General features: G+C 67.4%; 54 protein-coding genes, 1 tRNA gene and 1 pseudogene (1 of these 56 running past the window's edge). 24 read left to right on the forward strand and 32 right to left on the reverse strand.

The window, feature by feature from the left end; all coding sequences use genetic code 11:
• Window positions 1-579: 579 nt before the first annotated feature.
• The 4 genes from murB to amaB all read right to left on the reverse strand — a co-directional run bounded on the left by murB (window position 580) and on the right by amaB (window position 4,690).
• Window positions 580-1,608, reverse strand: coding sequence for a UDP-N-acetylmuramate dehydrogenase (gene murB, locus UUA_RS14785; protein WP_008438251.1), 1,029 nt, complete (start codon window positions 1,606-1,608; stop codon window positions 580-582).
• Between the two features lie 10 nt (window positions 1,609-1,618).
• Window positions 1,619-2,656 (reverse strand): quinone-dependent dihydroorotate dehydrogenase, encoded by a 1,038-nt coding sequence (locus tag UUA_RS14790; RefSeq protein ID WP_008438252.1) that lies wholly within the window; start codon window positions 2,654-2,656, stop codon window positions 1,619-1,621.
• 122 nt (window positions 2,657-2,778) lie between these two features.
• The gene (locus UUA_RS14795) at window positions 2,779-3,081 is read right to left on the reverse strand and encodes a DUF4190 domain-containing protein (RefSeq protein WP_008438254.1); all 303 of its coding nucleotides are present in this window, start codon (window positions 3,079-3,081) and stop codon (window positions 2,779-2,781) included.
• Between the two features lie 73 nt (window positions 3,082-3,154).
• Window positions 3,155-4,690, reverse strand: coding sequence for an L-piperidine-6-carboxylate dehydrogenase (gene amaB / locus UUA_RS14800; protein ID WP_008438256.1), 1,536 nt, complete (start codon window positions 4,688-4,690; stop codon window positions 3,155-3,157).
• 440 nt (window positions 4,691-5,130) lie between these two features.
• Between amaB and UUA_RS14805 the strand changes: the two genes are divergently transcribed.
• The 3 genes from UUA_RS14805 (at window position 5,131) to UUA_RS14810 (ending at window position 6,865) form a co-directional block, all read left to right on the forward strand.
• Window positions 5,131-5,919 carry an FkbM family methyltransferase gene (locus UUA_RS14805; RefSeq protein ID WP_008438257.1) on the forward strand — a complete coding sequence of 263 codons (789 nt, stop codon included), beginning with the start codon at window positions 5,131-5,133 and terminating at the stop codon, window positions 5,917-5,919.
• A gap of 415 nt (window positions 5,920-6,334) precedes the next feature.
• On the forward strand, window positions 6,335-6,811 hold the full coding sequence (locus UUA_RS18970; RefSeq protein ID WP_081491584.1) for a tyrosine-type recombinase/integrase: 477 nt from the start codon (window positions 6,335-6,337) through the stop codon (window positions 6,809-6,811).
• Window positions 6,789-6,865: transfer RNA gene (locus tag UUA_RS14810), tRNA-Arg, on the forward strand. Before UUA_RS18970 ends, UUA_RS14810 begins: the two co-directional genes overlap by 23 nt.
• Window positions 6,866-7,012: 147 nt before the next feature.
• Here UUA_RS14810 and UUA_RS14815 read toward each other — a convergent pair.
• Both UUA_RS14815 and UUA_RS14820 read right to left on the reverse strand, forming a co-directional pair.
• The gene (locus tag UUA_RS14815; protein ID WP_008438260.1) at window positions 7,013-8,572 is read right to left on the reverse strand and encodes a protein adenylyltransferase SelO; all 1,560 of its coding nucleotides are present in this window, start codon (window positions 8,570-8,572) and stop codon (window positions 7,013-7,015) included.
• Between the two features lie 66 nt (window positions 8,573-8,638).
• Window positions 8,639-9,175 carry a transglycosylase SLT domain-containing protein gene (locus UUA_RS14820; RefSeq protein WP_008438261.1) on the reverse strand — a complete coding sequence of 179 codons (537 nt, stop codon included), beginning with the start codon at window positions 9,173-9,175 and terminating at the stop codon, window positions 8,639-8,641.
• A gap of 1 nt (window position 9,176) precedes the next feature.
• On the opposite strand from UUA_RS14820, the gene UUA_RS20085 reads away from it, so the two are divergent.
• The 3 genes from UUA_RS20085 to UUA_RS14830 all read left to right on the forward strand — a co-directional run bounded on the left by UUA_RS20085 (window position 9,177) and on the right by UUA_RS14830 (window position 11,110).
• Window positions 9,177-9,743, forward strand: coding sequence for a hypothetical protein (locus UUA_RS20085; protein WP_008438263.1), 567 nt, complete (start codon window positions 9,177-9,179; stop codon window positions 9,741-9,743).
• A gap of 396 nt (window positions 9,744-10,139) precedes the next feature.
• Entirely contained in the window at window positions 10,140-10,730 is a 591-nt protein-coding gene (locus UUA_RS14825) for a DUF1415 domain-containing protein (protein WP_008438270.1), read from the forward strand.
• Window positions 10,731-10,777: 47 nt separating this feature from the next.
• Window positions 10,778-11,110 carry a YkgJ family cysteine cluster protein gene (locus tag UUA_RS14830; RefSeq protein ID WP_039954174.1) on the forward strand — a complete coding sequence of 111 codons (333 nt, stop codon included), beginning with the start codon at window positions 10,778-10,780 and terminating at the stop codon, window positions 11,108-11,110.
• 9 nt (window positions 11,111-11,119) lie between these two features.
• Here the strand turns inward: UUA_RS14830 and UUA_RS14835 are convergent, their stop codons facing one another.
• From UUA_RS14835 to UUA_RS14855, 5 genes and pseudogenes are all read right to left on the reverse strand, one after another.
• On the reverse strand, window positions 11,120-11,605 hold the full coding sequence (locus UUA_RS14835) for a hypothetical protein (protein WP_039954175.1): 486 nt from the start codon (window positions 11,603-11,605) through the stop codon (window positions 11,120-11,122).
• Between the two features lie 32 nt (window positions 11,606-11,637).
• A complete protein-coding gene (locus UUA_RS14840) occupies window positions 11,638-12,342 on the reverse strand; it encodes a pseudouridine synthase (protein WP_008438275.1) in 705 nt (234 codons plus the stop codon).
• Window positions 12,339-13,409 (reverse strand): class I SAM-dependent methyltransferase, encoded by a 1,071-nt coding sequence (locus UUA_RS14845; RefSeq protein WP_008438277.1) that lies wholly within the window; start codon window positions 13,407-13,409, stop codon window positions 12,339-12,341. The genes UUA_RS14840 and UUA_RS14845 overlap by 4 nt, the downstream gene beginning before the upstream one ends.
• Window positions 13,410-13,476: 67 nt before the next feature.
• A pseudogene (locus tag UUA_RS14850) lies at window positions 13,477-13,821 on the reverse strand (carboxymuconolactone decarboxylase family protein).
• A 96-nt stretch (window positions 13,822-13,917) separates the two neighbouring features.
• Entirely contained in the window at window positions 13,918-15,912 is a 1,995-nt protein-coding gene (locus tag UUA_RS14855; protein WP_008438281.1) for an OPT family oligopeptide transporter, read from the reverse strand.
• Window positions 15,913-16,056: 144 nt separating this feature from the next.
• On the opposite strand from UUA_RS14855, the gene UUA_RS14860 reads away from it, so the two are divergent.
• Window positions 16,057-16,614, forward strand: a complete 558-nt coding sequence (locus UUA_RS14860; protein WP_008438283.1) for a YaeQ family protein — start codon at window positions 16,057-16,059, stop codon at window positions 16,612-16,614.
• Window positions 16,615-16,689: 75 nt separating this feature from the next.
• Window positions 16,690-17,124, forward strand: coding sequence for an FKBP-type peptidyl-prolyl cis-trans isomerase (locus UUA_RS14865; protein WP_008438285.1), 435 nt, complete (start codon window positions 16,690-16,692; stop codon window positions 17,122-17,124).
• Between the two features lie 104 nt (window positions 17,125-17,228).
• Here the strand turns inward: UUA_RS14865 and UUA_RS14870 are convergent, their stop codons facing one another.
• On the reverse strand, window positions 17,229-18,086 hold the full coding sequence (locus UUA_RS14870; RefSeq protein WP_008438286.1) for a PA4780 family RIO1-like protein kinase: 858 nt from the start codon (window positions 18,084-18,086) through the stop codon (window positions 17,229-17,231).
• A gap of 33 nt (window positions 18,087-18,119) precedes the next feature.
• Window positions 18,120-19,139 (reverse strand): LLM class flavin-dependent oxidoreductase, encoded by a 1,020-nt coding sequence (locus tag UUA_RS14875; protein WP_008438288.1) that lies wholly within the window; start codon window positions 19,137-19,139, stop codon window positions 18,120-18,122.
• Between the two features lie 379 nt (window positions 19,140-19,518).
• Between UUA_RS14875 and UUA_RS14880 the strand changes: the two genes are divergently transcribed.
• Window positions 19,519-20,526 (forward strand): HDOD domain-containing protein, encoded by a 1,008-nt coding sequence (locus tag UUA_RS14880; protein ID WP_235605873.1) that lies wholly within the window; start codon window positions 19,519-19,521, stop codon window positions 20,524-20,526.
• Between the two features lie 42 nt (window positions 20,527-20,568).
• Window positions 20,569-20,901 (forward strand): hypothetical protein, encoded by a 333-nt coding sequence (locus UUA_RS19435; protein ID WP_008438303.1) that lies wholly within the window; start codon window positions 20,569-20,571, stop codon window positions 20,899-20,901.
• 60 nt (window positions 20,902-20,961) lie between these two features.
• Here the strand turns inward: UUA_RS19435 and UUA_RS14890 are convergent, their stop codons facing one another.
• From UUA_RS14890 to UUA_RS14900, 3 genes are all read right to left on the reverse strand, one after another.
• The gene (locus UUA_RS14890; protein WP_008438305.1) at window positions 20,962-21,459 is read right to left on the reverse strand and encodes a GNAT family N-acetyltransferase; all 498 of its coding nucleotides are present in this window, start codon (window positions 21,457-21,459) and stop codon (window positions 20,962-20,964) included.
• A complete protein-coding gene (locus UUA_RS18975) occupies window positions 21,443-21,628 on the reverse strand; it encodes an oxidoreductase-like domain-containing protein (protein ID WP_008438307.1) in 186 nt (61 codons plus the stop codon). The genes UUA_RS14890 and UUA_RS18975 overlap by 17 nt, the downstream gene beginning before the upstream one ends.
• Window positions 21,629-21,726: 98 nt before the next feature.
• Window positions 21,727-22,500 (reverse strand): class I SAM-dependent methyltransferase, encoded by a 774-nt coding sequence (locus UUA_RS14900; RefSeq protein ID WP_008438309.1) that lies wholly within the window; start codon window positions 22,498-22,500, stop codon window positions 21,727-21,729.
• Window positions 22,501-22,716: 216 nt separating this feature from the next.
• Between UUA_RS14900 and UUA_RS14905 the strand changes: the two genes are divergently transcribed.
• The 4 genes from UUA_RS14905 (at window position 22,717) to UUA_RS14920 (ending at window position 31,537) form a co-directional block, all read left to right on the forward strand.
• Window positions 22,717-24,141 carry a hypothetical protein gene (locus tag UUA_RS14905; RefSeq protein ID WP_008438311.1) on the forward strand — a complete coding sequence of 475 codons (1,425 nt, stop codon included), beginning with the start codon at window positions 22,717-22,719 and terminating at the stop codon, window positions 24,139-24,141.
• A complete protein-coding gene (locus tag UUA_RS14910; protein ID WP_008438313.1) occupies window positions 24,138-26,444 on the forward strand; it encodes a transferrin receptor-like dimerization domain-containing protein in 2,307 nt (768 codons plus the stop codon). The genes UUA_RS14905 and UUA_RS14910 overlap by 4 nt, the downstream gene beginning before the upstream one ends.
• A 162-nt stretch (window positions 26,445-26,606) precedes the next feature.
• Window positions 26,607-28,601, forward strand: a complete 1,995-nt coding sequence (locus UUA_RS14915) for a S9 family peptidase (RefSeq protein ID WP_050981897.1) — start codon at window positions 26,607-26,609, stop codon at window positions 28,599-28,601.
• A 188-nt stretch (window positions 28,602-28,789) separates the two neighbouring features.
• Window positions 28,790-31,537, forward strand: a complete 2,748-nt coding sequence (locus UUA_RS14920) for a M14 family zinc carboxypeptidase (RefSeq protein WP_008438317.1) — start codon at window positions 28,790-28,792, stop codon at window positions 31,535-31,537.
• 22 nt (window positions 31,538-31,559) lie between these two features.
• Here UUA_RS14920 and UUA_RS14925 read toward each other — a convergent pair whose 3' ends face one another.
• From UUA_RS14925 to UUA_RS14965, 9 genes are all read right to left on the reverse strand, one after another.
• Window positions 31,560-33,239, reverse strand: coding sequence for a M28 family peptidase (locus UUA_RS14925; protein ID WP_039954182.1), 1,680 nt, complete (start codon window positions 33,237-33,239; stop codon window positions 31,560-31,562).
• A gap of 179 nt (window positions 33,240-33,418) precedes the next feature.
• Window positions 33,419-35,185, reverse strand: a complete 1,767-nt coding sequence (locus UUA_RS14930; protein WP_155943276.1) for a GGDEF domain-containing protein — start codon at window positions 35,183-35,185, stop codon at window positions 33,419-33,421.
• Between the two features lie 52 nt (window positions 35,186-35,237).
• The gene (locus UUA_RS14935) at window positions 35,238-35,543 is read right to left on the reverse strand and encodes a hypothetical protein (RefSeq protein WP_008438328.1); all 306 of its coding nucleotides are present in this window, start codon (window positions 35,541-35,543) and stop codon (window positions 35,238-35,240) included.
• Between the two features lie 222 nt (window positions 35,544-35,765).
• Entirely contained in the window at window positions 35,766-37,547 is a 1,782-nt protein-coding gene (locus UUA_RS14940) for a sensor domain-containing diguanylate cyclase (RefSeq protein ID WP_008438329.1), read from the reverse strand.
• A 39-nt stretch (window positions 37,548-37,586) separates the two neighbouring features.
• Window positions 37,587-37,877 (reverse strand): hypothetical protein, encoded by a 291-nt coding sequence (locus UUA_RS14945; RefSeq protein WP_039954183.1) that lies wholly within the window; start codon window positions 37,875-37,877, stop codon window positions 37,587-37,589.
• 88 nt (window positions 37,878-37,965) lie between these two features.
• Complete coding sequence (locus UUA_RS14950) at window positions 37,966-38,232, reverse strand: hypothetical protein (RefSeq protein ID WP_008438331.1); 267 nt, start codon at window positions 38,230-38,232, stop codon at window positions 37,966-37,968.
• A 142-nt stretch (window positions 38,233-38,374) separates the two neighbouring features.
• A complete protein-coding gene (locus UUA_RS14955; RefSeq protein WP_193385141.1) occupies window positions 38,375-39,196 on the reverse strand; it encodes an SAM-dependent methyltransferase in 822 nt (273 codons plus the stop codon).
• A 40-nt stretch (window positions 39,197-39,236) separates the two neighbouring features.
• A complete protein-coding gene (locus UUA_RS14960; protein ID WP_050981900.1) occupies window positions 39,237-40,043 on the reverse strand; it encodes a slipin family protein in 807 nt (268 codons plus the stop codon).
• A 16-nt stretch (window positions 40,044-40,059) separates the two neighbouring features.
• Window positions 40,060-41,466: an NfeD family protein gene (locus UUA_RS14965; protein WP_008438334.1), complete on the reverse strand. Its 1,407-nt coding sequence runs from the start codon at window positions 41,464-41,466 to the stop codon at window positions 40,060-40,062.
• A 105-nt stretch (window positions 41,467-41,571) separates the two neighbouring features.
• On the opposite strand from UUA_RS14965, the gene UUA_RS14970 reads away from it, so the two are divergent.
• Entirely contained in the window at window positions 41,572-42,027 is a 456-nt protein-coding gene (locus UUA_RS14970; protein ID WP_008438336.1) for a cupin domain-containing protein, read from the forward strand.
• Here UUA_RS14970 and thpR read toward each other — a convergent pair.
• Together thpR and UUA_RS14980 are read right to left on the reverse strand one after the other, a co-directional pair.
• Entirely contained in the window at window positions 42,018-42,650 is a 633-nt protein-coding gene (gene thpR, locus UUA_RS14975) for an RNA 2',3'-cyclic phosphodiesterase (RefSeq protein ID WP_008438338.1), read from the reverse strand. The two genes, UUA_RS14970 and thpR, sit on opposite strands and share 10 nt — an antisense overlap.
• Window positions 42,651-42,681: 31 nt before the next feature.
• A complete protein-coding gene (locus UUA_RS14980) occupies window positions 42,682-43,524 on the reverse strand; it encodes a DUF3014 domain-containing protein (protein ID WP_039954184.1) in 843 nt (280 codons plus the stop codon).
• Window positions 43,525-43,783: 259 nt separating this feature from the next.
• On the opposite strand from UUA_RS14980, the gene UUA_RS14985 reads away from it, so the two are divergent.
• Window positions 43,784-44,281: a hypothetical protein gene (locus UUA_RS14985; protein ID WP_008438341.1), complete on the forward strand. Its 498-nt coding sequence runs from the start codon at window positions 43,784-43,786 to the stop codon at window positions 44,279-44,281.
• An 18-nt stretch (window positions 44,282-44,299) separates the two neighbouring features.
• Here UUA_RS14985 and UUA_RS14990 read toward each other — a convergent pair whose 3' ends face one another.
• Window positions 44,300-45,061: an ABC transporter permease gene (locus UUA_RS14990; protein WP_008438343.1), complete on the reverse strand. Its 762-nt coding sequence runs from the start codon at window positions 45,059-45,061 to the stop codon at window positions 44,300-44,302.
• A complete protein-coding gene (locus UUA_RS14995; protein ID WP_008438345.1) occupies window positions 45,058-45,984 on the reverse strand; it encodes an ABC transporter ATP-binding protein in 927 nt (308 codons plus the stop codon). The genes UUA_RS14990 and UUA_RS14995 overlap by 4 nt, the downstream gene beginning before the upstream one ends.
• A gap of 130 nt (window positions 45,985-46,114) precedes the next feature.
• Here UUA_RS14995 and UUA_RS15000 point away from each other — a divergent pair, with 130 nt between their 5' ends.
• Window positions 46,115-47,755, forward strand: a complete 1,641-nt coding sequence (locus UUA_RS15000; protein ID WP_008438347.1) for a Na+/H+ antiporter — start codon at window positions 46,115-46,117, stop codon at window positions 47,753-47,755.
• Between the two features lie 66 nt (window positions 47,756-47,821).
• The gene (locus UUA_RS15005) at window positions 47,822-48,361 is read left to right on the forward strand and encodes a lipocalin family protein (protein WP_008438348.1); all 540 of its coding nucleotides are present in this window, start codon (window positions 47,822-47,824) and stop codon (window positions 48,359-48,361) included.
• Between the two features lie 40 nt (window positions 48,362-48,401).
• Here the strand turns inward: UUA_RS15005 and UUA_RS15010 are convergent, their stop codons facing one another.
• Window positions 48,402-48,869, reverse strand: coding sequence for a nuclear transport factor 2 family protein (locus UUA_RS15010; RefSeq protein ID WP_008438349.1), 468 nt, complete (start codon window positions 48,867-48,869; stop codon window positions 48,402-48,404).
• Between the two features lie 86 nt (window positions 48,870-48,955).
• Here UUA_RS15010 and UUA_RS15015 point away from each other — a divergent pair, with 86 nt between their 5' ends.
• The 3 genes from UUA_RS15015 (at window position 48,956) to UUA_RS15025 (ending at window position 52,779) form a co-directional block, all read left to right on the forward strand.
• The gene (locus UUA_RS15015; protein WP_039954186.1) at window positions 48,956-50,338 is read left to right on the forward strand and encodes a sensor domain-containing protein; all 1,383 of its coding nucleotides are present in this window, start codon (window positions 48,956-48,958) and stop codon (window positions 50,336-50,338) included.
• Between the two features lie 168 nt (window positions 50,339-50,506).
• Entirely contained in the window at window positions 50,507-51,274 is a 768-nt protein-coding gene (locus UUA_RS15020; RefSeq protein ID WP_008438353.1) for an ATP-binding cassette domain-containing protein, read from the forward strand.
• Complete coding sequence (locus UUA_RS15025; RefSeq protein WP_425476919.1) at window positions 51,271-52,779, forward strand: ABC transporter permease/substrate-binding protein; 1,509 nt, start codon at window positions 51,271-51,273, stop codon at window positions 52,777-52,779. Before UUA_RS15020 ends, UUA_RS15025 begins: the two co-directional genes overlap by 4 nt.
• Before the next feature lie 12 nt (window positions 52,780-52,791).
• Here UUA_RS15025 and UUA_RS15030 read toward each other — a convergent pair whose 3' ends face one another.
• The gene (locus UUA_RS15030; RefSeq protein ID WP_008438358.1) at window positions 52,792-53,136 is read right to left on the reverse strand and encodes a zinc ribbon domain-containing protein YjdM; all 345 of its coding nucleotides are present in this window, start codon (window positions 53,134-53,136) and stop codon (window positions 52,792-52,794) included.
• Between the two features lie 123 nt (window positions 53,137-53,259).
• Here UUA_RS15030 and UUA_RS15035 point away from each other — a divergent pair, with 123 nt between their 5' ends.
• Together UUA_RS15035 and UUA_RS15040 are read left to right on the forward strand one after the other, a co-directional pair.
• Window positions 53,260-53,814 carry a protein tyrosine phosphatase family protein gene (locus UUA_RS15035; RefSeq protein ID WP_008438360.1) on the forward strand — a complete coding sequence of 185 codons (555 nt, stop codon included), beginning with the start codon at window positions 53,260-53,262 and terminating at the stop codon, window positions 53,812-53,814.
• Window positions 53,815-53,860: 46 nt separating this feature from the next.
• A complete protein-coding gene (locus tag UUA_RS15040; protein WP_008438362.1) occupies window positions 53,861-54,826 on the forward strand; it encodes a DMT family transporter in 966 nt (321 codons plus the stop codon).
• A 22-nt stretch (window positions 54,827-54,848) separates the two neighbouring features.
• Here the strand turns inward: UUA_RS15040 and UUA_RS15045 are convergent, their stop codons facing one another.
• Complete coding sequence (locus UUA_RS15045; protein WP_008438364.1) at window positions 54,849-55,538, reverse strand: 2'-5' RNA ligase family protein; 690 nt, start codon at window positions 55,536-55,538, stop codon at window positions 54,849-54,851.
• A 287-nt stretch (window positions 55,539-55,825) separates the two neighbouring features.
• Between UUA_RS15045 and UUA_RS15050 the strand changes: the two genes are divergently transcribed.
• A protein-coding gene (locus UUA_RS15050) for a hypothetical protein (RefSeq protein ID WP_008438366.1) crosses the window boundary here: on the forward strand, window positions 55,826-56,045 show its 5' portion. 980 nt of this gene lie beyond the right edge of the window; the window shows 220 of its 1,200 coding nt (coding positions 1-220); the start codon lies at window positions 55,826-55,828; the stop codon falls past the right edge of the window.

Raw genomic sequence — 56,045 nt, forward strand, 5'->3', positions numbered from 1 at the left:
TGCGCGGGTGGGCTACGGGGTCGACAGGCCGCGCAGCGGGCGCTGCCAGGGATGGCAACGCCTTTTCGAGCGGGCACGATGCCCGCTCGAAAAGCCCGGCCCCGACTCACGGACTTGCCGGGCAGGAGCCCGGCAAGCGCCAAGCGGGGTGGCCTTTCTCTTTGGTTACTTTCTCTTTGGCCACGCAAAGAGAAAGTGACTCGGTCGCCGAAGGCGATCGACCGCTCTTGATTTTGAATGCCACGGGAGCGAGAGCGTCGCGCACAGAGTGCGCTCCTACAGGGGCGCGCAAGAGAAAAGCAACTCGGCTGCCGCAGGCCGAGGAAAGCTCTTGCTCTGCCTGGAGGCTCTGCCGCAGACATAATGGATGAAGTGCGATGCCTGCCTTCGCAGGCATGACGGGGTGGAGGGAGGACGGTACCTGCCTTCGCAGGCATGACGGATGTGGAAGGGCGAGGTGCGATGCCTGCCTTCGCAGGCATGACGGGGTGTGCGCAGGCAGACGAAAGCCCTTGCCTCTGAAGCTCTCGGCTCCGAGTGAAGCAGGAGCATCGCGCACGGAGTGCGCCCCACAAAAACTCAGCGCGTGCCGATCACCACCGGCTCCGGCTCCAACTGCACGCCGAACCTGTCGCGCACACCGTGCATCACCCGTTGCGCCAGCGCCCACAACTGCGGACCGGTGGCGTGGCCGTGGTTGACCAGCACCAGTGCATGCCGGCTGGAAATGCCGGCGTCGCCTTCGCGCATGCCCTTGAAGCCGGCGGCCTCGATCATCCACGCGGCGGACACCTTGCAGCGGCCGTCGGGCTGCGGCCAGGCAGCGAGGCCGGGATGCTCGCGCTGCAGCGCCTCGGCCAGCGCAGCGTCGACGATCGGGTTCTTGAAGAAGCTGCCGGCGTTGCCGATCACTGCCGGGTCGGGCAGCTTGCGCATGCGCAACCGCACCACCGCCTCGGCGACATGGAACGGCGCAGGTTTGTCCACGCCCATCCGCGCCAGTTCCTCGTTGATGCCGGCGTAGTCGGTGCGCAGCGGGCGGCTGCGCGGCAGCACGAAGCGCACGGCGGTGACCACGTAGTGGCCGGGCTCGTGCTTGAACAGCGAGTCGCGGTAGGCAAAGGCGCAGGTGGCGTGGTCCAGCGTCACCACGCGGCGCTCGCGGGTGTCCCACGCTTCCACACTTTCGACGAACTCGGCCACTTCGCAGCCGTAGGCGCCGATGTTCTGGATCGGCGCGGCGCCGACCGTGCCGGGGATCAGGATCAGGTTTTCCAGGCCGGCGTAGCCCTGACCCAGCGTCCAGCGCACGAAGTCGTCCCAGCGCTCGCCGGCAGCCACCGCGATGCGCGCGCAGTCACCATCGCTTTCCACCTGCACGCCGCGGGTTTCCATCGCCAGCACGGTGCCGTCGAAATCGCCGGTGAACAGCATGTTGCTGCCCTCGCCCAGCACCAGCAGGCGGCTGTGGCGCACGGCGGGGAAGTCCAGCAGTTCGGGCAGTTTCGCCGCGTCGCGAACTTCCGCCAGCAGCGTCGCCCGCGCATCGACACGCAAGGTGTTGCGCTTCGCCAGCGGAGCGTTCTCGATGAGCATGTAGCCGCCCATATCCACTCGTTCAGGCGGCATCGGCGTTCTCGCGCTGGCGGCGGATCTCGTCGACGCATTCGGCGACCAGCGGCGGACCGCGGTAGATCAGGCCCGAATACAGCTGCACCAGCGAGGCGCCCAGTTCCATCTTCTCGGCAGCGTCGCTGCCGTCCAGGATGCCGCCCACGCCGATCAGCGGGATGCGCCCCTGCAGCCGCGCGTGCATGCCGGAAAGCACTGCGGTGGAGCGCTCGAACAGCGGCTTGCCGGACAACCCGCCGGTTTCGCTGCCGCGCGGGTCGTCGGCCACCGCCGTGTGGTCGATCGTGGTGTTGGTGCAGATCACGCCGTCGATGCCGGTGCGCAGCAGCACCTCGGCGATCGAGTCGAGTTCCGCCTCGGAAAGGTCCGGTGCGATCTTCAGCAGCATCGGCTTCCGCCGGCCGTGCTGCGAGCCCAGCCGCTCCTGTGCCTCGCGCAGCACCGAGATGAAACGGCGCAGCGTGGCTTCCTGCTGCAGGTCGCGCAGGCCCTGGGTGTTCGGCGAGGAAATGTTCACCGTGACGTAGCTGGCCAGCTCGTACACGCGGGTGAGGCACAGCAGGTAGTCGCTGACCGCCTTCTCGTTCGGCGTGTCCTTGTTCTTGCCGATGTTGATGCCGAGCACGCCGTGATAGCCGGACTGCCGCACGTTGCGCACCAGGGCGTCGACGCCGGCATTGTTGAAGCCCATGCGGTTGATGATCGCCTCGTGTCGCGGCAGGCGGAACAGGCGCGGCCGGTCGTTGCCCGCCTGCGGCCGCGGCGTCACCGTGCCCACCTCGATGAAGCCGAAGCCGAGCGCATCGAGCGCATCCAGGTGCTCGGCGTTCTTGTCCAGGCCGGCAGCCAACCCGACCGGGTTCGGAAAGGTGATGCCGAAGGCCCGCGTCGGCAGATCACCGGGTGGCTTGACCAGCCGGTGGGCGAAGCCGCTGCGCTGGGCCACGCCCAGTGCATACAGGGTGGCGCGATGCGCGGTCTCGGCGTCGAGCCTGAACAGCAGCGGGCGCAGCATGTCGTACATGAGTCAGCCCGGTTGGCCCGCGAACGCGCGGGCGGGGTGATCGAAGCGCGCCGCACCGCTCCCGGCGCAGCCGCCAGCGGCGGCGGCGCGACATCCGGAGCAGGCGAACGGCATGCGCGGCATCAATGCCAGTTCGCGAAGGTGAAGCCGAAGATCAAGGCGGCAATCAGCACGAACACCGCCAGCACGCACAGCAGCAGCTGGACATAGCCGAGCACCAGCCCGGCTACCGCCATGCCATCGCCCTCGATGCGGGCATCGAGCGGGCTGCGGCGGATCTCGCCGCGCGCCAGGTGGCCGCAGATGATCGCCACGACCGCGCCGATGAACGGCAGCACGCACCAGGCCAGGATGCCGAAGACCAGGCTCACCACCGCCAGCGAACTGGTGCTGGCGCCCGGACGGTAGGACGGTTGATAGCTCATCGGGTCGCTCGCTCAGGCAAGAGATGGATCGGCGCCGTCGTGTACTGTCGTCGGCCGCGGGCGGCGCATGCCATCACAGGTCGAACTTGATGCCCTGCGCCAGCGGCAGCGCGTCCGAGTAGTTGATGGTATTGGTCTGCCGGCGCATGTAGACCTTCCAGGCGTCCGAGCCGGATTCACGGCCACCGCCGGTCTCCTTCTCGCCGCCGAACGCGCCACCGATCTCGGCGCCGGAGGTGCCGATGTTGACGTTGGCGATGCCGCAATCGGAACCGGCCGCGGAGAGGAACTGCTCGCTGGCGCGCAGGTTGTTGGTGAAGATCGACGAGGACAGGCCCTGCGGCACGTCATTCTGCATCTCGATCGCCTCATCGATGGTCTTGAACGGCATCACGTAGAGGATCGGCGCGAACGTTTCGGCCTGCACCACCTCGTCGGCGTTCTGCAGCCCGGTGATGATGGTGGGCAGCACGAAATTGCCCTTGCGGTCGGTGAGCGCCTTGCCGCCGGTGCGCACCGCACCGCCCGCAGCCTTGGCCTTCTCGATCGCGGCAAGGTAGCCCTGCACGGCCTCGGCGCTGTTCAGCGGCCCCATCAGCGTGGTGGCCTGGGTGGGGTCGCCGATCTTGCCCTCGACCTGCTGGTAGGCCTTGACCAGGGTATCCAGCACGCCATCGAAGATCGACTCGTGCACGAACAGGCGGCGCGTGGTGGTGCAGCGCTGGCCGGCGGTGCCGACCGCGCCGAACACGATGCCGGGAATCGCCAGCTTCAGGTCGGCCGTCTCATCCAGGATGATCGCGTTGTTGCCGCCCAGCTCCAGCAGCGAGCGGCCCATGCGCCGGGCCACGCGCTCGCCGACCATGCGGCCGACCTTGGTCGAGCCGGTGAAGCTGATCAGCGCGATGCGTTTGTCGTCCACGAAGGCCTGCGCGAGATCGCTGCCGGCGTCGTTGAACAGGAAGAACAGGTCGGGGAAACCGCCGGCCTTCAGCGCGTCGTTGCAGATGCGGATGGCAGCGATGGCGGAAAGTGGCGTCTTCGGTGACGGCTTCCAGATACAGATGTCGCCGGCGATGGTGGCCAGCATGGCGTTCCACGCCCACACCGCGACCGGGAAGTTGAACGCGCTGATGATGCCGACCAGGCCCAGCGGATGGTACTGGTCGTACATGCGGTGACCGGGGCGCTCCGAGTGCATGGTGGCGCCGTACATCATGCGGCTCTGGCCCAACGCGAAGTCGGCGATGTCGATCATCTCCTGCACTTCGCCGTCGCCCTCGGGCTTGATCTTGCCCATCTCCAGTGCCACCAGCGAACCCAGCGCGTCCTTGTGCTTGCGCAGCGCCTCGCCGCACAGCCGCACCGCCTCGCCGCGGCGCGGCGCCGGCGTGGCGCGCCAAAGCTTGAACGCTTCCTGCGCGCGCTTGACGATCACCTCGTAGTCGGCGGCGCTGGAGGCATGCACGGTGCCGATCACCTCGCCGGTGGCCGGGTTCACCGGCTGCAGCGTGCCCGCGTCGGTGGTCTTCGACCACTCGCCCTGGCCAAGGTAGCTGCCGGACTGCTCGCCGTGGAGGCCGAGCGCGCTGAGGATTGCATGGGACATGGACGTCTCCTGGACGTGCGGCGCCCGCGGGCGCCGTGGGTGAAATCTGCAATGGACCATTCTAGCAGGCCGGCCGCCTTGCTCCCTGCCCTGCTTGCAGGGAATGGTCGGGGTAGGGTCGCTCTTGATCTTCCTGCAAGCTCGGGCAACTCCCTATCGGCCTCCCCTGCGAGCAAGGGGGGAGCAGCAGAGCCGCGCGATCCATGCGAAAATCCCGCCGCTGCCCTCGTAGCTCAGTTGGATAGAGCGGTCCCCTCCTAATTAGCCGCCCGTTGCGGAAACGGCGCCATATAGCCATTGTTGCAGCGCACGAACGGCGGAAAATGGCGTGTTTTTGCATAGCTCATGGCACAGTTGGCACAGTAGCTCCCGTCCATCGGACCGCGCCTGAATCAAATGGCCGTATGTGGCAAACTGACCCATCCCAAGGAGGCAGGTCGATGGAAGCAACGGTAGACATTGGCGGAAACGCTTACACCCTCGCGTCGGACGACAACTATCTGGCGAACATGGGTGCGTCGTTTGAGCCGGAAACGGTAAAGCTGCTGAAGATTCTGGCGCACGGCGTGGCACTGGACGTTGGCGCGAACATTGGTTGTACGGCGCTCGCAATGGCCCAGGTCTGCGATGTCGTTCACGCCTTCGAGCCATCGCCCAGCACGTATCACTATCTGGCGATGAACACGGCGGTAGCCAGTAACATCAAGACGCACAATGTTGGACTTGGGGCCGAACAAGGCGAATCGGAGCTTACCTTCTCGCCGGATAACCGCTCCGGTGGGTTCGTGTCCAACCAGATGCAGGCCAGCGCGGGACACACGATCGAAACCATCACGATCCGCACAATGGACCAGATGGTGCGGTCGGCCGGGTTATCATCGGTCGATTTCGTCAAGATGGATGTTGAGGGTTTTGAGGTCAGCGTCATCCGTGGAGCACCCGAAACGCTGCGGCGCTTCCGCCCCACGTTTGTCATGGAAATGAATCACTGGTGCCTGAACGCATTTCAGCGCATGTCAGTGCCAGATTTCCTCGATGTGATGCGCGCTGCGTTTCCCGTCCTATACGCCGTGCAGGGCAACACCTACGCCGACCTGCACAACCCTGACTACAGTTACATTGTGATGTACCGGCACATACTGCAAGGCCAATACGCAACGCTGGTGGGCACGTTCGATGCCGCGAGACTGAGCATGTTCAGCAGCCTCTATTCCCACGGCATCGATTAAGAACGCGCCAAGCTTATGAGCGGCGTCGCTTGGCGGTGAAAAGCACATCGCCGCGCATGTAACCGATGGCGTAGCCGTTCTCATAGGCGTAGGCCATGTCAAAACCTCAGTTGCCATGAGACGGTCAGGGATGCGCTTGCAGCTGCGGCGCCCCCTGCTGCATAAACATTCACGTCAAAGGTGGTGACGGAAGACGACAGCGTGCTGGTGGGTTGCACGAAATACGGCGTAGTCCCATGCACTGTAAGTATTGCCTTGCGCGCGAAGGCATTGGAGTTGTGGGTGATGGTAGCCAGACCCGCCGCTGGACCGCGTGCAGCCCACGGCCCCGCCGATCAGTCGCGCGCCGGACTATTACCGGCCACACCAGCTAGATGCCCTTTACGGCTGCACACGCGGGCCGTTGTGGCGCTTCATGGTGAACACGGGTCTACGCAGGGGGGAGATGGCGAAAGCCCGCAGGAGCGACATACGGGACGGCCAGATTATCGTGGAGAGCGTCGCTGATGGACGCACGAAGTCGGGCAAGTGGCGGGCTGTGCCGCTGAATCGGGATGCGCTATCTGCGCTGGCGAGGCTTGGGGAGGATTGGCTGGCAGGCTGCCACCCCGACACGCTGGGCGATTGGTTCGCCGAGGATCGGGACGCCTGCGGCCTGCGCGGCTCCCTGCACTGGACCCGGCACACGTTCTGCACCGCGCTAGTTCAGCAGGGGGTGAGCCTGTACGATGTGCAACGGCTCGCGGGGCACAGCTCGATCAAGGTGACCGAACAGTACGCCCGTCACGCCCCTGGTCATGGTGTTGGAGCGGTGAATTCATTGACGCAATGGCACAGTTTTACGGCACAGCAAACCCGCAAACCCAAGCGCCCTCGTAGCTCAGTTGGATAGAGCGGTCCCCTCCTAAGGGACAGGTCGGACGTTCGAATCGTCTCGAGGGCACCATCTTCCGACGACGAAGCAACCCTGCTTCAAGCTCGTCATCCCAGCGAAAGCTGGGATCCAGCGTCTCCAGGCCCGTGAATAGCCAAGGCTGAATTCCAGCTTTCGCTGGAATGACGAACGTTTGGGGGTTGCAAGGTTCCCATAGGCTCAGGAACTGCATGACAGCGTCGAGCAGCCGGCCTTGTGCCGCGCCCAGTCCGGGCGCTTTTGCGCGTACGCCTCACGGCCGGGCTGGTCGTCGTACGGGTGGCGCAGCACGTCGAGCAATTCGTGGATGCCGGCCATATCGCCCTGCTCCGCGCGGTCGATCGCCTGCTGCGCCAGATAGTTGCGCAGCACGTAGCGCGGGTTGGCCAGGCGCATGCGCTCGCGGCGCTGCGGCGGCGGCAACGGATCGTCGGCCAGCCGCGCCGCGTAGCGGGCCAGCCAGTCGGCAAACGCGGGCTCGGCCGCGCGCCGCTTCGCCTCGTCGTAGAACGCCTCGCCGAACGGCGCCAGCGTGGGCGCCTGCACGTCGACGTCGGCCAGTGCGCGGAACCACAGCGTCATGTCGACCTCGGCCTGCTGCAGCAGCGATTGCAGCGACTGCATCAGCGCCGCGTCCTCCTCGCGGCACTCGGCCAGGCCCAGCTTGGCGGCAACGTTGGCGCGGTCGGCGGCGGCATAGGTGGCGGCGTAATGCTGCAGCCCGGCTTCCAGCAGTTCGACGCCATCGAACAGCGGCGCCAGCGCACCGGTCAGGCAGCTCAGGTTCCACCATGCCACGTTCGGCTGCTGGCCATAGCGGTAGCGGCGGCGCTGCGCGTCGGTGGTGTTCGGGGTCCAGTCCGGGTCGTAGTTGTCGACCCAGCCGTACGGGCCGTAGTCGATGGTGAGGCCGAGGATCGACATGTTGTCGGTGTTTATCACCCCATGCACGAAACCCACGCGCATCCAGTGCGCCAGCAGCGTGGCGGTGCGCTCGCACACCTGCCGGAACCATGCCGCGTAAAGCGTCTCGCCGCTGCCTTCCAGTTCCGGAAAATCGCGGCGGATGGTGAACTCGACCAGCTGGCGCAGCAGGGCGATGTCGCCGCGCGAGGTGGGCAGTTCGAAATTGCCGAAGCGGATGAACGACGGTGCTGCGCGGCACACGATCGCGCCGGATTCCGGCGCGGCGTGGCCGTCGTAGAACATGTCGCGCACCACCGTTTCGCCGGTGCCGACCAGGCTCAGCGCGCGCGTGGTCGGCACCCCCAGGTGGTGCATCGCCTCGCTGCACAGGAATTCGCGCACCGACGAGCGCAGCACCGCGCGGCCATCCGCGCCGCGCGAATACGGCGTCAGCCCGGCGCCCTTCAGCTGCAGTTCCCAGCGCTCGCCGGCGGCGTTGACGACTTCGCCCAGCGAGATCGCGCGGCCGTCGCCGAGCTGCCCGGCCCAGTGGCCGAACTGGTGCCCACCGTAGTTCGCCGCATACGGCTGCATGCCGTCGAGCAGCACATTGCCGCCGAACACCTGGGCGAACTCCGGCGCGGCGAGGTCCGCCGCGCTGAACCCCAGCGCCGTCGCCATCTCGGCCGAATACGCCAGCAGGCGCGGCGCGGCGACCGGCGTGGGATCGACCCGCGAGTACAGCGCGCCGTCGACCTGGCGCAGCCGCGCGCCCTGCTCCGGATCACCGGGCAGCTCGCGCACGAACACATTGTCGAAACGAAGATCGAGCATCGGATCGCCTCGGAAGCTGCAGCCTATATCCGGGCGCCGTCGGCCCGATGCAAGGCCGCAGCGCGGCTAGCGCGCCACCGCCTGTCTGCGGCGCGCCGGGCGATGGATCGCCTGCAGCCGCTGGTAGACGGTCAGCACGGCGCTGCCGTAATCCCGCGCGCGGCTCGGCGTGTGGCTGTGGTAGTAGCCCACGCCGAGCACGCGGTCGCGGGTCTGGCGCATGCCGTCGCGCAGGATTTTCGCCGCCACCGTGATGTTGGTGCGCGGGTTCAGCAGGGTCAGCGGATCGCGCACCGCGTCGCGATGCATCGGGTAGTAGACCTGCATGATGCCGACGTCCTGCACCGCCGAACCGAACTGGCTCGCCGCCGCCATCGCCAGCTGCACGTCATGGCGCTTGCCGCGCACCAGGCGATCGTTGACGCGGAACAGCCACGGCGTAGGCGCAACCTTGCCGTCCGGGTACAGCGCCTTCGACTCCACCAGGGCGATGCTGTACAGCAGCAGTGGATCGACGCCGGCGCTGTGGCCGATCTGCGACCACAGGCTGTCCCGCGAGGTGATGTCCAGGTCGGGCTCCTCGATCGGCATCATCAGGTCCATCGTGCTGACTTCGGACAACAGCGTGCGGCCGCTCTCGACCGGCGCGGAGCGTACTGCCGATGGAACCGCCGCCGCGTTTGCCGGGACTGCCGCGGCAACCGTCAGCATTGGCACCGGCCTGACCGGCAAGGGCGCGGCGCGCAGGGCGGGTGCCGGCGTTGCCGGTGCACCAACCACGACCGCGGCCGATCCTGATCCCGTCGCCGGATGCGTGCCGACGCGCAGCAACACCAGGGCAACGCCGGCGATCGCGCTCGCGGCGACCAGCCGGCGCGCACCCGCCCATTCCGGCCACGTCGAGATGCGCGCGCGTGCCCACGGCACGATCCGGGCGACGACGAGTCGCCGCAAGCCGGCGGCTGCCGTCACCTGCCAACCATCCAGCGGCCAGGTGGGCGGCAACAGCCAGCGTTCGGTTGGCGGCTGCCGCGTACGCGGTGACAGCCGGGCAGGCACGACCCGTGAACGGGCCCACTGGGCAGGTGCCGGCATCACCACGAGCGGGGTGGCGGCGCGGTGGCGTCCCGACGAACCGCCGGACCTCCAGCACGCCGGCGCCATCAGATAAACCTGGCCCGGCTTCCGGGGGATCTCCCGCGCGATCGCGGGGCGCTTGGCCGGATACCTGCCACCGCCCGCCTCGGCGCAAACTTTCCCCCGTGGCGGCACGCCACCGGACGTGACCACGCAAGCATCAACCCCGGCATACCCGCGGCTCGCGCCGTGCGAGGTACCTGCGGTCGTTGGGGTCGAACCATCCACGAGCGAATCCTGTTCAGGGGCACGACCGCGGCGGGTTCCCCGTGCCGGGGACCGCCATTAAATCAGGTTTGTGAAATCGGTTCCCGCATCCGGGTGCTCCCCCGCGAAACCGGATGCAAGCCTGCACGGCCCCGACAGCGCGGGCACAAGCCCGTGCACCAGCCAGCCGCTATAGTCGACTGCCTCTCCCCGCGAAAACCGCATGGACCCGACGCCCGCCAACGACCTCAACGCCGACGCGCTGCCCGGGGACGCGCCCTACCTCGCCGCCACCACGCGCTGGCTGGAACGTGCGGTGATCGGGCTGAACCTGTGCCCGTTCGCCCGCGCGCCGCACGTGCAGGGCAAGCTGCGCCTGCGGGTGAGCCAGGCACGCGACACCGATACGCTGCTCGACGACCTCTGCGGCGAGCTGCAGTCGCTCAATGCGCTGGCGCCGGACGAATGCGAGACCGGCCTGCTGATCCACCCGTTCGTGCTCGGCGACTTCCTCGACTACAACGACTTCCTCGACGTGGCCGACGCCGCCGTGCAGACGCTGGGACTGGAAGGCGAATGGCAGGTGGCGGGCTTCCACCCCGACTACCAGTTCGCCGACAGCGCGCCGGACGACGTCGGCAACCTCAGCAACCGCTCGCCGTATCCCACGCTGCATTTGCTGCGCGAATCCAGCGTCGAGCGTGCGATGGAGGGGATGTGCGATACCGACAGCATCTACCGCCGCAATATCGAGACACTGCAGCGCCTGGGGGCTGATGGCTGGCAGGCGTTGTGGCATGACAAGCCGCGTTGAACAGCCGCCACAACAAAGTGTTCATGCCGGTGCTGTCATGCTGACGCGTGAACAATCTCCCCGATCTCCACGCGGAAAGCACCGACCCCGCCGTGCAATGCACGACCTGCGAAGCGGTGTGCTGTCGCCTCACCGTGGTGCTGATGCCGGAAGACCGCGTGCCCGCCTGGCTGATCGACCACGACGAACATGGCATGGCGACCCTGGCCAAGGGCGAGGACGGCTGGTGCGCCGCGGTCGACCCGAACACCTTCCGCTGCACCATCTACGAAGACCGCCCCACCATCTGCCGCAAGTTCGCGATGGGCAGCCCGAGCTGCCGCGACGAACGACGCAAGTGGTTCGGCAACACGATTCCCACCGTGGTGCACATGCTCTAGTCGAGCAACTTACCTGACCGTACCGCTCAGGGTCCCGTCCATGTAAAACCTCCCATCCGGTTTCAACGTGAACGTGGACGACGCCGTCGGACAAGCTGGTGGGTTCGCGCGGATCGTGAACGTCATGGATGCTGTTTTGCCATCCCCTTCCTCAATCGTGGACTCAGCCACTTCGACCTCGGTGGCATCAGTCAACCAGAGATAGCCGCCCACCGGCGTTTCGCCCAAGTCCCCCATCCGGGCATAGACCAACCCCACCGCGTGTGCGTTACCACGGCTCGGGCGATCTTCCACATCGAAAAACCTGAATACGACGGTTCCCGCACCGTCTTCGGTGGACTTCACGTCCACCGCCAAACGCCCCAAATCCTGCAGCGGGATGACTTGCCTGCGTTCAAACCTCAGTGTTGGGCAGTTTGCGGTGCCCTCCTTCGCGACTGCAGGTTGCACAACAAGTATCAGCACACCAGCACACGCACCAAGCAGGTAACGCATCACGACGACCCCTCGAAATTCGTGAATGATGATTATGGATTGCTGAAAATCAACGCGACCTCGGCGGCATCGAGCGCGCGCCATTCGCCCGGTGCCAACCCGCCCAGCGCGAGCGCGCCGATCGACACCCGCTGCAGCGTCTCCACGTGATTGCCGGCGGCGGCAAACATGCGGCGCACCTGGTGGTAGCGGCCTTCGCTGACGCCGAGCCGGGCATGCCGCGGCCCCAGCACCTCCAGCACGGCAGGTGCGAGCGGGGTGGTTTCCCCTTCCAGCAGCAGCGTGCCGCTGGCGAACAGCGCACCCTCGTCGCCGCGCAGATCCTGCGCCAAGGTCGCCTCGTAGATCTTGGTCACGTTCGCCTTCGGCGAAATGATCCGGTGCAGCAGCGCGCCGTCGTCGGTGAACAGCAGCAGGCCGGAGGTGTCGCGGTCTAGCCGGCCCACGCTGGACAAGGCCGGCGAGCGCACGTTGTAGCGCGGCGGCAACAGGTCATACACCACGCGGCCCGGGTCCTTGCGCGAGCAGGTGACGCCGAGCGGCTTGTTCATCATCAGGGTGAGTCCGGGCGGCGGATCGAGCGGCTCGTCGTCGACGCGGATGGTCTCGTAGGACACCACGTCATCGGCGTACAGCACTTCACCATCGGCATCGGTGATGCGGCCGGAGCGGAACAGCTGGGTCACGTCCTTGCGGCTGCCGTAACCCAGGTTCGCAATCAGCTTGACCAGTTTCATCCACGCACCCCGACCGCTTCGATCACCTTGAATCCTTCCCGCACGACCAGCGTGCGCACGTCATGGAAACGCGAGGCCAGCACGGCCTCGTATGGCAGGTGCCGGTTCGCCACCAGCAACAGCCGGCCATCCGGCAGCAGCGCCTCGGCCGCGCTGACGATGAACGCGCGGCCCAGTTCCGGCAGGTTGGCGCGCCCCTGGTGGAACGGCGGGTTGCTGACGATGGCGTCGTAGCGCTGCGCCAAGCCGCGGGTCACGTCGTGCCAGCGCACAGTCACCGCTACATCGCGTCCGCACTCGCGCTGTGCCCGCGCCAGGTTGAGCCGTGCCGGTTCCAGCGCGCGCGCTTCCGCTTCGTACAGGTCGATCGCCTCGACCCGCGGGCAACGCGCGACGACCTGTGCGGAAAGATAACCGTAGCCGGCGCCGAGATCGGCCACACGGCCGTGCAGGTCCGCCGGCAAGTGTTCCACCAGCAGCGCCGAGGCGCGGTCGATGCGGTCCCAGGCGAACAGGCCGGGGCGGCTGAGGTAGCCGTCGACGATCATGCGCGGCTCGTCCAGCGCCAGCCACGCAGCCAGCAGGTCATGGTCGACGTCGGCCGGCTGCGGCGTGCTCCAGAATACGCGGCACTTGTGCTTGGACAGGTGCTGCACGGCGCCGGACAGTCTCGCCAGGTCCGCTTCGCCCGACTTCGCGCCTTCGGCATTCGGCATCGCGGCCAGCACCGTGCCGCCCGGCGCCAGGTGCCGCAACGCGCGGGCGAACAGGGCGCGTGCCTCGTCGCGCTGGCGCGGCGGCAGCAACAGCACCAGCGGAAATTCTTCATCGGCCGCCGCTTCGCCCACGCGCAAGCCGTTGCGGCCCAGTTCGTCGGCAAACGGCAGGAAGCTCTGCTCGCACAGCCAGCCAGGCTGCGCCATCTCGCGCAGGCGCACACCGGCACGGGCGCGCAGAAAAAGCACGCGGCTGTTCGCCGGCAATTGCAGTTCACCCGACTCGAACGGCACGAACAGGGCCGCCAGCGCCGCATCCGGCCCGGCCGCAAAAAATCCGGCAGCAGTCACGTCATCCCTTCCACCTCGAACGATGACGGCATTGTACGTGGCGACCGGCCGGCGCCGGCTGGCGGGTTCAGCTTCCGCTGTGCTCGTGGACCGCGTCCATCGCGCGGGCGGAGAACACCAGCGCGGTGCCGGCGTTCATCGCTACCGCAACGCCGAGCACCTCGGCGATTTCCTCGCGGCTCGCGCCGTGCATCAGCGCCTCGCCACGTGCACCGTGATGCGGCCGTCGCAGCGGGTGGTCACCGTCACCGCCACCGCCAGCTCGATCAATTCGCGAGTCTTGGCGTCGAGATGACCGGTTTTCCCGCCGGCACCGGTCAGGATCCGGTAGCCCATCAATGTATCCGGGCTGAGCCTGCCGACTTTGCCGATGCGTCCCAGCTTCCTTGCGGTATTGCAGCCAGTCGAACATGGGAATCCCCTTGCGGCCGTGCGATCTGGTGACACGCCAAACCGGAAGGAGATCCTGCGCCCGCGGACGTGAAACCCGGGCATCGGCCGCCGGCGTTTACACCGCCCGACCCATCCGGCCGATCCAGCGGTACATCGCCCAGGTCACGCCAACGAACACCAGGCCGCCGATCCAGATCGCGGCGTAGTGGAAGTTCTCACCCACCAGCGCCAGCGGCGCGTTGCGGTCGGCGAAGCCGAGCTTGTCGGAAAACGCCACCAGCGCGGCGACGATCACGCCGAGCAGGCTCTCGCCCACGATCAGGCCGGAAGCCAGCAGCACGCCCAGCTGCTTGGTGGCCTCCGCCTTCGGGCCGCGATCGGCACGCTTGTCGAACCACGCGCCGACCAGCGCGCCGACCACCACCATCAGCGTGGTGGAAGTGGGCAGGTAGATGCCCAGGCCCACTGCCAGCGGCGGCAGCCGCATCGACTTGCCGGTGCGCGCCAGCGCCTCGTCCAGCACGATGATGCCCACGCCGATCGCGCCGCCGATGGTGATCAGGCTCCAGTCGATGTTGCCGGTGATCACGCCCTGCGCCAGCGCCGAGATCAGCCCGGCCTGCGGCGCCGGCAGCGCGCGCGACGGGTCCACGCCCGGCGCGCCGAGGAAGCCGTAGGCCTGGTTGAGCAGGTCCAGCACCGGCGGGATCACCAGCGCGCCGGCGACCACGCCGATCACCAGCGCCCACTGCTGCAGCGAGGGCGTGGCGTCCACCAGCTGGCCGGTCTTGAGATCCTGCAGGTTGTTGTTGGCGATCGAGGCCACCGCGAACACGATGGCGGTAATGAACAGCGCGAAGGCCACCAGTGCCTTGCCCATGTCGGCGGGGTACAGCGACTTCACGCCGATCACCAGCAGCAGCGCGGCGATGATCACCACCAGGATGCCCACGCCCGACAGCGGGCTGTTGCTCGAACCGATCAGGCCGGCCATGTAGCCGCACACGGCGGAGACCAGGAAGCTCAGGATCACCACGAACACCACGCCGCCGACCACCAGCAGCGTGGTGTGCTCGCCCAGGCCGCTGATGTTGCTGAAGTGGCCCAGCAGCCACCCCACCGGGATCAGGCACAGCAGCGTGATCAGGCCCACCATGCCGATCGGCATGTCGTGCTCGGTGCGCGGCAGCGTGGCCAGCTGACCCGCCTTGCGCACGCGCGAGGCGGCCATCGCGCCGGCCAGCCCACCGATCACCGGTTTGACCAGCTTGGCCAGCGTCCAGATCGCCGCCACGCCGATGGTGCCGGCGCCGACGAAGCGCACGTAATGGCTCCAGGCGCCCTGCGCCACCGCATCGGCGGCGCCGTCGACCGGGTGCAGCAGCAGGAAGTGCGGTACCGCCCAGCCCCAGCCGATCAAGGCGCCCACCAGCATCGCCACGCCCACCCACAGCCCGACCAGGTGGCCCACCGCGAACAGCGCGAACGACAGGCTGAAGTCGAACCCGGTGGCGGCGCCCTTGTCGCCCACGCGGAAATAGCTGGACACCGCGGCGGCGAACAGCCTGGTCTGCACGATCACATAGAACGCCGCCGAGACGACCGCGCCGGCGACCACCGCCTTCAGCCCCGCGCCGCCTGACTCCACCGAGCCGGCCGCCTCCTCCGAACTGGAGCCCACCTTGAGCACCTCGGCGCAGGCCACGCCTTCGGGGTACGGCAGGTCCGAGTCGGTGACCAGCGCGCGGCGCAGCGGGATGGTGTACATCACGCCGAGGATGCCGCCGGTGGCGCAGATGCCGAAGCTCATCCAGAACGGGAAGCCGTTCCACCAGCCGATGATGATCAGGCCCGGCAGCACGAAAATGATCGAGGACAGCGTGCCGGCGGCCGAGGCCACCGTCTGCACGATGTTGTTCTCCTGCATGGTGGAGTTCTTCAGCGAGCGCAGGATGGCCATCGAGATCACCGCCGCCGGAATCGAGGTGGCGAAGGTGAGGCCGGCCTTGAGGCCGAAGAACACGTTGGCTGCGGTGAACACCACGGTGATCACGATGCCGATGACCACCCCGCGCAGGGTGAATTCGACGCGCGGCGACGCGCTGGACATTGGCTGTGCGCTCACAGGATGACTCTCCCCCGGAATGGATGGCTGCGACGCAAGATAGCGTGGAATGCCTGCCGGGGGTTATTCCCGACGGCCCGGACCGCTGCCTGGGCGTAGAATGGGCGGCTGTTGTCCCGAGAGATCCCCATGGCACTCAACGCCACTATCCACAAGGTCGAGCTGCAGGTCAGCGACATGGACCGGCACTACTACGCCGGCCACGCGCTGACCCTGGCGCGGCACCCGTCGGAGACCGCCGAGCGCCTGATGGTGCGCCTGCTCGCGTTCGCGCTGTACGCGGACGAACGGCTGGAGTTCGGCAAGGGTCTCAGCGACGAGGACGAGCCGGCGCTGTGGCGCAAGGCATACAGCGGCGAGATCGAGCTGTGGATCGAGCTCGGCCAGCCCGACGAGGCGCGCATCCGCAAGGCCTGCGGCCGCGCGCGTCAGGTCGTGGTGGTCAGCTACGGCGGCAACGCCGCGGAGCTCTGGTGGAACAAGCTCGGTCATACGCTCGGCCGCCACCGCAACCTCAGCGTGCTCGACATCCCCGCCGCCACCGTCGCCGAACTGGCCGCGCTGCTGCAGCGTGGCATGCGCCTGCAGGCGCTGGTGCAGGACGGCCAACTGCAGCTGATCAGCGAAACCGGCGCGGTCGCGGTCGAACCGCTCAGGCGCATGGGCGCGGCCGAACTGGTCGGCTGACGCAGCACGGTCGGCCGCCACGGCGCGCTTTCCCGCATAATCCCGCCCGACCTCTTCAATCCTTTGGAGTCACCCATGCGCTGGTTGCTGCCCCTGCTCGCCGTGTTCGCCCTCGCCGCCTGCAGCACCCCGCCGCCGGCGCAGGCCAGCGGGCAGGTCGACAAGCTCACCGTGATCGACCAGAAAGTCGGCACCGGCGCCGAAGCGAAGGCCGGCATGGACGTGCTGGTGCACTACACCGGCTGGCTGTACAACGAGCAGGCGAAGGACAAGCACGGTGCCAAGTTCGACAGCTCGTACGACCACGGCGCGCCGTTCAACTTCACGCTGGGCGCCGGCCGGGTGATCGACGGCTGGGACCAGGGCGTGGCCGGCATGCGCGTGGGCGGCAAGCGCATCTTGCTGATCCCCGCCGCGCTCGGCTACGGCGCCCGCGGCGCCGGCGCCGACATCCCGCCGAACGCCTCGCTGGTGTTCGACGTGGAGCTGGTCGACGTCAGCGCACCCTGACCTTTCCCCGCTGGCCATGGCCGCGTAGGGCGGGCACTGCCCGCCGGCTCTTCTGACGTGGTGGAGAGCGGCGGGCAGTGCCCGCCCTACGCTTTTACGCGCGATCAATCGCCCCGCGCCGCCGCCTCGCGCCCCTGCTGGCGGATGAGCGCCTCTTCCCGCGCGTCGATGATCGACTGCATCACGCTGTCGACGTCGGCGATGCTTTCGTCGAACTCGAAGCGACCGCTGAGCTCGCTGTCCGGGTGCAATTCGCCCAGTTCGTACAGCGCCCACATTTCCTCGCCATAGTGGGTGTCGAGCAGTTCCGGTGCAAAACGCGACAGGCTGATCGTGATGTTGCCCACGTCACGCCGCAGCATCATCCGCGCGTTGTTGTTGCCGGCGGCGCTGACCGCCTGCGGCAGGTCGATGATCACCGGGCCGTGCGGCCCGACCAGCACGTTGTATTCGGACAGGTCGCCGTGGATCAGCCCCACGCACAGCATGCGTGCCACCTGCTGCATCAGGAAACGGTGGTAGTCGCGGGCGGTATCGGCCGACAGTTCCACTTCGCCCAGCCGCGGCGCCGAATGGCCGTCTGCATCGGTGACCAGCTCCATCACCAGCACACCGCTGAAATAGCCGTAGGGTTTGGGCACGCGCACGCCGGCGGCGGTGAGCTGGTACAGCGCGTCGACCTCGGCGTTCTTCCACGCCGCCTCGGCCTCCTTGCGGCCGAACTTGGTCGCCTTGCCCATCGCGCGCATCTGCCGACTGCCGCGCAACTTGCGCCCTTCCTGGTATTGCACGCGCGCCTGGAAACTGCGCTGCGCCATATCCTTGTAGACCTTGGCGCAGCGGATGTCCTCGCCCGAGCGCACGACGTAGACGGAAGCTTCCTTGCCGCTCTTCAGTGGCCTGAGCACCTGGTCGATCACGCCTTCGTCGATCAGGTCCTGCAGGCCCTTCGGGGTTTTCATGCGTCGTGGGTTTCGGTCATGGGGAACGTCGCATTATCCCCGATTGGCGACCGGCCCGTGCTGAGCACCCAGCTGGTCGCGTACCGCCGCCGCGATCTCGAACGAGCGCCGCCGCGCCGCGTGATCGAACACGTTGGCGGTGAGCAGCAGCTCGTCCGGCCGGTGCCGGGCGATGAACGCCTCGATGCCATCCTTCACCGTGCCGGCGTCGCCGATCGCTGCGCAGGCCAGCGCGCGCTCCACCATCAGTTTCTCCGGCGGCGTCCAGTACGCCTCGATGTCGTCGATCGGCGACGGGACCAGCCCCGGCTTGCCGCGGCGCAGGTTGATGAAAGTCTGCTGCTGGGTGGTGAACAGCCGCCGTGCCTCGGCGTCGCTGTCGGCGGCGACCACGTTCAGCCCCAGCATCGCGTACGGCTGCTGCAGCCGGGCCGAGGGGCGGAAGTCGCGCCGGTACAGCGCCAGCGCCTCGTCCATCGCGTCCGGCGCGAAGTGCGAGGCGAACGCGTACGGCAGGCCGAGCCGCGCGGCCAGCTGCGCGCCGAACAGGCTGGAGCCGAGCAACCACACCGGCACCTCGACGCCTGCGCCGGGCACGGCGCGCACCGGCTGGCCAGGCGCGGCAGGCTCGAAATAGCCGAGCAGTTCCAGCACGTCCTGCGGGAACGCGTCCGCGCTGTCGAAGTAGCGGCGCAGCGCCCGCGCAGTGGGCTGGTCAGTGCCGGGCGCGCGGCCCAGGCCCAGATCGATGCGCCCGGGGTACAGCGAGGCCAGCGTGCCGAACGCCTCGGCCACCTGCAGCGGCGCGTGGTTCGGCAGCATGATGCCGCCGGCACCGACGCGGATGGTCGAGGTGCCGCCGGCCACGTGGCCGATCAGCACCGCCGTCGCCGCGCTGGCGATGCCGGGCATGTTGTGGTGCTCGGCCAGCCAGTAGCGGTGGTAGCCGAGCCGTTCGGCCAGCCGGGCCAGGTCGAGCGTGTTGCGGAATGCCTGACCGGCGTCGCTGCCTTCGGTAACCGGTGCCAGGTCGAGGATGGAAAACGGGATCATGTCAGGCTCTCACCGAATGGGATGGCCACGATGTGGGGGCTGCCGCGCGGATTGCCACCGCCGCGGCTGCCCCGCGCCAGGCTGCCCCACGGGTGCCGAAACGACCTAGACTGACGTCGCGTCACGCGTCACCTGTCGCCGTCATTCAACCCCACCGGGAGAGCAGCATGAGCAAGGGCATGGACACGAAGAAGGACGAGAAGAAGAAGCCGGCCAAGACGCTGAAGGAAAAGCGGGCCGCCAAGCAGGAAAAGAAGAAGAGCACCAAGTAGGCCAGGCCGGCGCCGCATCCTCGCTAAACTTTCCCCGCGAGGCGCCGATAGCCCGTAACGGGTTGCCCGGGAGTCGGCGCGCGGGGATGAGAGGGACGATGGGGAACATGTGGCGGCGCATTTTCCGCAGCCGACGGCCGAAGCCACGCGCAGGACGCGCGCCGCCTGCCGTCACGACGCCAGCGCGCACCACCGCCACCCGGCCGGTGCTGCCGCTGGTGGCCATCCGCGACCGCTTCCATCGTTTCGTGCTCGGCGTGGCCGACAGCCACGCCAGCGAACCCGGCGCGGCCGAGCTTGCCACGCTCAGGCAGCTGGAGCTGCTCGGCAGCCACTTCGACATGCACAGCCTCCCCCGCCTGCCCACGGTGCTGCCGCAGCTGCTGCGCGCGCTGCGCAACGACAACACCGGCGGCGGCGAACTGGCCCGGTTGATCGGCCGCGATCCGCTGATGGTCGGCGAGATCATGCGGGTCACCGGTAGCGTGCACTACCGTGCGGCGCAGCCGATCACCAGCCTGCAGCAGGCGGTGGTGCTGCTGGGCCAGGACGGGCTGCGCCGTGTACTCACCCAGCACGTGATGAAACCCATCCTGCAGGCCCATGCCGGCGCGTTCGGGCATGCCGCCGGCGAGCGCCTGTGGCATCACGCCGAGCGCTGCGCACATGCCTGCGCGTGGCTCGGTCGCCACAACCACAGCGACGCGTTTGAAGCCTACCTGGCGGGCATCGTCTGCCATGCCGGCGATGGTGCGGTGATCCGCCTGCTGGACCGGACCGGCCTTGCCGACGACGTCGAACCGCCGTCACCCGGCTTCCTCGCCGGCTGTGCCGCGCTCGCCGCGCAGCTTTCGCTGCAGGTGGCGCAGCACTGGGAGCTGCCGCGGCGGGTGATCGACGCACTGGCCGAGCGGCAACTGCCGCCGACGCCGACCGCTTCGCCGCTGGGCAATGCGTTGGCGGTGGCCGACCTGCTGGCGATGGCCCAGCTGCTGGCCGAACACGAGCGCCTGGCCGAGGACCCGGATCTCAGCCAGGGCTGGCCAGAGGTCTTCGCGCCGAACCTGGTGGCACGCTGCCAGCAGGATCTTCGGCGCAACTTTTCCGGGGCGTGAGCGATCCGCGGCCCACGCGGCGAGGCGTCGCGGCGGGAGGCGATGGCGCGCCTCCCGCCGCCGGTCCTGCTGTGGCGTGACGCTGACATCTTCGAGCACGAACGAAGTCTGCAGGCTGCTGTCTTCCGCGCCGTAGAAGTAGACCTGCACGGTCTATCCCCTGTACGCATCGAGGCTGATCGTGGGGGCGTGGAACGGCAGCTGCAGGGCGGCATCGACCCCTGGTGGTCCGGCAACACCGGTGCGGCCGGCGCCGGGCAACAGACCACCCACCCCGCAAGCATCAGGCCGCGGGTCATCCATGTCTTCAATCGCATCGTCAAATTCCTGCGTGTTGGCAAGGATTCCCCGGCGCGTTTTACAGGCGACCAATGATGGCAACGGCATGACCAAAATTCCTGGAAGCCGCCATGCGGCGCCGGCGCGTGGTGCCCGTCAGTGCCGGTCCAGTCGCATCGGCTGGGTCAGCAGCCCGCTGCGGCTGACCGTCGGCGGCCCGCTCCGCACGAAGCCGAAGTGCCGATACACCGGCACTGCCATGGCCGAGGCATTCAGCGTGAACTGCCGCGTACCGGCGCGACGCACCGCGTCCCGCATCGCGCGCTGCCACAGCTGGCGTGCGATACCGCGACCGTGCAGACGAGTGCTGACGAAAAACTGGAACAGGTGGCAGTCGTCCCGCAGCGCCGCCACGCCTGCCAGCCGACCGTCCTGCTGGCAGGCGAGGTGGAAGCGCTGACCGGCGAGGATCTTCCTGCGGATCACCCGCGCGCTCATGCCGTGAAGCAGCTCGGCCGCCGCACTGGCCGGTTGCTCGGGCAGGATCCAGCGCCGCGTCACCCGGCGTGCCAGCCGACCGATCGCCAGCGCATCGTCAGGGCCGGCGAGGCGATAGCGGATGGCAGTGGGCATGTGCTCAGGGATGACGCGCATGCCACGCCGCCAGCGCCGCCTCATAGCGCTCGAGCGCTTCTTCGTAGACGTCGTGGACGCAGCGCACACAACCCTCGCCGCAGCAATCGGCGGCATCCGGCTCGCTCGGCGGCTGCGGCATCGGGTCGGCCGGATCGAGGTTTGGCGGGATGGACGGGACGGGATTCACGACACTCCGGACGGCATCAGCTGCGAGGCGGCGGCCCGCCCGGCAGCTGATGGTGGCGCCGATCGCCGCCGCGACTCAAGCGACGGCGGCGCGGCGGATCATTTCGCCGGCTTGCGGAAGCGGTAGACGAACTGGTCGGTGTGACCGCGTATCGACTTGTCGAACACCTTGGCGTCGTGCGGGTCGGCCGGGTTGCGCAGCGCGTCGCTTTCACCGTCGAACACGAAGCCGGCGGCTTCCACTTCCTGCTTCACCACGGCCGGGTCGATGCGGTGCAGGGTGTCCGTGTCGGCCAGGCCGGAGCCGGCCGGGGCCACATGGTCGATCACCACGAACAGGCCGCCCGGCTTGAGCGCGTCGTAGACCCGCTTGTCGAAGCCGGCCATGTCCACCGGGCCCATGAACGGGTCATGGTAGTCATGGTAGTTCTGCGCGGTGAATACCAGGTCGATCGGCTCCGGCGCGGTCAACAGCGCGGCCGGCTGCTGCAACAGGCTGACGTTCGCATAGTGCGGCGTGGCCACCAGGCCCTGCCAGTTGGCGAAACTTTTTGCGGAGTATTTCCCCATCTCGTGCGGCCACACGGTATAGACGTGTCCCTGCGGGCCGACGATGGCGCTGAACACGCGCGTCCAGTAGCCGCTGCCCGGCACCAGCTCCAGTACCTTCTGGCCCGGCTTCACCTCGGCGAAGGCCATCACCTGGGCCACCTTGCGGTGGGCGTCGTCGGCGCGATCGGTCTGGCGGGCGGGATCAGCGAGCGCTTTCTGCACCACAGCGGAGACCGCCGTTTCGTGCGGTTTCGCCGTCTGGGCCAGAGCCACGGCGGGCAAGCTGGCGGCAAGCAACACGGCAAGGATGGCAGGACGCATGGTCGTACTCCTTCAGTGAGCCAAGGGTTCCCCGATTGTGCGCCCGATTCGCGCTGATGAACCCGTGCCGCTTGGCACGGGGCGCCGCGGCGGTTCATGCTGCATGCTCGATCCGTGATCACGCCATGCCCCGAGCCGGCTCTTCCAGGGCCTGCACAGCATGGCGCCCTGCAGAGCCGTCAGACGACCTCCCGAACACCGTATCAGGAGTACCCGATGCCAAGGCGCCGCCCCCTCCCCGCACTCGGCCTTGCGCTGGCGCTGTGCCTGGGCGGCCGGCCGGGCCATGCGCAGTCGGCTGCGCAATGGAAGGCGGCGCAGGTCGCCGCCGCGCAGAAGTCCGAGCAGATCATGCAGGAGGCCAACAAGCACAAGAGCCTGCTGGCCCAGTACCGGGTGATGCGCTACTCGTACGCCACCGATCCGGACCCGGCGTTCCACATCATCTTTGGCCAATACCTGAGCTGGTACCAGACGTTCGTCGGCAATTACCCGGATGCTGCGGCCAGCTTCTCGATCAAGCAGCCGGCGCTGCCGGACGACCGCCTCTCGCCGCTGGGCAACCCCGACTACCGCGCCCGACCCGCGCTCGAAGCGATTCCCGAGCTGGCCAGGAACTACCGCGCGGTGTTCCTCAACGAAGCGCACAACATACCGCTCACCCGCACGCTGACCGTGCAGTTGCTGGGCAAGCTGCGCGCGGGGGGCTTCAACTATTTCGCCGCCGAGACGCTCTACCAGACCGATACCGGGCTGCAGGCGCGCGGTTATCCGGTCGCCAGCAGCGGCTTCTATACCGAGGAGCCGATCTACGCCGAGATGGTGCGCACCGCGCTCAAGCTGGGCTTCAAGGTGGTCGCCTATGAGGCGCTGTCCGCGGCCACCGGCGATGCCCGCGAAGCCGAGCAGGCGCGCAACCTCTACCGCGAGGTGTTCAAGAACGACCCGCAGGCGCGGCTGGTGGTCAACGCCGGCTATGCGCACATCCAGGAATCGGGCGTCTACCTGGGCGGCTCCTCGATGGCCGAACACCTGTACAAACTCAGCGGCATCGACCCGCTCACGGTGGAGCAGACCATGCTGTATCCCCACCCGTCGGCCAGCGACGACCACCCCGACTACGCCCCGGTGATGCAGCAACTGCGGCCCGACGCGCCGATCGTGTTCGTGGACAAGAAAGGCCAGCCGTGGTCGCTGCGCGAGGGCTATGACGTCAGCGTGTTCTTCCCGCCCGAGCGAATCAAACGCGGCCGCCCCACCTGGCTGGACCTCGGTGGCAGCCGCAGGCCGTACCTGGTCAGCGGCGAACGCTGCAACCATGTCTACCCGTGCATGGTCGAAGCGCGCTACGCCGGCGAAGGCGCCGACGCGATACCCGCTGACCGCCTCGTGCTCGACCCGCTTCCGTTGAACCCCACCACCAGCGACCGCATCAGCAACGGGCTGATCGAACCCCACAGCCTGCTCTATCTGCGTCCCGGCAAATACCGGCTGAGCTACACCGATGCGGACGCCCACCAGCTGTTCGCCAACGACGTCACCATCCGCGAGCAGGACGCGGCCACGCCATCCGACCCCGCCGAGCCGCCTGCGTCGGCACGACCGACCGCAGCCACCACCATCCAGGGGGAATCACCATGACCCGATCCGCCATCCGGCCGCTGCTCAGTCTGGGTTGCCTGCTGGCAGCCTTCGCCGCGGCGGCCGCCAGCCCCGGCAGCCGCACCGAGGACGCCGCCCTGTTCGGCTTCAGCACCGGCGCGGCGACGGCCCAGCAGGATCTCGAACGGCGCTTCGACGCCCAGCTCGATCCCGCCGAGCTGCGCGACTGGCTCAAGCAGATGGCGTCGCAGCCGAACCAGGTCGGCTCGCCGCACGACAAGGCGAATGCCGAGTTCATCCTGGCGAAATTCCGCGAATGGGGCTGGGACGCGCACATCGAGACGTTCAGCGTGCTCTACCCCACGCCGAAGAAGGTCGCGCTGGAACTGCTGGGACCCAATCCCTACACCGCCGCGCTGCATGAGCCGGCCGTCGCCGGCGATGCCACCTCCGACCTCGCCGGCGTGCTGCCGCCGTACAACATCTACGGTGCCGATGGCGACGTCAGCGCGCCGCTGGTCTATGCCAACTACGGCATGCCGGACGACTACAAGGAACTGGCGCGGCGCGGCGTCGACGTGCGCGGCAAGATCGTCATCACCCGCTATGGCGGCGGCTGGCGCGGGCTGAAGCCCAAACTTGCGCAGGAGCACGGTGCGATCGGCTGCCTGATCTACTCCGACCCGCACGACGACGGCTACGCCATGGGCGACGCCTATCCGCAGGGCGGCTGGCGCCCTGCGCAGGGCGTGCAGCGCGGCTCGGTGGCCGACATGCAGCTGTATCCGGGCGACCCGTTGACCCCGGGCATCGGCTCCACGCCCGGCGCGAAGCGGCTGGCACTGAAAGACGCGAAGACCATCCTGAAGATTCCGGTGCTGCCGATCTCCTACGCCGACGCCACGCCGCTGCTGCAGGCGCTGCGCGGCCCGATGGCGCCAGCCAACTGGCGTGGTGCGCTGCCGCTGACCTATCGCGTCGGCCCAAGCGCGAGCAAGGTCCACCTGACCGTGCTGTCGGACTGGGGCCAGAAACCGGTTTACGACGTGATCGCCATGCTCAAGGGCGCCACCGCGCCGGACCAGTGGGTCGTGCGCGGCAACCACCACGACGGCTGGACCTTCGGCGCGTGGGACCCGCTCTCCGGCAACGTCACCCTGATGGCCGAGGCCAAGGCCATCGGCGGCCTCGTCAAGCAGGGCTGGCGGCCCCAGCGCACGCTGGTCTATGCCAGCTGGGACGGCGAGGAACCGGGCCTGCTCGGTTCCACCGAGTGGGCCGAGGCGCATGCCGCGGAACTGCAGCAGAAGGCCGTGCTGTACCTCAACTCCGACACCAACGCTCGCGGCTTTCTCGGCGCCGGCGGCAGTCACTCGCTGCAGCACCTGGTCAACCAGGTGGCCGATGGCGTGACCGATCCGGAAACCCATGTCAGCGTGCGCGAGCGCCTGCGCGCGCACATGCTGGTCGAGGGCAGCAGCAAGGATGCCAAACCCGAAACGAAGGCCATCGCCAAGCTGGCGGCCGAAGGCGGCGACGTGCCGATCCAGGCGCTGGGTTCCGGCTCCGATTACAGCGCCTTCCTGGAACACCTCGGCATCGCCTCGTTGAACCTCGGCTTCGGCGGGGAGGACGACGACGCCGGCATCTACCACTCGCGCTACGACTCGTTCGACCACTACGCGCGCTTCGGCGATCCGGACTTCGGTTATGGCGTGGCGCTGGCCAAGGTCGCCGGCCACATCATGCTGCGCACCGCCGACGCCGGCGTGCTGCCTATGCGCTTCGGCGACTTCAGCGACACGCTCGACCGCTACGTGGGCGAGCTGCACACGCTGGTCGACGACACCCGCAAGGCCACCGAGCAGCAACACAAGCTGCTGGACAGCCACGCGTTCGCGCTCGACGCCGACCCCACCCGCCCGGTCGCGCCGCCCGCGCGTGACTCGGACATGCCGGCGATCGACCTGGCTCCGCTGGACCAGGCCGCGAAACGGCTCAGACAGAGCGCCCAGGCCTATCAGGCGGCCTACGCCAGACACGCCGCCGGCCCCGACCTGCCCGCCGCCCGGCAGCAGCAACTGAACCAGTTGATCGGGCGCATGGAGCAGAACCTCACCGATCCCGCCGGCCTGCCCGGGCGCAACTGGTTCAAGCACTTCATCTACGCACCGGGCATGCTCACCGGCTACGGCGTCAAGACCGTGCCCGGCGTGCGCGAGGCCATCGAGGCACGTCGCTGGGACGAGGCCAGCCATTACGCCGCGCTCACCGCCAAGGTGCTCGACCGCTACCGTGCGCAACTCGACCGGTTGACGGTGCTGCTGGACAAGCGGTCCTAGCCTGCCGCGTCACGCTCGATCGCGAGGCGGCCAGACCACCGGCCGCCCTCGATCCGCTCCAGCGCCGCACCCGTCCGATACGGCCGGCTCCCTGCTATAAATATCGCCCTGAGGCAGCCGGCAGGTTGTACGGCCGTTCAATCACGACAGGGGAAATCAACGATGAGGATGCAACGCTGGATCGTTGCGGGTCTGCTCTTGCTGTTTACTGCCGTGCTGCAGGCACAGCCGGTCTCCTATGCCGAGCTGGCGCGGCACGCCCAGTACAAGGACGTGAAAATCTCACCGGACGGCAAATACCTGGCCGCCACCGCCGTGGTGAACGGGCAGACCGTGCTGGCCCTGATCCGGGTGTCCGATCACAAGGGCAACCTGGTTCGCCCGCGGCAGGAGGACGACGTCACCGATTTCTGGTGGGCGTCCGCTACCCGCGTGCTGTATTCCGTGGGCGAACGTGTCGGCGGTTACGACGCGCCGTTTGCCACGGGCGAGCTGTTCGCGGTCAACGCCGACGGCAATGGCGCGAACATGCTGTACGGCTACCGCCGCAGTGGCATGAGCACCGGCTCGCACATCCAGCGGGCGACAGCCGAATATGGCAGTGCCGAGCTGATTGCCACCATCCCGGACGATCCCAACCACGTGCTGGTATCCATCAGCTCGTGGTCGGGAGCCGGACTCGAGGGCGCCATCCCCGTGGCCTACCGCATGGACGTGCGCAACGGCAACAAGACACAACTCATCGTTGCCCCCATGCGTGGCGCAAGCTTCGTCGCCGACCACCAGGGGCGGATCCGCTTCGCGGCGGGTTTTGACAATGATGGCAACACCAGGGTCTACCAGCACCCGATCGATGGTGATGGCTGGCAACTGCTGCCGGAAGCAAGCAAAAACCGCTCGATGCCGATCGAATTCAACCGCGATGACAGCGAGGCATATTTCACCTGCTCGGCACCCGCCGCCTTCGGCGTTTGCAGCTGGGATCCGGCAAAGCAGTCGCTCAGCGTCGTGTGGAGCAATCCACACGTCGAAGCGACCCGGATACTGCAGGGCCTGGCCGACGACAGCATCCTCGGCGTGGGCTTCATGGACGGCCGTGCCGGCACGGCGTTGTTCGACGCGCAGTCACTCGATGCGCAGACCCTGCTGGCGCTGATGAAGCAGTTCCCCGGCGAGAGCGTCCGCTTCGTCTCCGGCACGCGCGACGGCGGCCTGAGCGTGGTGCTGGTCGAGGCTGATGCCGATCCCGGCACGTTCCTGCTGTACGACGCCAAGGCCCGGAAGCTCACGCCGCTGCTGGCCCGGGCCTCGTGGATCGACCCCGCACGGATGGCCACCATGCAGCCGGTCGACTTCGCGGCACGCGACGGCATGAAACTGCACGGCTACTTGAGCTATCCGCCCGGCAAGGAAAGCACCAGGCACCTGCCGATGGTGGTGCTGGTGCACGGCGGCCCGTTCGGCATCCGCGACCATTGGGAATACCAGCCGGACGTGCAGGTGCTGGCGACCCGTGGCTACGCCGTGCTGCAGGTGAACTACCGCGGTTCCGGTGGCTACGGCTACGACTACGAACGCGCCGGCTGGAAGGAGTGGGGCGGCAAGATGCAGGACGACGTCACCGACGCAACCCGCTGGGCGATCGCCCAGGGTATCGCCGACCCGCAGCGGATCTGCATCTACGGCGGCAGCTACGGTGGTTATGCCGCACTCGAGGGCGCGGTGAAGGAACCGGATCTGTACAAGTGTGCGGTCGGCTACGTGGGCGTCTACGACCTGCCCCTGATGTACCGCCGCGGCGACATCCCGCAATCGAGCTACGGCGAGGCTTATCTCAAGCGCCAGCTGGGCGACGACATGGGCGTGCTGGCCACCCATTCGCCGATCAACCAGCTCGACCGGCTCAAGGCGCGCGTGATGCTGGTGGTCGGCGGCGAGGACAAGCGCGTGCCACCCGTCCAGGGCCTCAGCCTGCACCAGGCGCTGGCGAAACGGAACATCGCGCACGAGTGGCTGTACAAGCCCAACGAGATGCACGGCTTCTACAACGAAGCCAACCAGGCCGAACTGTATGCAAAGCTCGTGCAGTTCATCGGCTCCAGCATCGGTCCCGACGTCACGACGACGGGGAGCCGCAATACCGCCGCCGCCCACTGACCCTGTGCGGGGAAAGACGCGCTCCTGCCCGATTCCGGCAGGAGCGCGCCGTTACGTGGCAGCCGTCGCCGTGGCGGCGCGACCGGCGGTTCGGATTGCCCTGCCCAACTGATGGGCTACGCGCAGCCACACCCGTTCTGGCAGAGTGCGGCGATCAGCTGCCACACGACTCTTGGGGAAAACTCATCATGCATGCACCCATCCGGCTCTTGCTCGCCGTCCTGCTGGCGTCAGGCTCCCTGGGAACATTTGCGGCGACCGGGCCCGACAGTTCGAAGCCGTATGCGCGCGACCCGGCCCAGCCAGTCGACCTGGCGTATACGGCGCAGATCCTCAAGTTCACCACCGACCACTCATTCAATTCGCCGCTGACCGACTACCTGCCCGCCTCCGCCAGCGTGCCCACGCCGGACAGGGTGCTGGGCCACATCGCCGGCGCGCCGGACTACCTGCCGCACGTAGCCGACGTCCACCGCTACTTCCGCGCACTGGCCGCGGCCAGCCCGCGGGTGAAGGTGTTCAGCATCGGCAAGAGCGAGGAAGGCCGCGAGATGATCGCGGTGGCGATCGCCGACGAGAACCTGCTGGCCGACCTCGACGCGAACAAGGAGCGCTTGGCCAAGCTGGCCGACCCGCGCCGCATCGGCATGGACGACGCCGTCGCCGACCAGCTGGTCGCCCAGTCCACGCCGGTCTACTACATCACCGGCGCCATCCACTCCACCGAGACCGGTTCGCCCACCGCGCTGATGGAGCTGGCCTATCGCCTGGCGGTGGACGAGGCGCCGTACATCCAGCGCATCCGCTCGCACGTGATCACCCTGATCACCCCGGTGGTCGAGGTCGACGGCCGCGACCGCATGGCCGACCTGTACAACTGGCACCTGGCGCACCCAGGCCAGAACTACCCGCGGCTGCTGTACTGGGGCCACTACGTGGCGCACGACAACAACCGCGACGCGATGGGCATGTCGCTGAACCTCACCCGCAACGTGGCCGACACCTTCGTCGGCTGGCACGCGCAGGTGCTGCACGACCTGCACGAATCGGTGCCGTTCCTGTACGACAACACCGTCGGCGACGGTCCGTACAACGCGTGGATCGATCCGATCCTCACCGGCGAATGGCAGCAGCTGGGCTGGGACAACGTGCAGCAGATGACCCGGCTCGGCATGCCGGGCGTGTTCACCCACGGCGGCTTCGACACCTGGAGTCCCGGCTACCTGATGTTCATCGCCGCCATGCACAACGGTATCAGCCGTCTGTACGAGACCTACGGCAACGCCGGCGCCGACACCGTGCAGCGCATCCTCGAACCGTCCGAGTACGAACGCACCTGGTACAGGCCCAATCCGCCGTTGCCCACCGTGCTGTGGTCGCAGCGCAACAACAACAACTACCAGCAGACCGGCCTGCTCACCGCGCTGAACTACTTCGCCGGCAACGGCCAGCAGTTCCTGAAGAATTTTTACCTCAAGGCCAAGCGCTCGATCGAGAAACCGCAGCAGGCCGGCCCGGCCGCCTACGTGTTCCCGGCCGACGACAAGCGCCCCGGCTCACGCGCCCAATTGCTGCGCATCCTGCAACTGCAGCACACGGAGATCAGCCGCACCACCTCCCCGGTCACGGTGACCCTGCCGAAGCAGGGCGATGACAAAAAGAAAGCCAAGACGCGAACCTTCCCCGCCGGCAGCTACGTGGTGCGCATGGACCAGCCGTACTCGCGCATCGCCGACACCCTGCTCGACCGCCAGTACTGGTCGCCGAAGGACCCGCAGCAGCACCCCTACGACGACACCGGCTGGTCGATGGGCGACCTGTTCGACGTGCAGGTGGTGCGGGTGACCGACACCGCGATCCTCAAGGCGCCGATGCGCCTGCTCGACGAACCGGTCGCCGTGCCGCAAGGCCTGGCCGCACTCGACATGCCACAGGCGAAGCTGCCGCGCATCGCGCTGATGCACACCTGGCTGAGCACGCAGACCGAAGGCTGGTGGCGCATGGCGCTGGACAAGCTCGGGGTGCCGTACGACTACATCAGCACCCAGGACGTGGCTAAGGGCGGCGACCTGCGCGCGAAGTACGACGTGATCCTGTTCGGCCCGGTCGGCGACGCCAGCACGCAGCGCATCGTCGACGGCCTGCCGATGTGGGGCAAGCCGCTGCCGTGGAAGACCACCGCGCTGACGCCGAACCTCGGCCGCATCGACGCGACCGACGACATCCGCCCCGGCCTCGGCGAGAGCGGTGTCGCCAACCTCAAGCGCTTCGTGCAGGCCGGCGGCTTGCTGATCACCGCCGAGGACACCGCGAAGTTCGCCATCGACGTGGGCCTGGCGCCGGGCGTGTTCGTCACCAAGACCGACAAGCTGAAAGTCGTCGGCAGCGTGCTGCAGGCGAAGTTCGCCGACCGCGGCAGCCCGATCGCCGCCGGCTACGGCCGCGACGAGCTGGCGCTGTACAGCGCGGCCGGCCAGTCGTTCACCGTGTCCAACCTGGTCACCGGCGACAAGGGACTGCCGACCGCGAAGGAGTTCCAGCGCCCGACCGGACGCGGCGGCCCGCACGACACCGACACCCCCGAAGGCCGCGCCTCGATCGCGCCGGCCTCGCTACCCGACATCAAGCCGTGGCAGCCGTTGCCGCTGAACGCCGAGCAGATGCGCAACAATCCGTGGGTGATCCCCGCCGACCAGCGCCCGCGGGTGATCCTGCGCTACGCCGAGGCGAAGAACCTGCTGATCTCCGGCCTGCTCGCCGGCGGCGACGAGATGGCCGAGCGCGCCGCCGTGGTCGACGCCCGCTACGGCAAGGGCCACGTGCTGCTGTTCGCCAGCAACCCGATCTGGCGCGGCGAGACCATCGGCAGTTACCCGCTGGTGCTCAATGCCATCGTGAACTTCGACAAACTGGACACGCCACCGGCGAAACCCTGACTCCGGCGGCGAATCCGCCCGGCTATTTCGAGGGTGGTGCAGCCGGTTTCATCATGGCGTCGCGCGCAGCCTTGAACGGGTTGCCGGCATACCACTGCGGCCACACGCCTGCATGGCTGAGGTGTTGCCCCAATTCGTACAGTGCCTGGGTGTCCTGGAGGATGCCTTCCAGGTTCCAGTGCGGATCGAACACATCGTTGGTCGTGTGATAGCGGTGCGCGGTGTAGTCCTCGGCCGCCTTCTCGCCGGCGGCCCGGCCACCGTCGATCAGATCCAGGCCCGAGCTGGCCAGCATCGCCGGCACGCCGGCACGCGCGAAGTTGAAATGGTCGGAGCGGAAGTAGAAGCCGTTCTCCGGCGTGGTCTCCGGCGAGATCACCCGGCCCTGCTTACGCAGCACGCCGGCGAGCATGTCCTCCAGCTCGGACTGGCCCTTGCCGATCACCGTCATGTCGTGCGCAGGGCCGATGACCGGCAACGCGTCGACGGCGATGTCGGCCACCGTGCGGTTCATCGGAAACACCGGCTTCGCCGCGTAGTACTGCGAACCGAGCAGGCCCGATTCCTCCAGCGTCGGCATGAAGAACAGCACGCTGCGCTCGGGCGGCTTTGCCTGGTGTGCGAACGCGCCGGCGATCTGCAGCAGCATGCTCAGGCCGGTGCCGTTGTCGACGGCGCCGGCATAGACCTGGTGGCCCTTGCGGGTGGGGTCGGTGCCCAGATGGTCCCAGTGCGCGGTGTAGACCACCACCTCGTCAGGCCTGGCGCTGCCCTTGACCATCGCCAGCACATTCTTCGATTCGATGTGGCCGATCTTGTTGTGCAGGGTGATCGAGGCGGTCGCGTGCAACGGTACCGGCTGGAAGCCCGGCTTCGCGGCGGCCCGTTCGAGTTCGGCGAAATCGAAGCCGGCGGCGGCGAACAACCGGGTGGCTGCGTCGCGCGTCAGCCAGCCGGCCACCGGCAGCCGCGGCGACGGATCGACGCTGGCCGGCAGGCTCAGCTGCGGCCCGACCGCGCCGTTCTGCAGCACGCTCCACGGATAACCGGCCGCGGCATCGCTGGTGTGCACGATGAAGCAGGCGGCAGCGCCCTGCAGCGCCGCCTCCGCATATTTGTACGGCCAGCGGCCGTACCAGGTCATCGCGCGGCCGTTGAACAGCTTCGGGTCGCGACTGGCGAAGCCGGGGTCGTTGACCAGCACGATCACCGTCTTGCCCTTCACGTCGACGTCCCGATAGTCGTTCCAGTGCCAGGCCGGCGCGTCCGCACCGTAGCCGAGGAACACCACCGGCGAGTCCTTCAGCGCAACCTCGGCTTTCGCCTGCAGGGTCTGCGCCACCATGTCGGTGCGGTACGCCAGTTTCAGCGGCTTGCCGCCCGCGGCGACATCCAGGGTGACGTCGGTATTCAGCAGCGAGGTGGAGTCGGCCGGCACGGTCTGGAACCACGAACCGTGGTTGCCCGGCTGCAAGCCCATCCGCTTGAACTCGGCCACCAGGAAATCGGTGGTGCGCTGCGCGCCGATGGTGCCGGGCTTGCGCCCGCCGAACGCATCGGAGCTGAGCGTCTTGTCGAAGCGCGCGAAATCGGCGGCGTTGATCGACGGCGCCCGCGCCGTGTCCGGTTCGGCCGTCGCCGCCTGCAGCGGCAACGCGACCAGGCCCAGCGCGGCCACCAGGGCGAAATTCCTCACTCGCATGAAAACGCTCCCACCGATGAAATCGACCACCTTTGTAGCGCGCCCGTGCACCGCTGTCCATGCGACATTCCTCGCTGGTGATCGTCGGTGGCGGCGGCAAACGTGCAACGCAGCTGGCTCCCGGGCGCATGATGTTGCTGCCATCGCCATGGCGGCAGCCCGATGCGCCCGCACGGCATTCAGTTGCGCATGGCGGCGTCAAAAAGGCTGATCCGGTTGCGCCCCTCGTCCTTGGCCTGATACAGGGCGCAGTCGGCATCGTTCATCAGCTGCCGCAGCTCGTAACCGGAGCTGGCCGTGGCTGCCACGCCGAAGCTGGCCGAGATCGGGATGCCGGGCGCATCCCTGGCGCCCGAAACGGCGGCGATCGCCGCACGCATCTGCTCGATCCGCGGCAGCACGTTGTCCAGCGTGCATTCGGGCAGCAACAGGCCGAACTCCTCCCCGCCGAGACGGCCGAACACGTCGGTGGAGCGCAGATGCGCCTGGCAGGCATCGACCGCGCGCTTCAGCACCCGGTCGCCCACCGCATGCCCATGCATGTCGTTGACCAGCTTGAAGTGATCCAGGTCGATCAGCACCAGGCAGGCATCGCGTGCCGACTTGCGGCAGTAACGCAACTGCCGCTCGGCCTCGTTGACGAAGTGCTGCCGATTGAAGATGCCGGTGAGGCCGTCGCGCCGCGCCAGCCGCATGAAGCGCAATTGCGAACGCTTGACCCGATAGGCCCACAGTGCAATGGACGCCAGTACCAGCAGCAGCAGCACGATATACAGTCGACTGGTTTCCGCCGCCTTGCGGTCCAGCTCGCCCTGCAGGGTGAGAATCCTGTTCTTCTTGTCGAGCCCCTCGATCTGCAGCTTCTTTGCCAGTACCTGCTGTTTGGCGATCTGATAGGCGAGCACCTTCGCGCTGAGCCTGCTCTGGTAGCCATCGTGGACAGTTGTGAATTTCTCAAGGTATGCCAGGGCGCCATTGCTGTCGCCCGTTTCCTTGTGTACTTCGTAAAGTACTCGATAGGCGTTCGCCGTCGACTCCGCATACTGTCTGTTGGCATTTGTCGCCAGCGCGGCATTGGCAAATTTTTGTGCAAGGGCGAGATCGCCACTCTTCCAGTAAGCCCTGGCCAACGTAGACTCGAACTGGGAAAGCTGAGGTGGGAAGCCTGCTTGCTGCACCTTGGGGTAGCTCGCCTGCAGCACACGGATAGCCGACTCAGGGTGCCCCTGCCGCAGGTCGAAATCCGCCAGCAAATGCTGAAAACTGAGGGCAAAAAGTGTATCGCCCGCCTTTCCGCATGCCTCAGTGCCATCGCGAAGCTGATCGGCGGGCAACTGTGCACTGCCCTTTTCAAACAGCGCGTTGGACTTGTAGAACCAGCCCCTGCATGCGCTCTGCGCGTTGGTGCTTTCCTTGATCATCTGGTCGGCATGACGAGTAGACACATCGTATTGACCTGCCTCGATGTACAACTGCGCCGCAACACCAAGCCCCTGTATGCGCACACCGGGTTCTTTGATTTTTGGCAGTTGCTCCAGCAAGGGATTGAGCCTGGCAAAGGCTTCCTCATAGCGGGATTCGGCCACCATGATATCTATCACCGTGGCCATGGCACGAAACGCCAGGACAGGATCCTCAGTTTGATCGGCGAGCGCCGTCAATGACGGCAGGGCGACAGCGTAGTTAGCCGCAAAGGCTAGCTCTCGCGCCATGAGGTAGCGTTGATGCAACCGTTGCTGCGGCGAGAGCCCCATCGCCACCGCGTCGAGCTGTCTCATCAGCTTATTGAATTCAGCGTGATTGGAGGGCTCGACGCTTTCGGCTTGCCTTAGCAACTGCGCAGGATCGTTGATAGCGGGTGCAGTCGCAGCAACCGCATCCGCTACAAATGAAAGCAGAAGCGCACAGTACGCGAATACCAACTTGCATCTGACCGCGTGATCCATGGGCTAGTCAGTAACTGCTGGCACCGGGGCGGCAAGTGGTGAAGCCTGGACGCTAATTTCCATTCCTTCGCTCGTCCTTTTCCTTGTCTTTGTCCTTGTCCTTCTTCTCCTCATCATCTTCGCAGCTGTCGTCGCCCTCCTCCTGTTCCTCATCTGGTTTGGCGGGATTGATCAGGCAACAGAACGGATTCTGTCCCAGCAACGTCTGGAGCTCCTGTCCACCCCCGGCAAGAATCGCCACATGCAACTCCGGATTAACCGCAACACCGGATAGAACAAGCCCCACATCATCCCGAGATGCATGGCGCAACTGGGCGTTCTGTCCCACCCGTTCCAGAAAATCGATCACATCGAACATCGGTCATCCCTCCCTGTCAGGATGATTGCCGGCTATCTGGTGAGGGCCGCATGAAGTCCCTCTGCCGGTCTTTGCCCCCGTTTCCCGCGCATTGCGCGCTGCAAGCAGCAAACTTGGCTGCCTGACGGGCGAAAATACACCATTCCTTCGACGCCGTGCCATCGCATTGGGGCGGCTACCCTTGCCCTGGCAGCAAGCGGAACGGCAGCCATCCGGCTCGGGTTACTGCACGCCTTCGGCCATCACGGCAACGGCGCCCAATTGCGGTTTCGACCTACCGTCGCTGACGCTGACGCGGTTGCGGCCCTCGCGTTTGGCCCGATACAAGGCGTCGTCGGCGTGGACCAGCAGCTGGCGCAGGTCATGCCCGGAATGCTTGGTGGTAGCCACGCCAAAGCTGGCCGAGACGCAGATTTCCTCTGCAGGATCGCCGCAGACCTCCACGATCGCCAACCGCATCCGTTCGGTGCGGGCAAGTACCTGCTCGAGCGTGCACTCCGGCAACACGATGCCGAACTCCTCGCCGCCCAGACGACCGAAGATGTCGGTGGAACGCAGATGCGCCTGGCAGGCGGCCACGGCACGCTTCAGCACGCGATCGCCCACCGCATGTCCGTAGGTGTCGTTGACGGCCTTGAAGTGGTCCAGGTCGATCAGCACCAGGCAGGCTTCCCGCCCCGCCTTCCGGCAGTACTGCAACTGCTGCTCGGCCTCATTGACGAAATGCTGCCGGTTGAAGATGTCCGTGAGCCCGTCGCGCCGCGCCTGTCGCATGAAACGCAGTTGCGAGCGCTTGACGCGGTAGGCCCAGAAGCCGATGAAAGCCAGCACCGTAAGCAACAGCAATATGTACAGACGACTCGTTTCGGAAGCTTTTTTGTCGAGGTTTCGCTGGAGCTGAAGGATCTGGTTCTGCTTGCTCAATGTGTCCAACTGCAGTTTTTTGGCGAGAAGTTGTTGCTGGACGATTTGGAAGGCGAGTGCCCTTGCCCCCACTTCATCCAGCCAACCATTATTTGACGCCATGTAACGCTCATGATGGTCAAGAGCGGCCCGCAGGTCTCCCTGACTCTTCGCCATAAGATAGAGAACGCGCTCGGCAGTACTCAAGGATTCCGAGTATTTGTTTCCGCCACTTCGAGCAACAACCTGGAGTGCCGATTGCTTCGATAAAGCAATCTGGCCGGTACCAAAATATGCTTCGGCCAATAACGCATCAAACTGTGATAGCAACCACGAGTAGCCCCTTCTCTGCACTGCATCGTAATTACTCTTCAAAAGCGCAATCGCCTTCTCTGAATGACCCCGTTGCAATGCAACTCTCGCCAAATACAGGCGAATGCCATTGGCATAAAGGTCGTCGCCTACCTTCTGGCAAAGATCTATGCCTTGCTGAAGCTTTTCGTTAATTCCGTCCAGCTTGCCCGCCTTGTAAAGCGCCGCCAGCCTCGCGTAGCCCGTTTTGCATATCCAATCATTCGGCTGCCGGGTTTCATTGGCAAGCTGGTCAGCATAATTCCACGCAAGATCGTACTGCCCAGACTCCTCGTAGAGGAGCGTAGCGACGGTGAGCGCCAAGGCACGCGCATCCGGGTCAGAAATCGTCTGCAGCCGCGATAACAGCAAATTCAAGCGTCGGAACGCATCCTCGTAGCGGGAACGCTCTGCAAGAGAATTCACTACGAGGGAGTCTGTTTTGAAGCGTAAAACCGAGTCCCGCGAATGGGTCAACACCGTGTCGGCCAACCGATCCGATGTCGCATAATCGCCGACGTAAGCCGCCTGCCATGCCTGAAGGTAATGCAGATATTCCTGTTGCTCGGGCGTCAACTTCGCAGCCTGTTCGTCGAGATGCCGCAAGAGCTCCAGGAATCTGTCGTAGTTCTGTGTTCTGCTGCTATCGGCCTCCTTGAGCAAGGAGGCACTTTGGTCAACAGTCGGGGGCACAGCCGCATAGGCAATACCCCCGGATAGTCCGAGCAATATCCACCCCGCGATCACCATCCGACGATTCACTACGGATGCGGGCATTGATCTAGCCGATCAACTCCACGCACTCAACGCGGCTCGGCTGGTTTCACCCTCGCGCTCAGGAGTTTCGCTACCGCCTTCATCCTCCTGCTCTTCCTGCTCCTCGGCGGGCGCGAGCATCGCGCAATGTGTCGCAATGCCGAGCAATGCCTTCAATGTCGATGAATCCTCGGAGAGGATCGCATCCTGCAAAATCGAATCCAGCCCCGTGCTTGCCACTACATGCTCAAGCTCATTGACCGATGCTCGGCTCAGCTGTGCGTCCTGTCCCATCCGTTCGAGAAACTCGACAACATCCGACATATCCATTCCCCCCGACTGTTGTTGGCTTGGTCAGCGTCTTGGGGAACACGGCCTCGCTGGCGCTATGCGCGAGCGAGGCCGTTCCTATTCAAGCACGCTGTGCGTGGTAGTACTCATCTTCGTCGTTGATCCCGGGAACAAGCAAACACCGTACCTGCGCAGGAACCAGCAAGCAGCACACATTCTGTGCCCCCACCAGCGCAGTCAGTCGTTCTTGGTCCTTGGCCAGCACAGCCTCCTTGACATCCTGATCGAACTGGCTATGGGCCAGCATGCGCTGCATGTCCCCGGCGGAAGCATAGCGCAAGCTGGCGTTCTGACCGACGTTCTCAAGAAAATCAACGATATTCGACATGGCGTATCTCCCGGGATAGTCAATGGATTGGAATGGCGCGACTGGCCTGATTCGCGGGGGTGGAATGGTTTGCCCCGCGGCGAGGCTTCAAACCGCGCCGATTCATCCTAGGGACGACGCCAACGGCAACTTGCCTACTTGCTCACAAAACGCCAGCGTCCCGCTTGATTTCCGCCTTGTCCAGCGCGTCCAGCCGCGCACGCATTTCCATGTCGGGCTGCAACGGGCCGGCCGGCGGCAGTACCACGGTGTCTTCCATGCCGACCTCGGCCTGCGGCAGCTCGGCCAGCCGGATCCGGCGGATGCGCGGCTGCTGGATCGGCAAGGTGGCGCCGCGGTAGATGGTGATTTCATGGTCGGCCGGGTAGTCGCGCGCCAGCACCTCGACCAGCAGTTCGCGGTAAGCCGGACCGGTGGAGAAGCGTGCCAGCGACTGGTCGCCGACCAGGCCCACCTGCCACAGCACCAGGTAGGCGGTCGGGTCGATCCTGCGTTTGTAGAACAGCAGTTGGCTGGCCTCGAAGTGCTGGCAGCCGTAGCGGCCCGGGTCGATGCCGAGGTCGGCGTACAGGCAGTCCTCGGCGGAGATGCCCGGCTCCATGTGCGCCTCGTAGCCTTCGCTGCGCGCCACCTCGATCGACTTGTGCGGCGCCCAGGCGAACACGCCGGGGTGGCCGTAGAACACCCCGCACACCCGCTTGCCCGCGCGCACCTCGGTGAGGATCGCCTCGACCATCTCGCGGTAGGTGTGCATGCGCGACTTCCCTTCGCGGTAGTACGGCTGCAGGCTGCGCACGTCTGGGTGCATCTTGTGCAGCCACATCTCGACGATGCCGTCGGAGAGCCCGGCGAACACCACGTCGGCCTGCTCGATGTAGCTGCGCGCCAGCGGTCCGAGGTGCGAGCCCAAGGTCATGCCCAGGCCCACGCAGACCAGGCTTCCGGGTGAACTTGCTGCATCCATGGTGGGCACCCGTCTCGGCAAGTGAAGTAAGCCGCATTATTCACTCGCCGTCGGCGCTTGCGCCAGCTCGGTGCTCCGACGGGGCCGCGCCGGCCTTCGCCGGCAGCGCCTCCAGCAACGGCTTGATCAGGTCCAGCGGCAGCGGAAACACGATGGTCGACGACTTGCCGCTGTTGGACATGTCGGCCAGTGTCTGCAGGTAGCGCAGCTGCAGCGCCTGCGGCTGCTGCGACAGCAGCGCGGCGGCATCGCGCAGCTTCTCGGCGGCCTGCAGCTCGCCGTCGGCGTGGATCACCTTGGCGCGGCGTTCGCGCTCGGCCTCGGCCTGACGGGCGATCGCGCGCACCATGGTCTCGTTGAGGTCGACATCCTTGAGCTCCACGTTGGCGACCTTGATGCCCCACGGGTCGGTGGCCTCGTCGAGGATCGCCTGCAGGGTGTGGTTGATCGAGTCGCGCTGCGACAGGATCTCGTCCAGCTCGTGCTGGCCAAGCACCGAGCGCAGCCGGGTCTGCGCCAGCTGGCTGGTGGCCTGCAGGAAGTTCTCCACCTGCAATACGGATTTGTCCGGCTCGACCACGCGGAAGTAGACCACCGCGTTGACCCGCACCGAGACGTTGTCGCGCGAGATCACGTCCTGCGGCGGCACGTCCATCACGGTCACCCGCAGGTCGACGCGGATCATCCGCTGCACGAACGGCACCAGCAGCACCAGTCCGGGCCCCTTGGTGCCGGTGTAGCGGCCCAGCGTCAGCACTACCCCGCGCTGATACTCCGGCAGGATCTTCACCGCGGAGAACAGCAGCAGCACGCCGAGGATTACCAGAACGCCGACGAATCCGAACATGATCATCTCCCGTCTCTCATGGATGGGTCGCGTCGGCTGGCGCCGGCTCGACCCGCAACAGCAAACCCTGCCGCGACACCACGCGCACCCGCGCACCAGCCGGCAAGGCGATATCGCTGCGCACGCGCCAGCGCTCGCCGCGCACCAGCATCCATGCCTCGCCGTCGGCTTCCACCGGCTCCAGCAGTTCCCCGGTGTCCACCAGCATCGCCGCATCACCGGTAACCTGGTGGGCGCGGCGCGAACGGAACACCAGCCACACGATCAGCGCCAGCAACGCGGCCGCACACACGGCGATGCCGGCGATCACGCCGAGGTTCACGCCGTAGCCCGGCACCCCGGTGTTCATCAGCATTACCGAGCCCACCACGAACGACACCAGGCCGCCCGCACCGAACGCACCCACGCTGGGATTGGCTGCCTCGGCCACCAGCAGGCCCACGCCCAGCGCCATCAAGGCCAGCCCGGCGTAGTTCACCGGCAGCAGCTGCAGCGCATACAGCCCGACCAGCAGGCAGATACCGCCGGCGATGCCCGGCAACATGGCACCGGGATGCATCGCCTCCAGGGCCAGACCGAAGATGCCGCCCAGCAGCAGCAGATAGGCGATGGTCGGATTGGTGATGATCGCCAGGAAGCGCGTGCGCGCACCGGGCGCATACTCGCGCACGGACGCACCCTTGAGCTGCAGCGCGACATCGCGCTCGCCCACCCGCACCTTGCGCCCGTCCGCTTTGGCCAGCAGGTCGGCCACGTCCGCCGCCACGAAGTCGACCACGTGCTGCTGCGCGGCCTCGCTGGCAGTCAGCGTGGCCGCACCTCGCACCGCCTGTTCGGCCCACTGCGCGTTGCGCCCGCGCAACTGCGCCAGCGAGCGGATGTAGGCGATCGCGTCGTTCATCACCTTGTGCGACTCGGCGTCGTTGCCTGCTGCCGCCTCGTCTTTGGCGGCAGAACCCGCCGACGCCGGCTGCTCGCCGGTTTTTGGCAGCGGCATGGGCGTGGCGCCACCCAGCGACACCGGCGTGGCCGCGCCCAGGTGGGTTGCCGGCGCCATCGCGGCGATCTGCCCTGCATACAGGATGTAGGTGCCGGCCGAGGCCGCCCGGGCGCCCTGCGGGGCCACGTACACCAACACCGGCACCGGGCTGGCCAGCATGCCGGTGATGATCTGCCGCATCGAGTCGGCCAGCCCGCCGGGCGTGTCCAGCCGCAGCACGATCGCCACCGCGCCGTCAGTCACCGCGCGTTTCGAGGCGTCGTCGAAGTATTCGGCGGCGGCCGGCCCGATCGGGCCGTCCAGGGCGATCTGCGCCACCATCGGCCGGCTTGCCGGGGGTTGGCCGGTCACCGCCGCCAGCACCGTGACTACCGGCAGCATGCAGCAGAACATGATCCATGCCACCCTCGACCAGCGCTTCATCGGACCTGCCTCCCGCCGATTCGTCATCTACGCAGCCATCGTAGCGCGGACGGCGCGCGCAAGCTCGTCAATCGCAGCTACCGGCAATCATCCAGGGAAACCGTCATGCCAAAAATCGACATAGCTTCCATCCCGGAACGCAAGGGCTCCGGCTATCCGCCGCCTTATGCGGCGTTCGCTGGCGAGCGCCGCAAGCAGGCGCTGGGTGACGCCGGCGGCCTGACCGACTTCGGCGTCAACCTCACCCACCTGCCTGCAGGCGCCTGGTCCAGCCAGCGCCACTGGCATTCGCACGAGGACGAATTCGTCTACGTGTTGTCGGGCGAACTGGTCCTGCTCAGCGACGCCGGCGAACAAGTGCTGCGCGGCGGAGACTGTGCGGCGTTTCCGCGCAACGTCGCCGACGGCCACCACCTGATCAATCGCAGTGGAGCGATGGCCGTTTACCTGGAAATCGGCTCGCGCTCGAACGAGGATACCTGCAGCTATCCCGACATCGACCTGCGTCTGGAACGTGGCGCGGACCGTTACTCGCACAAGGACGGAACACCCTATGCCTGAGTTCCCGCGCTGTCGTCCGGCAGCGGCCATTCCGCCAGCACCTGGTAATCCGGCTGGCCAACCACGCTGTGCAGCAGCACGACGCGATCGACCGGCCACACCAGTGGCGCGATGGGCGTGACACCCGGCACCACGCCGTGGCTGTAGGCAAGCGTGACGTGCGGCGTGAAGCCCGTTTCGAGGTGACGGCCTTGCCCGGCCAGGAGCAGCGCGTGGCGCAGCTCCTGCCACAGCTGCTGCAGCGGCGCGGGCACGCTGGCACTGCGAAGGATGCATGGCGGCTGCCGGCCGCGGAAGCCGGCGGCCTGGTCCAGCACCCACTCGAAAGATGGCGTGCGCAAGCGCTGCGCCGCCGCTGTGGCGGCGGACACCACGTCCTGCCGCAGCGACGCATGATCGCCGAGAAAATGCAGCGTGGCGTGGTAGCGCGCCGGATTCACCCAGCGTGCGCGCAGCCCGGGCTGGCCGGAGCGCAGCGCGGCCGCGGCCTGCGCCAGCCGGGCGCGCGTCGCCGCGTCCGGCAACAGGGCCAGGAACAGCCGATGCACCTCGGCGGGGTGCGCGTTATTGCCGCCAAGCAGGTCGAGCTGGGGCGGGCCGGGAGGCGGAAGTTGCCGGTTCATCGTCAGGTGGCGGCCGAGATGACGCGCGAAACTAGCCAGCCGTGCCCGCCGGCGCGGGCAAGGCCTGTCCGACCAGCAACCCGCGGATCGTGCGCAGTCTGGCCTTGATCCTCGCTTCGTTGGCCGTACCCGCGCGCAGCAGCAGCTTCTGCCCGGTCGACAGCGATTCCAGTGCCGGGTCGGCGTAGACGTAGTACGCCTTCGAGCGCACCACAGCCGGCGGCTGGGCGGGTTCCGGCGCGGCCAGCATGTCGTCGATCGCCACGATCAGGCGGTCATTGAAATAGCCCTTCGGGTAGCCCAGCTGCCGATACGCCTGCTGGAACAGTGGATAGGCGTGCACATACCAGGCCACCAGCGCTTGCGGATCGACGGCGTCGACCACCCGCATGTACGGCTCGTAGCGCGCGGCGTTCGCGGCGCCGGGGACCGTGGCGCCGCCAGCCTCCTCGACCGCAAATGCCCCCTTGGGCGCATGCGCCGGCAGCGTGAATACCGCCAGCCCGTCGTGGCGCGGCAGCGCATCGACGGTGGCGACGATGCGCGCGACCAGTTGCTGGCTCACCAGCAGCGAGGACAGCTCGCTGTCTCCGGCCAGCGCGACGAGCGCCGCGGCCACGCTGGCATCGCTGTCGCCCAGCGCGGGCAGCGCCGCGGTCGATGCCGTGGCCGGGCCGGACTGCACCTGTTCGATCGGATGCTGGATCGACGCTGCGGCGGGCGGCGCGGCGGTCGATGCCGTCGCCGCCGGCGTGCTGGATGCCGGCACCCCGGGCTGCATCGCCTTGCGTGCGAGGTACACGCCGCCCGCCACAACGGCCAGTACCACTACCACCGCGCCGATCCAGCTGCCTGTCGATGATTGCCTGCGCACGTTCGCCCCTTCTGTCGTCGCGTATCCACTATGGACTCGTTCATCCGCGATTCGTTCATTGCGAGCGAATCCCGCCACGCGAGCGTACCCGTTCCCCCGCTACGCCGCGCCCTCCCCGGCCATAACAACCGGGTCACGTGCCCGCAACGCCCTGGGGACTAAGAGCCAGGTGTGCAAGCCCGTCTTGCCGCGTGGCCCCCCGGGGTCGACCGGCCCGCCCATGCGGCAGCGCCCATGCCGGAAGCGGAGGCCTGCCCCGATGAAAATCCGCTGCGTGTTCAGTACCAACGATCTGCCGGCCGCGCGCGCCGCGATGGCGGCTGCGCGCGAAGCCGGCGTCGACGACTGCGACATTTCGCTGGTCGCCCGCGAGGACATCGAGCTGGAGAAGATCCCCGACCACCTGATGCAGGGACGCAACGACTTCTACCCCGCCGCCGTGCGCGGTGGCGTCTGCGGCGGCGGCACCGGCCTGCTGCTGGGGCTGGCCGCGGCCGCCGTGCCGCCGCTGGGCGTGACGCTGGGCGCCGCCGCGGCGATGACCATCGCTGGCGCCGCCTTCGGCACCTGCATCGGCGAGATCGTCGGCTTCGAGGTGCCCGATACGGTGAGCCGCAAGTTCAGCGAAGAAATCGCCGCCGGACGCATCCTGGTGGTGATCGACGCCCGCCGCGAGCAGCTCGACGCGGCCGAACCGGCGGTGCTGCGCACCGGCGCCCGGGAGCTGCCGTTCCATGCGCACACCGCGCTAACCTGAATACGCCGGCACCCTGGCTCAGGCCTTCAGGCGGTAGCCGCTGCGGAAGATCCACCACACCGCGGCCAGGCAGATCGCGAGGAACACCGCAGTCATACCCACGCTGACGCCCATGCCGACGTCGGACACGCCGTAGAAGCTCCAGCGGAAGCCGCTGATCAGATACACCACCGGATTGAACAGGGTGACCTTCTGCCAGAACGGCGGCAGCATGTGGATCGAGTAGAAGCTGCCGCCGAGGAAGGTCAGCGGCGTCACCACCAGCAGCGGCACCAGCTGCAGCTTCTCGAAGTTGTCCGCCCAGATGCCGATGATGAAGCCGAACAGGCTGAAGGTGACCGCAGTGAGCAGCAGGAACGCCAACATCCACAGCGGATGCTCGATGCCGAACGGCACGAACAGCCGCGCGGTGGCCAGGATGATCAGGCCCAGGATGACCGACTTGCTCGCCGCCGCGCCCACGTAGCCGGCGACGATCTCGAACGGCGACACCGGCGCCGACAGGATCTCGTAGATGGTGCCCACGAACTTCGGGAAGTAGATGCCGAACGAGGCGTTGGAGATGCTCTGCGTGAGCAGCGAGAGCATGATCAGCCCCGGCACGATGAAGGCGCCGTAGCTGACCCCGTCGATGCCGTTCATGTGCGAGCCGATCGCCGCGCCGAACACCACGAAGTACAGCGAGGTCGAGATCACCGGCGAGACGATGCTCTGCAGCAGGGTGCGCCAGGTGCGCGCCATCTCGAAGCGGTAGATCGCACGGATCGCGTAGAGGTTCATGCGCGCTCCCTCAGCAGGTTGACGAAGATGTCCTCCAGCGAACTCTGCCGGGTCTGCAGGTCCTTGAAGTCGATGCCCGCCTCGCCGAGCCGGCGCAGCAGCACGTCGATACCGGTGTGCTCGCCCTGCGCGTCGAACGTGTAGACCAGTTGCCGGCAGTCGGCCGACAGCTGCAGTGGGTAGCCGGCCAGCGCCGCGGGAATGGCTTCCAGCGGATTCTGCAGGTGCAGGGTCAGCTGCTTGCGGCCGAGCTTCTCCATCAGCTCGGCCTTGTCCTCGACCAGGATCAGCTCGCCCTTGTGGATCACCCCGATGCGGTCGGCCATTTCCTCGGCCTCCTCGATGTAGTGGGTGGTCAGGATGATGGTGACGCCGGTGTCGCGCAGCGCGCGCACCATCGCCCACATGTCGCGACGCAATTCCACGTCGACGCCTGCGGTGGGCTCGTCGAGGAACAGGATCTGCGGCTCGTGCGACAGCGCCTTGGCGATCATCACGCGCCGCTTCATGCCGCCGGACAGGGTGATCAGCTTGTTGTTGCGCTTGTCCCACAGCGAGAGGTCCCTCAGCACCTTCTCGATGTGCGCCGGGTTGGCGCCCTTGCCGAACAGGCCGCGGCTGAAGCTGACCGTGTTCCACACCGTCTCGAACGCGTCAGTGGTCAGCTCCTGCGGCACCAGACCAATCTTCGTGCGGGCCGCGCGGTAGTCGCGCACCACGTCGTGGCCGTCGGCCAGCACGCTGCCCTCGCTGGGGTTGACGATGCCGCAGATGATGCTGATCAGGGTGGTCTTGCCGGCGCCGTTGGGGCCGAGCAGGGCGAAGATCTCGCCGCGACGGATCTCCAGGTCGATCCGCTTCAGCGCCTGGAAGCCGGAGGCGTAGGTCTTGCCGAGCTGGCGAACGATGATGATCGGCGGCATGCGATCTCCTGGGGAACGGATAGGTCGCGGGAGCGTCGATGGTATGCCATGTCGCTCCCGGCATGTCGTCACCATCGCTCGACGCGGCGGCCGCCGTGTTGCTAAGGTCGCAAACGCACCCGGACATCCCATGAACTCGATCGAAGTAGCCTTGGCCATGCTGCTGGCGGTGGTCGGCAGCGGCTACCTGGTACGCATGCTGCCGTTCTCGCTGCCGCTGCCGCTGGTGCAGATCGGGCTGGGCGCGGTGATCGCCGGCGTATTCAAGCATGGCGTGGCGCTCGATCCGGCCATCTTCTTCCTGCTGTTCCTGCCGCCGCTGCTGTTCCTCGACGGCTGGCGCATTCCCAAGGACGGGCTGATGCGCGACCGCGGCGCGATCCTGGCGCTGGCGCTGGGGCTGGTGGTGTTCACCGTGGTCGGCGTCGGTTTCCTGATCCACTGGCTGATCCCCGCGATGCCGATGGCAGTGGCGTTCGCGCTGGCCGCGATCGTATCGCCGACCGACCCGGTGGCGGTGTCATCGATCACCGCGCGGGTGCCGATCCCGAAGCGGCTGATGCACATCCTCGAAGGCGAGTCGCTGCTCAACGACGCCTCCGGCCTGGTCTGCTTCCGCTTCGCGGTGGCGGCGGCGATGACCGGCAGCTTCTCGCTGCTGTCCGCGTCGCTGACCTTCCTGTGGGTGGCGCTGGCCGGGTTCGGCGTCGGCATGGCGTTCACCGTGGCGGTGAGCTTCGCGCAACGCTGGCTGTCGCGGCACTTCGGCCAGGAGGCGGGCTCGCCGATCCTGATCAGCCTGCTGATCCCGTTCGGCGCCTACCTGCTGGCCGAACAGGTGCGTGCCTCGGGCATCCTCGCCGCGGTGGCGGCCGGCATCACCATGAGCTACGTCGAGCTCAGCGGCCGCCTGCTGGCGACCACGCGCGTGCAGCGCACGGCGGTGTGGAACACCGTGCAGTTCGCCCTGAACGGCATCATGTTCGTGCTGCTGGGCGAACAGCTGCCTGCCAGTCTGCAGGGCGCGATGGAATCGGTGGCGCAAAGCGGCCATCGCAACCCCTGGTGGCTGCTGGTGTACGCGCTGGCGATCAATATCGGCCTGGCGCTGCTGCGCCTCGCCTGGGTGTGGATCTCGCTGCGGCTGAACGTGCTCAAGGCGCACCATCACGGCACTCCGGTGAGCCGGCCGCACTGGCGCCTGCTGCTGGCGACCTCGCTGGCCGGCGTTCGCGGCGCGATCACCCTGGCCGGCGTGATGACGTTGCCGTTGCTGCTGCCCGACGGCACTCCCTTTCCCGCGCGCGAGCTGACGATCTTCCTCGCCACTGCGGTGATCCTGCTTTCGCTGCTGGTCGCCAGCATCGGCCTGCCGCCGCTGCTGAAAGGCCTGCAGCTGCCGCCGGAGCCGGCGGTGCAGAGGGAGGAGAACCTGGCCCGCCGGAGCGCCGCCAAGGCGGCGATCGCCGCCGTCGAGAAAGCCCAGCATGAACTGCTGGAAAAGGCGCCGGCCGGCGACGTCGATACCTACACCAGCGCAGCCACGCGGGTGATCGCCCTGTACCAGCACTGGCTGGACGAGGACGCCTCCAGCGAAGACGAGGCGCGGCAGCTGCGCAAGGCCGACACGGCCGAACGCGAGCTGCGCCTGGCCGCGCTGCAGGGCCAGCGCGAGGCGGTCTTCGAACTGGCGCGTCACCGTCGCATCTCCGACGAGGTCTCGCGCCGGCTGGTGCGCGAGATCGACCTGCAGGAAGCGCGCTACCGCTAGACCGCCTGCCATGCTTCAACCATCCTTGGCCCCTCCCGCACCACGCACGCTCCACGGAACCAGGCCATGCATGTGTTTTGCCGATTGCTGATCGTGGCGACCCTGGCCTGCACCTGGCCGGTTGCCGCCGCCAGCTTGCCGAACCAGCCGGTGCCGTCACTGAACCTGCACCGCTACGCCGGCCAGTGGCACGAGATCGCGCGCCTGCCGATGTACTTCGAGCGCAACTGCCTGGGCGCCGTGATCGCCACCTACACACCGAACTCCGATGGCACCGTACACATCCACAACACCTGCCGCACCGGCAAGGGCCCGATGTCCGTGGAGGGCGTGGCGCGGATGAAGGACAACCAGCCCGCAGCGCTGGAGGTGCGCTTCGCGCCCGCCTGGCTGACCTGGCTGCCGATGGCCTGGGCCGACTACTGGGTGATCGAGGTGGATACCGACTACCAGTGGGCGGTGATCGGCAGCCCCGGGCGCAAGCACCTGTGGATACTCTCGCGCCGCCCCGCGATGGACCGGGCGCTGTTCCTGCAGCTCAAGGAACACTCGCGCCAGCGCGGCTACGCGGTCGACCGGCTGATCATGACCGCGCCGCTGGAGTGAGTGCCGGGCGCATCATGACATCGACGACCACCGCCGCAGGCTACTTCAGCTCACCCAGCGGGCTCGGCGCGCAGCCCGTTTTCTGCACGGTGTAGCTGACTCCGGCGATACGCCAGCCGTCGGTACCGCGAACCAGGCTGAAGCTGTCGATGCCGCAGTGGGACAGCTTGCCATCGAGGTGGAAATCGTACGGCGCCCATACCTGGGCAAGGTTGCCCTGCACTGTCACCTGCGCGTCCCAGATGCGCTCGCGGAACGCCTCCTTGTGCTTGCCCAGCATATCCCGGTAGCCGCTGTCCGGCTCGACCTTCACCCTGCCATCGGGCAGCACCACCACGAAACTGGCACCGGGCAGGATGAGCCGGCGCGAGGCATCCACGTCATGCTTCGCCATCGCCGCGAAGAACGCGTCGACTGCGCCAAGCGCTTCGCGCTGGAGTGCGCTATAGGCGTCTTTCGCCTGCGCGTTGCCGCCGGCCAGCGCGGAGAAAGCGGCGACGCCCAGCACCGCGCGTAGACATTCCTCGCATGGATTCAGGATAGGCTTCGACGAAGCATTGCCGCTACGCCAGGACCACGCTCGAACAGGTACGCATGAACCAACCGCCTTCTCCGCCAGAACCGGGCGCCTGTCTCCCCTTCGGCAACGTCATGGACCTCCTGCTCGACGCGATCTGCGTGGTGGACGCCGATGGCCGCTACGTGTTCGTCAGCGCCGCGTTCGAGCGCATCTTCGGCTATGCGCCGGCAGAGGTCATCGGCCGGCCGATGATCGGGCTGGTCCATCCCGACGACCGCGAGCGCACCCTGCAGGCGGCGAACGAGATCATGGCCGGCCAGCCCAAGCCGCACTTCCAGAACCGCTACCTGCGCAAGGACGGCCGGGTCATCCACATCATGTGGTCGGCTCGCTGGTCGGAGGCGGACCGGGTGCGGATCGCGGTGGCGCGAGACGTCACCGAGCTCAAGCACGCCGAGCTGATGCAGGCGGCCCTGCATGCCATTTCCGAGGCGGCGCACTCGGCCGAGGATCTGCTGGCGCTGTTCCAGCATATCCACCGCATCGTGGGCGAACTGCTGCCGGCCAACAATTTCTTCGTGGCGCTGTACGACGCGGACAAGGACGAGCTGAGCTTCCCCTACTTCGCCGATGAACACGACCCGCCACCGCCGACGCAAAGCCTGGATTCCGGCACGCTCAGCAGCGAGGTGATCCGCAGCGGACAGGCGCTGCTGCTGACGCCGAAGACCCAGATGGAGCTGCCGCCGCGGGTGCGCCCGATCGTCCGCCGGGATTCGCTGGAGTGGCTTGGCGTGCCGCTCGGCGGGCAGGTTGGCGTGATCGGCGCGCTGGTGGTGCAGAGCTACTCCGGCGAGGTGCGCTACAACGAGCAGGACAAGGCGCTGCTGCAATTCGTCTCCACCCAGATCGCCGCGGCGATCGAACGCAAGAAGACCGCGACCCAGCTGCAATACCTGGCCCAGCACGACCAGCTCACCAACCTGCCGAACCGTGGACTGTTCCACGACCGGTTGGGCACGGCGCTGGCCAGAGCCCGTCGCGAGCAGCAGCAGCTGGCCGTGCTGTACCTCGACCTGGACCAGTTCAAGCTGGTCAACGACAACCATGGCCACGACGTCGGCGACCTGCTGCTGCGCGAGGTGGCAGCACGCATCAGCCGGTGCGTGCGCGAATCGGACACGATCGGCCGCATTGGCGGCGACGAGTTCGTGGTGCTGCTCAACGACACCGGCCAGGCCGATCATGCAGTCGCGGTCGCCGCCAAGATCTGCGCCGCCCTGCGGCAGCCGTTCGAGCTGGCCGGCGGCCGGCTGCAGGTGTCGGCGAGCATCGGCATCGCGCTCTATCCCGACCACGGCGAGGACGCCAGGCAGCTGCTGCGGCGCGCCGACGAAGCGATGTACGACGCCAAGCGGCAAGGCGGCGATCGTGCGCGGATGAGCGCTGCGCCATAGCGATCCGTGGCGTCCACGCCGCGGCCATGCCGGGCCAGCGCGGCGCTCGCCGGTAGCAGCCGGATCCGCCCTGCTGATAGGCTCACGCGCATATCACGGCCGCGGCGGCATCGGCCGCCCGCGCCGTTTCCCGCCACCGAACCGAAGGTCGAGCTGCCATGACGCGCCATGTCCACGGCTGAGTCCGCCGGCGGCATCGCCTTCGCGCTGGTGCAGGCGGGCAAGCGCTACGGCAGGCTGCAGGCGCTCGAACAGGTCACCCTGGCGTTCGCCGCCGGCACTACCACCGCGCTGATCGGCAGCAGCGGCTCGGGCAAGTCCACCGTGCTGCGCCTGCTGCTCGGGCTGGAGTGGCCGGACCACGGCCACGTCGAGATCGACGGCCAACCCCTGCAGCGCGCCGACGTGCTGCCGCTGCGCCGGCGGGCCGGATATGTGATCCAGGACGGCGGCCTGTTTCCGCACCTTACCGCGCTGGGCAACCTGGCCCTGTTGCCGCGCCACCTCGGCTGGGATCGCGAGCGGATCCGCCAGCGGGCAGAACAGCTTGCCGCGCTGACCCATCTGCCGGCGAGCGTGCTGGAGCGCTATCCGGCCGAACTGTCCGGCGGCCAGCGCCAGCGTGTGGCGCTGATGCGCGCGCTGATGGCCGACCCCGATGCGCTGCTGCTGGACGAGCCGCTGGGCGCGCTCGACCCGGTGGTGCGGCACGAGCTGCAGGACGAGCTGAAGCAGATTTTCGGCCAGCTCGGCAAGACGGTGATCGTGGTCACCCACGACCTCGCCGAAGCGGCCTGGTTCGCCGAGCGGCTGGTGCTGCTGCGCCAGGGCGCCGTGCTGCAGGACGGGACGTTCCGCGACCTGCGCGAGCGCCCCGTCGACGCGTTCGTCAGCCGCTTCGTCGCCGCGCAGCGGCGCCTGCCGGAGGATCCGTGATGCACCGCCTGCGGTCCGCGCCGATACTGTTGACGGCCTGCCTGCTGCTGGGCACCTGTCTGCCGCCCGCGCCGGCGCAGGCCGCGCCGGTGCGCATCGGCTCCAAGCAGTTCACCGAGTCGGTGATCCTCGGCGAACTGGCGCTGGCCGGCGCACGCGAGGCTGGCGTCGACGCGGTGCACCGGCGCGAGCTGGGCGGTACCCGCATCCTGTGGCGCGCCCTGCTCGACGGCGAGATCGACGCCTATCCCGAGTACACCGGCACGCTCACCCAGGAACTGCTGAAGGGCCTGCCGGCGAACGCGGACGTCGCCAGCCTGCGCGCACGGCTGAGACCCCTGGGCATCGGCATCACCGACTCGCTCGGCTTCAGCGACACCTATGCGATCGGCATGCGCGACGACGTCGCCGCGCGGCTGGGCATCCGGGACATTTCCGACCTGCTGCGGCACCCCGGCCTGCGCTTCGGCTTCTCCAACGAGTTCATGGACCGCGGCGACGGCTGGCCCGGCCTGCGCCAACGCTACGGCCTGCCGCAGGCGAACGTGAGCGGCCTCGACCACGCGCTGTCGTATCGCGCGGTGGCCAGCGGTGCGGTCGACGCGATCGACCTGTACAGCACCGACGCGGAAATCCCCTACTACCACCTGCGCACGCTGCGCGACGACCGCCATTACTTCCCGCGCTACGACGCGGTCTACCTGTACCGCCTGGCGCTGGAGCAGAGCGCGCCCGGCTTCATTGGCGTGCTGCGCAAGCTCGCCGGCAGCATCGACGAGGACGCGATGCGCGCGATGAACGCCCGGGTGAAGCTGCGCGGCGTGAAGGAAAACGTGGTGGCCGCCGGCTTCCTCGGCATCCATGCGCAGGACCACGAAGGCGGCCTGTGGAAGCACCTGCTCCAGCGCAGCGTCGAACACCTCAGGCTGGTGGCGATCTCGCTGGGACTGGCCATCCTGCTGGCGATCCCGCTGGGCATCCTCGCGGCCCGGCGGCGGCGTCTCGGCCAGTGGCTGATCGGCCTGACCGGCATCCTGCAGACCGTGCCATCGCTGGCGATGTTCGTGTTCATGATCCCGCTGCTCGGCATCGGCACCTGGCCGGCGATCGCTGCGCTGTTCCTGTACAGCCTGCTGCCGATCGTGCGCAACACGCACGCCGGCCTGGTCGGCATCGCCCCGGAACTGCGCGAGTCCGCCGCCGCGCTGGGCCTGCCGCCCGGCGTGCGGCTGCGCCTGGTGGAACTGCCGCTGGCGATGCGCTCGATCCTGGCCGGCATCAAGACCGCGGCGGTGATCAACGTGGGCACCGCCACGCTGGCGGCGCTGATCGGCGCTGGCGGCTACGGCCAGCCGATCCTTACCGGCATCCGGCTGGACGACGTGGGGCTGATCCTGCAGGGCGCCATCCCGGCCGCCGTGCTGGCGCTGCTGGTGCAGGGCCTGTTCGAGCTGGTCGAGCGTCGGCTGACGCCGCGCGGGCTGCGACTCGAAGCACGCCAGTAGCTTCGCGCGCGCTCAAGCCTTCTTCAGGAAGCACACCTTCAGCACCAGCCCCTTGATCTTGTCCGAGCTGCCTTCGATGTGCTCGTCGTCGCCGTCGACCAAGCGGATGTTGCGGATCACCGTGCCCTGCTTCAGCGGGATCGATGAACCCTTCACCTTCAGGTCCTTGATCACCGTCACCGTATCGCCGCTGACGAGCACGTTGCCGTTGACGTCGCGCACAACCAGCGCGGCATCGCCCGCATGCGTTGCCGCCGCGATCGGCCACTCGTGGCCGCAGTCGGCGCAGACGTAGTTGTCGCCGTCCGGATAGGTGTTCTCCATCGCGCACAGCGGGCAGGCGGGAATCTCGGACATCGGTCGATCCTGGTGTTTCGTCGAGGGCCGCCGATTATACGAGGCATGCGGCGCGCATCCGCTTGCGGCCGCGAGAGTTGCCGACTCGATTATCCTGAGCCTTCCCTCCCCGAGGTATCCGCCATGTACCGTTCCCTGCTGCTGTTGCTGGCGCTCGCCATGTCCGTATCCGTTTGCTTCGCCGCCGCGCCCGAGGAAGCCGCGCTGGGCGGGCTCGGCCACGTCGCGTTCCCGGCTCCGCACCGCGTGGCCTCCGGGCGCCTGCAGGCCACCGACATCCCCGCGCTGAAGCGTGCCGGCATCCGCCAGGTGATCGACCTCAGCCTGGACAGCGAGACGCCCGACTTCGACGAAGCCGCCGCCGTGCAGGCGGCTGGCATCGGCTATCACAACCTGCCGATCCGCGGCGCCGGCGATCTCACCCGCGATCGCGTGGTGCAGTTCGACCGCCTGCTGCGCGAGGCTGGCGACCAGCCGACCTTGGTGCATTGCGCCAGCAGCAACCGGGTGGGTGCGTTGATCGCCCTGCGCGCCGCGCTGCTCGGCGGCCAGTCGACCGACGCCGCGCTGGCGGAAGGCCGCCGCTGGGGCCTGAAGAACCTGGAACCGGCCGTGCGCGAGCGGCTGCAGGCGTGGTCGAGGGAGGCCCGGAAGGCCGCGACGACGCCCGCACACTGAAGTGCCGCGCCCGGCAGCACCAAAGCCGGCGCACAAGTGGGGTACCATGCGCGCCACCTCGAACTGCCCCGCCACGGCCCTGGACCCGATCCCCGCATCGCCGCCCGTTTCTACCCCGCTGCCGCTGCGCGCGGTGCTGCTGATGCTGGGCAGCGCCGGTTTCTTCGCGCTGATGGCGGTGACCATCCGCTTCGCCTCGGCCCAGCTGCACCCGTTCCAGATCACCTTCTTCCGCAGCGCGTTCGGCGCCTTGTTCGCCCTGCCGTTGTTGCATGGCCACGGCTGGGCGCTGCTGCGCACGCCGCGCTTCGGTTTCTACGTGATGCGCTGCGTGCTCGGCATGGGCGGCATGCTGGCCGGTTTCTGGGCGATCGTGAACCTGCCGCTGGCCGAGGCGGTGGCGCTGTCGTACTCCTCGCCCTTGTTCGTCACCATCGGCGCAGTGATCTTTCTCGGCGAAGTCGTGCGCCGGCGCCGCTGGAGCGCCGTGGTGGCCGGCTTCATCGGCGTGCTGGTGATCGTGCGGCCCGGCAGCGCGGCGTTCGCCTCTGGCAGCCTGGTGGCGCTGCTCGCGGCGGCGCTGACTGGCGCGGTGACGATCAGCATCAAGTCGCTGACCGGCAGCGAGCCGGCCGACCGCATCGTGCTGCTGACCACGCTGCTGTGGGTGCCGCTGTCGCTACCCGCCGCGCTGGCTGTATGGCAATGGCCGCATGCCGCCATCTGGCCGTGGCTGGTGTTGTCCGGCGCGCTGGGCACCAGCGGCCACTGGTGCTGGACGCGCGCGCTGCGGCTGGCCGACGCCTCGTTGCTGGCGCCGTTCAGCTACCTGCAGCTGCTGATCGTGGCCGTGCTGGCGTGGTGGATCTTCGGCGAACAGGTGGATCGCTACACCGCGGCAGGTGCGGCCATCATCATCGGCGCCAGCCTGTATATCGCCCGCCGCGAACACAGCCTGGCGCGCCAGCGGCGCCGCGAGGTGCGCGCCGCGAACGCCGAGCCACCGATCTGACGCGAGCCGCGTCCGGCGCCAATCATTCCACGTCGGACCAGTCCGGCAGTTCCGCAAGATCCGCAAGATCCGCCAGGCTGGCCATCTCCGCCAGCAGGTCGAGCGGCTCGGGCGCGGCGGCCGCCACCAGCGGCCAGCGGCCAACCACTTCGTACTTCGACTGGCCAAAGAAGCTGCGGATCAGCACGAACTCGGACACCTGCCACTGGATCGCCGCGACCGATTCCTCGATCGCATCAACGGCATGGCCATGCAGCATGGCCACGTGCGGCAGGAAGCTGGACACGCCGCTGACCTGCAGGCCGACACGCGACTGCGCCGCGGCAACCGCCTTGCGCAGCTCCAGCGCCGCCGCGGTGGTGAGGCCGTCCGCGCACAACACGAACGGGAACTGCCCGTCCCTGACGCTGAAGCGCATCGCCGAATCCAGCGTGACGGTGAACCCCTGTGCGCGCACGTCGCCGGCCGCAGCCAGCAGCGCCTCTTCCAGCGGCCAGCGCAGCCGCTCGGGCTTGCCCATCGGGCACAGCGTCAGATGCAGGTTGTCGATGCCAACCGGCGACCCACTGACCCGGTGCGACTTGCGGAAACGTTCGCCCGCGCCGGCGATCGCGCTGCGTGCGGAGTCGTCAGGCAGCAACGCAAAAAAATAGTTGATGCCGGCGGCGAGTGCGAACGGGTTCGATGAAGTGGAAATGAGCGCTGCCTCCATGCCATCACGCCAGTGACCCGTTGCCGGCTGTCCCGCGACACCCAGGCCGGCCGGTCAACGGGATCGAGCTTGCCGCTTGTGGACGGGACGCACAAGTACCGCCCTTGTCCGCATCCCGAAGCAGCGGTCATCGATCCCGCTCCGCGGCATGATCCGGAACAACCGGCCGGGCGGCTTCCAACGCCGGAACCGCGTGTGTAGATTCGTCGAACCCACATGCGTGATCCAGCTGATGTCGACACATCTTCGCCGCCACCCTTCTCTGCCTGTCCGCGCTCATTGCACCCGTGGCGACCGCCACCGAGGCCGGGCAGCCGCGGGCGCGCGACTTCTTCAAGGAGCTCAAACCGCTGCCCAACGACCTGGCGCGCTACCAGTACCTGCATCGGCTGATGCCGCTGCTTTCGGACGATGACCGCAAGCAGGCGCGCCAGTTCCTCGCCTTTGCCGACGCCAATCTCGGCCTGTACCGGGCTGCCATTAGCGACTTTCCGTTCGCCAGTGCCG

Origin of the sequence: Rhodanobacter thiooxydans LCS2 (genome assembly GCF_000264375.1) — a bacterium.
Classification (GTDB): Bacteria; Pseudomonadota; Gammaproteobacteria; order Xanthomonadales; family Rhodanobacteraceae; genus Rhodanobacter; species Rhodanobacter thiooxydans.

Bases quoted from the DNA above. Each gene is read 5' to 3' on its own strand.
- murB (WP_008438251.1), bottom strand. From the start codon at position 1,608: ATGGGCGGCTACATGCTCATCGAGAACGCTCCGCTGGCGAAGCGCAAC.
- UUA_RS14790 (WP_008438252.1), bottom strand. From the start codon at position 2,656: ATGTACGACATGCTGCGCCCGCTGCTGTTCAGGCTCGACGCCGAGACC.
- UUA_RS14795 (WP_008438254.1), bottom strand. From the start codon at position 3,081: ATGAGCTATCAACCGTCCTACCGTCCGGGCGCCAGCACCAGTTCGCTG.
- amaB (WP_008438256.1), bottom strand. From the start codon at position 4,690: ATGTCCCATGCAATCCTCAGCGCGCTCGGCCTCCACGGCGAGCAGTCC.
- UUA_RS14805 (WP_008438257.1), top strand. From the start codon at position 5,131: ATGGAAGCAACGGTAGACATTGGCGGAAACGCTTACACCCTCGCGTCG.
- UUA_RS18970 (WP_081491584.1), top strand. From the start codon at position 6,335: ATGGTGAACACGGGTCTACGCAGGGGGGAGATGGCGAAAGCCCGCAGG.
- UUA_RS14815 (WP_008438260.1), bottom strand. From the start codon at position 8,572: ATGCTCGATCTTCGTTTCGACAATGTGTTCGTGCGCGAGCTGCCCGGT.
- UUA_RS14820 (WP_008438261.1), bottom strand. From the start codon at position 9,175: ATGGACCTGATGATGCCGATCGAGGAGCCCGACCTGGACATCACCTCG.
- UUA_RS14825 (WP_008438270.1), top strand. From the start codon at position 10,140: ATGGACCCGACGCCCGCCAACGACCTCAACGCCGACGCGCTGCCCGGG.
- UUA_RS14835 (WP_039954175.1), bottom strand. From the start codon at position 11,605: ATGCGTTACCTGCTTGGTGCGTGTGCTGGTGTGCTGATACTTGTTGTG.
- UUA_RS14840 (WP_008438275.1), bottom strand. From the start codon at position 12,342: ATGAAACTGGTCAAGCTGATTGCGAACCTGGGTTACGGCAGCCGCAAG.
- UUA_RS14855 (WP_008438281.1), bottom strand. From the start codon at position 15,912: ATGTCCAGCGCGTCGCCGCGCGTCGAATTCACCCTGCGCGGGGTGGTC.
- UUA_RS14860 (WP_008438283.1), top strand. From the start codon at position 16,057: ATGGCACTCAACGCCACTATCCACAAGGTCGAGCTGCAGGTCAGCGAC.
- UUA_RS14865 (WP_008438285.1), top strand. From the start codon at position 16,690: ATGCGCTGGTTGCTGCCCCTGCTCGCCGTGTTCGCCCTCGCCGCCTGC.
- UUA_RS14870 (WP_008438286.1), bottom strand. From the start codon at position 18,086: ATGAAAACCCCGAAGGGCCTGCAGGACCTGATCGACGAAGGCGTGATC.
- UUA_RS14875 (WP_008438288.1), bottom strand. From the start codon at position 19,139: ATGATCCCGTTTTCCATCCTCGACCTGGCACCGGTTACCGAAGGCAGC.
- UUA_RS14880 (WP_235605873.1), top strand. From the start codon at position 19,519: ATGTGGCGGCGCATTTTCCGCAGCCGACGGCCGAAGCCACGCGCAGGA.
- UUA_RS19435 (WP_008438303.1), top strand. From the start codon at position 20,569: ATGGCGCGCCTCCCGCCGCCGGTCCTGCTGTGGCGTGACGCTGACATC.
- UUA_RS14890 (WP_008438305.1), bottom strand. From the start codon at position 21,459: ATGCGCGTCATCCCTGAGCACATGCCCACTGCCATCCGCTATCGCCTC.
- UUA_RS14900 (WP_008438309.1), bottom strand. From the start codon at position 22,500: ATGCGTCCTGCCATCCTTGCCGTGTTGCTTGCCGCCAGCTTGCCCGCC.
- UUA_RS14905 (WP_008438311.1), top strand. From the start codon at position 22,717: ATGCCAAGGCGCCGCCCCCTCCCCGCACTCGGCCTTGCGCTGGCGCTG.
- UUA_RS14910 (WP_008438313.1), top strand. From the start codon at position 24,138: ATGACCCGATCCGCCATCCGGCCGCTGCTCAGTCTGGGTTGCCTGCTG.
- UUA_RS14915 (WP_050981897.1), top strand. From the start codon at position 26,607: ATGAGGATGCAACGCTGGATCGTTGCGGGTCTGCTCTTGCTGTTTACT.
- UUA_RS14920 (WP_008438317.1), top strand. From the start codon at position 28,790: ATGCATGCACCCATCCGGCTCTTGCTCGCCGTCCTGCTGGCGTCAGGC.
- UUA_RS14925 (WP_039954182.1), bottom strand. From the start codon at position 33,239: ATGCGAGTGAGGAATTTCGCCCTGGTGGCCGCGCTGGGCCTGGTCGCG.
- UUA_RS14930 (WP_155943276.1), bottom strand. From the start codon at position 35,185: ATGGATCACGCGGTCAGATGCAAGTTGGTATTCGCGTACTGTGCGCTT.
- UUA_RS14935 (WP_008438328.1), bottom strand. From the start codon at position 35,543: ATGTTCGATGTGATCGATTTTCTGGAACGGGTGGGACAGAACGCCCAG.
- UUA_RS14940 (WP_008438329.1), bottom strand. From the start codon at position 37,547: ATGGTGATCGCGGGGTGGATATTGCTCGGACTATCCGGGGGTATTGCC.
- UUA_RS14945 (WP_039954183.1), bottom strand. From the start codon at position 37,877: ATGTCGGATGTTGTCGAGTTTCTCGAACGGATGGGACAGGACGCACAG.
- UUA_RS14950 (WP_008438331.1), bottom strand. From the start codon at position 38,232: ATGTCGAATATCGTTGATTTTCTTGAGAACGTCGGTCAGAACGCCAGC.
- UUA_RS14955 (WP_193385141.1), bottom strand. From the start codon at position 39,196: ATGGATGCAGCAAGTTCACCCGGAAGCCTGGTCTGCGTGGGCCTGGGC.
- UUA_RS14960 (WP_050981900.1), bottom strand. From the start codon at position 40,043: ATGTTCGGATTCGTCGGCGTTCTGGTAATCCTCGGCGTGCTGCTGCTG.
- UUA_RS14965 (WP_008438334.1), bottom strand. From the start codon at position 41,466: ATGAAGCGCTGGTCGAGGGTGGCATGGATCATGTTCTGCTGCATGCTG.
- UUA_RS14970 (WP_008438336.1), top strand. From the start codon at position 41,572: ATGCCAAAAATCGACATAGCTTCCATCCCGGAACGCAAGGGCTCCGGC.
- thpR (WP_008438338.1), bottom strand. From the start codon at position 42,650: ATGAACCGGCAACTTCCGCCTCCCGGCCCGCCCCAGCTCGACCTGCTT.
- UUA_RS14985 (WP_008438341.1), top strand. From the start codon at position 43,784: ATGAAAATCCGCTGCGTGTTCAGTACCAACGATCTGCCGGCCGCGCGC.
- UUA_RS14990 (WP_008438343.1), bottom strand. From the start codon at position 45,061: ATGAACCTCTACGCGATCCGTGCGATCTACCGCTTCGAGATGGCGCGC.
- UUA_RS14995 (WP_008438345.1), bottom strand. From the start codon at position 45,984: ATGCCGCCGATCATCATCGTTCGCCAGCTCGGCAAGACCTACGCCTCC.
- UUA_RS15000 (WP_008438347.1), top strand. From the start codon at position 46,115: ATGAACTCGATCGAAGTAGCCTTGGCCATGCTGCTGGCGGTGGTCGGC.
- UUA_RS15005 (WP_008438348.1), top strand. From the start codon at position 47,822: ATGCATGTGTTTTGCCGATTGCTGATCGTGGCGACCCTGGCCTGCACC.
- UUA_RS15015 (WP_039954186.1), top strand. From the start codon at position 48,956: ATGAACCAACCGCCTTCTCCGCCAGAACCGGGCGCCTGTCTCCCCTTC.
- UUA_RS15020 (WP_008438353.1), top strand. From the start codon at position 50,507: ATGTCCACGGCTGAGTCCGCCGGCGGCATCGCCTTCGCGCTGGTGCAG.
- UUA_RS15030 (WP_008438358.1), bottom strand. From the start codon at position 53,136: ATGTCCGAGATTCCCGCCTGCCCGCTGTGCGCGATGGAGAACACCTAT.
- UUA_RS15035 (WP_008438360.1), top strand. From the start codon at position 53,260: ATGTACCGTTCCCTGCTGCTGTTGCTGGCGCTCGCCATGTCCGTATCC.
- UUA_RS15040 (WP_008438362.1), top strand. From the start codon at position 53,861: ATGCGCGCCACCTCGAACTGCCCCGCCACGGCCCTGGACCCGATCCCC.
- UUA_RS15045 (WP_008438364.1), bottom strand. From the start codon at position 55,538: ATGGAGGCAGCGCTCATTTCCACTTCATCGAACCCGTTCGCACTCGCC.